General features: G+C 59.5%; 49 protein-coding genes, 1 tRNA gene and 3 pseudogenes (1 of these 53 running past the window's edge). 26 read left to right on the forward strand and 27 right to left on the reverse strand.

All coding sequences use genetic code 11. The features are described 5' to 3' along the window. The 5 genes and pseudogenes from tssG to ACRHIG_RS28265 form a co-directional block, all read left to right on the forward strand. Positions 1-656: the 3' portion of a type VI secretion system baseplate subunit TssG gene (tssG, locus tag ACRHIG_RS28245; protein WP_489628651.1), read on the forward strand. It extends 385 nt beyond the left edge of the window; only the last 656 of its 1,041 coding nucleotides appear in the window; its start codon lies beyond the left edge, outside the window; it ends in the stop codon at positions 654-656. A 78-nt stretch (positions 657-734) separates the two neighbouring features. After that, on the forward strand, positions 735-2,876 hold the full coding sequence (locus tag ACRHIG_RS28250) for a type VI secretion system Vgr family protein (RefSeq protein WP_489628652.1): 2,142 nt from the start codon (positions 735-737) through the stop codon (positions 2,874-2,876). An 86-nt stretch (positions 2,877-2,962) separates the two neighbouring features. Continuing rightward, positions 2,963-3,544, forward strand: a pseudogene (locus ACRHIG_RS28255) (DUF2169 domain-containing protein); the annotation flags it as partial. A gap of 47 nt (positions 3,545-3,591) precedes the next feature. Continuing rightward, entirely contained in the window at positions 3,592-4,170 is a 579-nt protein-coding gene (locus ACRHIG_RS28260) for a DUF2169 domain-containing protein (RefSeq protein WP_489630887.1), read from the forward strand. Then, positions 4,167-4,469 (forward strand): annotated as a pseudogene (locus tag ACRHIG_RS28265) (PAAR-like domain-containing protein); the annotation flags it as partial. The gene ACRHIG_RS28260 and the pseudogene ACRHIG_RS28265, both read left to right, overlap by 4 nt. Before the next feature lie 389 nt (positions 4,470-4,858). On the opposite strand, the gene ACRHIG_RS28270 reads toward ACRHIG_RS28265, so the two are convergent. Next, positions 4,859-5,212, reverse strand: coding sequence for a hypothetical protein (locus tag ACRHIG_RS28270; RefSeq protein ID WP_489628653.1), 354 nt, complete (start codon positions 5,210-5,212; stop codon positions 4,859-4,861). On the opposite strand from ACRHIG_RS28270, the gene ACRHIG_RS28275 reads away from it, so the two are divergent. The 4 genes and pseudogenes from ACRHIG_RS28275 to gluQRS all read left to right on the forward strand — a co-directional run bounded on the left by ACRHIG_RS28275 (position 5,207) and on the right by gluQRS (position 10,936). Next, on the forward strand, positions 5,207-9,157 hold the full coding sequence (locus ACRHIG_RS28275) for an RHS repeat-associated core domain-containing protein (protein WP_489628654.1): 3,951 nt from the start codon (positions 5,207-5,209) through the stop codon (positions 9,155-9,157). The genes ACRHIG_RS28270 and ACRHIG_RS28275 overlap by 6 nt on opposite strands. Before the next feature lie 190 nt (positions 9,158-9,347). Continuing rightward, on the forward strand, positions 9,348-9,596 hold the full coding sequence (locus ACRHIG_RS28280) for a hypothetical protein (RefSeq protein WP_489628655.1): 249 nt from the start codon (positions 9,348-9,350) through the stop codon (positions 9,594-9,596). A 24-nt stretch (positions 9,597-9,620) separates the two neighbouring features. Next, positions 9,621-9,923, forward strand: a complete 303-nt coding sequence (locus tag ACRHIG_RS28285; protein ID WP_489628656.1) for a hypothetical protein — start codon at positions 9,621-9,623, stop codon at positions 9,921-9,923. Between the two features lie 93 nt (positions 9,924-10,016). After that, positions 10,017-10,936, forward strand: a pseudogene (gluQRS, locus tag ACRHIG_RS28290) (tRNA glutamyl-Q(34) synthetase GluQRS). Positions 10,937-11,127: 191 nt separating this feature from the next. Here the strand turns inward: gluQRS and ACRHIG_RS28295 are convergent. Next, complete coding sequence (locus ACRHIG_RS28295) at positions 11,128-13,359, reverse strand: TonB-dependent receptor (RefSeq protein WP_489628657.1); 2,232 nt, start codon at positions 13,357-13,359, stop codon at positions 11,128-11,130. A 515-nt stretch (positions 13,360-13,874) separates the two neighbouring features. On the opposite strand from ACRHIG_RS28295, the gene ACRHIG_RS28300 reads away from it, so the two are divergent. Together ACRHIG_RS28300 and bla are read left to right on the forward strand one after the other, a co-directional pair. Then, the gene (locus tag ACRHIG_RS28300; protein ID WP_489628658.1) at positions 13,875-16,550 is read left to right on the forward strand and encodes a hybrid sensor histidine kinase/response regulator; all 2,676 of its coding nucleotides are present in this window, start codon (positions 13,875-13,877) and stop codon (positions 16,548-16,550) included. Further along, positions 16,543-17,436: a class A beta-lactamase gene (bla, locus tag ACRHIG_RS28305; RefSeq protein WP_475417407.1), complete on the forward strand. Its 894-nt coding sequence runs from the start codon at positions 16,543-16,545 to the stop codon at positions 17,434-17,436. The genes ACRHIG_RS28300 and bla overlap by 8 nt, the downstream gene beginning before the upstream one ends. Here bla and ACRHIG_RS28310 read toward each other — a convergent pair whose 3' ends face one another. From ACRHIG_RS28310 to ACRHIG_RS28350, 9 genes are all read right to left on the reverse strand, one after another. Further along, the gene (locus ACRHIG_RS28310; protein ID WP_051992096.1) at positions 17,437-17,871 is read right to left on the reverse strand and encodes a DUF695 domain-containing protein; all 435 of its coding nucleotides are present in this window, start codon (positions 17,869-17,871) and stop codon (positions 17,437-17,439) included. Between the two features lie 38 nt (positions 17,872-17,909). Further along, positions 17,910-18,557 carry a hypothetical protein gene (locus ACRHIG_RS28315; RefSeq protein WP_489628659.1) on the reverse strand — a complete coding sequence of 216 codons (648 nt, stop codon included), beginning with the start codon at positions 18,555-18,557 and terminating at the stop codon, positions 17,910-17,912. 142 nt (positions 18,558-18,699) lie between these two features. Further along, the gene (locus ACRHIG_RS28320) at positions 18,700-19,563 is read right to left on the reverse strand and encodes a hypothetical protein (protein WP_489628660.1); all 864 of its coding nucleotides are present in this window, start codon (positions 19,561-19,563) and stop codon (positions 18,700-18,702) included. A gap of 74 nt (positions 19,564-19,637) precedes the next feature. Then, positions 19,638-20,633: an extracellular catalytic domain type 1 short-chain-length polyhydroxyalkanoate depolymerase gene (locus ACRHIG_RS28325; RefSeq protein ID WP_489628661.1), complete on the reverse strand. Its 996-nt coding sequence runs from the start codon at positions 20,631-20,633 to the stop codon at positions 19,638-19,640. 124 nt (positions 20,634-20,757) lie between these two features. Then, a complete protein-coding gene (locus ACRHIG_RS28330) occupies positions 20,758-22,971 on the reverse strand; it encodes a TonB-dependent receptor (RefSeq protein WP_489628662.1) in 2,214 nt (737 codons plus the stop codon). A 147-nt stretch (positions 22,972-23,118) separates the two neighbouring features. Then, complete coding sequence (locus tag ACRHIG_RS28335) at positions 23,119-23,928, reverse strand: alpha/beta fold hydrolase (RefSeq protein WP_489628663.1); 810 nt, start codon at positions 23,926-23,928, stop codon at positions 23,119-23,121. A 116-nt stretch (positions 23,929-24,044) separates the two neighbouring features. After that, entirely contained in the window at positions 24,045-24,434 is a 390-nt protein-coding gene (locus ACRHIG_RS28340; protein ID WP_489628664.1) for a hypothetical protein, read from the reverse strand. A 354-nt stretch (positions 24,435-24,788) separates the two neighbouring features. Next, positions 24,789-25,745: a bifunctional helix-turn-helix transcriptional regulator/GNAT family N-acetyltransferase gene (locus ACRHIG_RS28345; protein ID WP_475417413.1), complete on the reverse strand. Its 957-nt coding sequence runs from the start codon at positions 25,743-25,745 to the stop codon at positions 24,789-24,791. A gap of 92 nt (positions 25,746-25,837) precedes the next feature. Beyond that, a complete protein-coding gene (locus tag ACRHIG_RS28350) occupies positions 25,838-26,269 on the reverse strand; it encodes a hypothetical protein (RefSeq protein WP_489628665.1) in 432 nt (143 codons plus the stop codon). Positions 26,270-26,398: 129 nt separating this feature from the next. On the opposite strand from ACRHIG_RS28350, the gene ACRHIG_RS28355 reads away from it, so the two are divergent. The 4 genes from ACRHIG_RS28355 to ACRHIG_RS28370 are packed head-to-tail and all read left to right on the forward strand — an operon-like array spanning position 26,399 to position 28,751. Continuing rightward, positions 26,399-26,893 carry a hypothetical protein gene (locus ACRHIG_RS28355; RefSeq protein WP_489628666.1) on the forward strand — a complete coding sequence of 165 codons (495 nt, stop codon included), beginning with the start codon at positions 26,399-26,401 and terminating at the stop codon, positions 26,891-26,893. A 51-nt stretch (positions 26,894-26,944) separates the two neighbouring features. Then, positions 26,945-27,466: a DUF1993 domain-containing protein gene (locus ACRHIG_RS28360; protein WP_489628667.1), complete on the forward strand. Its 522-nt coding sequence runs from the start codon at positions 26,945-26,947 to the stop codon at positions 27,464-27,466. Beyond that, positions 27,450-28,181 carry an Lcl C-terminal domain-containing protein gene (locus tag ACRHIG_RS28365; RefSeq protein WP_489628668.1) on the forward strand — a complete coding sequence of 244 codons (732 nt, stop codon included), beginning with the start codon at positions 27,450-27,452 and terminating at the stop codon, positions 28,179-28,181. The genes ACRHIG_RS28360 and ACRHIG_RS28365 overlap by 17 nt, the downstream gene beginning before the upstream one ends. 51 nt (positions 28,182-28,232) lie before the next feature. Beyond that, positions 28,233-28,751 carry a hypothetical protein gene (locus ACRHIG_RS28370; protein ID WP_489628669.1) on the forward strand — a complete coding sequence of 173 codons (519 nt, stop codon included), beginning with the start codon at positions 28,233-28,235 and terminating at the stop codon, positions 28,749-28,751. Positions 28,752-28,754: 3 nt separating this feature from the next. Here the strand turns inward: ACRHIG_RS28370 and ACRHIG_RS28375 are convergent, their stop codons facing one another. Next, complete coding sequence (locus ACRHIG_RS28375) at positions 28,755-29,471, reverse strand: SDR family oxidoreductase (RefSeq protein ID WP_489628670.1); 717 nt, start codon at positions 29,469-29,471, stop codon at positions 28,755-28,757. Between the two features lie 152 nt (positions 29,472-29,623). On the opposite strand from ACRHIG_RS28375, the gene ACRHIG_RS28380 reads away from it, so the two are divergent. The 6 genes from ACRHIG_RS28380 (at position 29,624) to ACRHIG_RS28405 (ending at position 37,934) form a co-directional block, all read left to right on the forward strand. Then, complete coding sequence (locus ACRHIG_RS28380) at positions 29,624-30,928, forward strand: MFS transporter (protein ID WP_489628671.1); 1,305 nt, start codon at positions 29,624-29,626, stop codon at positions 30,926-30,928. A gap of 83 nt (positions 30,929-31,011) precedes the next feature. Beyond that, a complete protein-coding gene (locus ACRHIG_RS28385) occupies positions 31,012-31,605 on the forward strand; it encodes a cysteine hydrolase family protein (protein WP_489628672.1) in 594 nt (197 codons plus the stop codon). A 399-nt stretch (positions 31,606-32,004) separates the two neighbouring features. Continuing rightward, complete coding sequence (locus ACRHIG_RS28390) at positions 32,005-33,585, forward strand: isocitrate lyase (protein WP_326458610.1); 1,581 nt, start codon at positions 32,005-32,007, stop codon at positions 33,583-33,585. A gap of 339 nt (positions 33,586-33,924) precedes the next feature. Beyond that, the gene (locus tag ACRHIG_RS28395) at positions 33,925-34,425 is read left to right on the forward strand and encodes an RNA polymerase sigma factor (protein WP_489628673.1); all 501 of its coding nucleotides are present in this window, start codon (positions 33,925-33,927) and stop codon (positions 34,423-34,425) included. 12 nt (positions 34,426-34,437) lie between these two features. Further along, positions 34,438-35,403: a FecR family protein gene (locus tag ACRHIG_RS28400; RefSeq protein WP_489628674.1), complete on the forward strand. Its 966-nt coding sequence runs from the start codon at positions 34,438-34,440 to the stop codon at positions 35,401-35,403. Between the two features lie 113 nt (positions 35,404-35,516). Next, positions 35,517-37,934, forward strand: a complete 2,418-nt coding sequence (locus ACRHIG_RS28405) for a TonB-dependent siderophore receptor (protein WP_489628675.1) — start codon at positions 35,517-35,519, stop codon at positions 37,932-37,934. 94 nt (positions 37,935-38,028) lie between these two features. Here ACRHIG_RS28405 and ACRHIG_RS28410 read toward each other — a convergent pair whose 3' ends face one another. After that, a complete protein-coding gene (locus ACRHIG_RS28410; protein WP_489630888.1) occupies positions 38,029-38,379 on the reverse strand; it encodes an STY0301 family protein in 351 nt (116 codons plus the stop codon). Positions 38,380-39,013: 634 nt separating this feature from the next. On the opposite strand from ACRHIG_RS28410, the gene ACRHIG_RS28415 reads away from it, so the two are divergent. Together ACRHIG_RS28415 and ACRHIG_RS28420 are read left to right on the forward strand one after the other, a co-directional pair. Further along, positions 39,014-39,751, forward strand: a complete 738-nt coding sequence (locus ACRHIG_RS28415) for a LemA family protein (protein ID WP_489628676.1) — start codon at positions 39,014-39,016, stop codon at positions 39,749-39,751. Continuing rightward, on the forward strand, positions 39,748-41,481 hold the full coding sequence (locus ACRHIG_RS28420) for an MAG1210 family protein (RefSeq protein ID WP_489628677.1): 1,734 nt from the start codon (positions 39,748-39,750) through the stop codon (positions 41,479-41,481). The genes ACRHIG_RS28415 and ACRHIG_RS28420 overlap by 4 nt, the downstream gene beginning before the upstream one ends. Before the next feature lie 699 nt (positions 41,482-42,180). On the opposite strand, the gene ACRHIG_RS28425 is transcribed toward ACRHIG_RS28420, so the two are convergent. The 4 genes from ACRHIG_RS28425 to ACRHIG_RS28440 form a co-directional block, all read right to left on the reverse strand. Beyond that, entirely contained in the window at positions 42,181-42,753 is a 573-nt protein-coding gene (locus tag ACRHIG_RS28425; protein ID WP_489628678.1) for a hypothetical protein, read from the reverse strand. A gap of 7 nt (positions 42,754-42,760) precedes the next feature. Further along, entirely contained in the window at positions 42,761-43,210 is a 450-nt protein-coding gene (locus tag ACRHIG_RS28430) for an XRE family transcriptional regulator (protein ID WP_489628679.1), read from the reverse strand. Then, on the reverse strand, positions 43,197-43,736 hold the full coding sequence (locus tag ACRHIG_RS28435) for a hypothetical protein (protein WP_489628680.1): 540 nt from the start codon (positions 43,734-43,736) through the stop codon (positions 43,197-43,199). The genes ACRHIG_RS28430 and ACRHIG_RS28435 overlap by 14 nt, the downstream gene beginning before the upstream one ends. 766 nt (positions 43,737-44,502) lie before the next feature. Then, positions 44,503-44,889 carry a helix-turn-helix domain-containing protein gene (locus tag ACRHIG_RS28440; protein ID WP_489628681.1) on the reverse strand — a complete coding sequence of 129 codons (387 nt, stop codon included), beginning with the start codon at positions 44,887-44,889 and terminating at the stop codon, positions 44,503-44,505. Here ACRHIG_RS28440 and ACRHIG_RS28445 point away from each other — a divergent pair. The 3 genes from ACRHIG_RS28445 to ACRHIG_RS28455 all read left to right on the forward strand — a co-directional run bounded on the left by ACRHIG_RS28445 (position 44,879) and on the right by ACRHIG_RS28455 (position 46,158). After that, positions 44,879-45,340, forward strand: coding sequence for a hypothetical protein (locus ACRHIG_RS28445; RefSeq protein WP_489628682.1), 462 nt, complete (start codon positions 44,879-44,881; stop codon positions 45,338-45,340). The two genes, ACRHIG_RS28440 and ACRHIG_RS28445, sit on opposite strands and share 11 nt — an antisense overlap. Further along, positions 45,337-45,630: a hypothetical protein gene (locus ACRHIG_RS28450; protein ID WP_489628683.1), complete on the forward strand. Its 294-nt coding sequence runs from the start codon at positions 45,337-45,339 to the stop codon at positions 45,628-45,630. Before ACRHIG_RS28445 ends, ACRHIG_RS28450 begins: the two co-directional genes overlap by 4 nt. A 195-nt stretch (positions 45,631-45,825) precedes the next feature. After that, positions 45,826-46,158: a hypothetical protein gene (locus ACRHIG_RS28455; protein WP_489628684.1), complete on the forward strand. Its 333-nt coding sequence runs from the start codon at positions 45,826-45,828 to the stop codon at positions 46,156-46,158. A 44-nt stretch (positions 46,159-46,202) separates the two neighbouring features. On the opposite strand, the gene ACRHIG_RS28460 is transcribed toward ACRHIG_RS28455, so the two are convergent. The 10 genes from ACRHIG_RS28460 to acs form a co-directional block, all read right to left on the reverse strand. Beyond that, a complete protein-coding gene (locus ACRHIG_RS28460) occupies positions 46,203-46,985 on the reverse strand; it encodes a hypothetical protein (RefSeq protein ID WP_489628685.1) in 783 nt (260 codons plus the stop codon). Beyond that, positions 46,982-47,236, reverse strand: coding sequence for a hypothetical protein (locus ACRHIG_RS28465; protein WP_489628686.1), 255 nt, complete (start codon positions 47,234-47,236; stop codon positions 46,982-46,984). Before ACRHIG_RS28465 ends, ACRHIG_RS28460 begins: the two co-directional genes overlap by 4 nt. Next, a complete protein-coding gene (locus ACRHIG_RS28470) occupies positions 47,233-47,439 on the reverse strand; it encodes a hypothetical protein (RefSeq protein ID WP_489628687.1) in 207 nt (68 codons plus the stop codon). The genes ACRHIG_RS28465 and ACRHIG_RS28470 overlap by 4 nt, the downstream gene beginning before the upstream one ends. A gap of 444 nt (positions 47,440-47,883) precedes the next feature. After that, positions 47,884-49,992, reverse strand: a complete 2,109-nt coding sequence (locus ACRHIG_RS28475; RefSeq protein ID WP_489628688.1) for a hypothetical protein — start codon at positions 49,990-49,992, stop codon at positions 47,884-47,886. 740 nt (positions 49,993-50,732) lie between these two features. Next, the gene (locus ACRHIG_RS28480; RefSeq protein ID WP_034760447.1) at positions 50,733-50,933 is read right to left on the reverse strand and encodes a helix-turn-helix transcriptional regulator; all 201 of its coding nucleotides are present in this window, start codon (positions 50,931-50,933) and stop codon (positions 50,733-50,735) included. A 137-nt stretch (positions 50,934-51,070) separates the two neighbouring features. After that, the gene (locus ACRHIG_RS28485) at positions 51,071-51,937 is read right to left on the reverse strand and encodes a phage integrase N-terminal domain-containing protein (protein ID WP_489628689.1); all 867 of its coding nucleotides are present in this window, start codon (positions 51,935-51,937) and stop codon (positions 51,071-51,073) included. A 999-nt stretch (positions 51,938-52,936) separates the two neighbouring features. Next, positions 52,937-53,575: a DUF4102 domain-containing protein gene (locus tag ACRHIG_RS28490; protein WP_489628690.1), complete on the reverse strand. Its 639-nt coding sequence runs from the start codon at positions 53,573-53,575 to the stop codon at positions 52,937-52,939. Further along, the gene (locus ACRHIG_RS28495; RefSeq protein ID WP_489628691.1) at positions 53,568-54,878 is read right to left on the reverse strand and encodes a tyrosine-type recombinase/integrase; all 1,311 of its coding nucleotides are present in this window, start codon (positions 54,876-54,878) and stop codon (positions 53,568-53,570) included. The genes ACRHIG_RS28490 and ACRHIG_RS28495 overlap by 8 nt, the downstream gene beginning before the upstream one ends. Positions 54,879-55,109: 231 nt before the next feature. Continuing rightward, positions 55,110-55,199 (reverse strand) — tRNA-Ser (locus tag ACRHIG_RS28500). 210 nt (positions 55,200-55,409) lie between these two features. Then, positions 55,410-57,416, reverse strand: a complete 2,007-nt coding sequence (gene acs / locus ACRHIG_RS28505; RefSeq protein WP_489628692.1) for an acetate--CoA ligase — start codon at positions 57,414-57,416, stop codon at positions 55,410-55,412. Between the last annotated feature and the right edge of the window lie 255 nt (positions 57,417-57,671).

The following is a 57,671-nucleotide window of genomic DNA, read 5'->3' on the forward strand; positions in this document are numbered from 1 at the left end:
GCGCTTTTCTCGACCTGTTTTCCAGCCGCGCCGTCGTCCTGTTTTACCAGGCCTGGCAAAAATACCGCATCGAGCAAGCCGGCCACAGCGGGGACTTCCTGGCGCGCCTGCTGGCCCTGGCCGCGTGCCGCCCGAGCCAGGACGAGGCCGCCGCCGGCCTGTACAGCGGCTTGCTCCAGCAGCGCAACATCTCGTCCGTCGTCATGGCGCGCATCCTCGCCGACCACTTTGGCGTGCCCTGCCATATCGACGAGGCGACGGGCGCCATGGACGTCCTGGCGCCGCGAGAACAAACGGCGCTGGGCATGGCAAACGCCGTGCTGGGCCAGCGCGCCACCATCGGCGAACGCTGCCGCCGCCCCGATCTGGCCGTGCGCCTGCGCCTCGGGCCGCTCACAGCAGAACAGCACGCCAGCTTCCTGCCGCGCGCCCCGGCCAGCGTGGCACTGCGGCACATGCTGACGCTGTTCCGCCAGCCGCTGCTGCGCTACGACATCGTGCTAGTGCTGCGCGCCAGCGATGTGCGGGGGACGACGTTGACAGCCACCGGGCAAGCTGGCCTCGGCCGCAACAGCTTTCTCGGCGATGCGGCAACGCCGCGCCACCGCGATGACATGCATTACGAGATGCAATTGATGCCTTCACTCAACGATTGAACCTTGCGTCCGCGCAAAAACGCTTGTGTTCGCTATTGCTACAGTCGGCCAACGATTCCTAACGTGAAGCGATGCACGATGAGCCAGTTCCCCGATACGACGGCGGCATGGACGGTATTAGTGGGCGACATGCAGGGCCAGCGCCTGCTGCGCCTGCACTTTCCGCATGGCGACGGCCCTGCCGGCGTCCAGTTCCTGGCCAATAGCCTCACCGCCAGCGAAAGCCTGTCGCGCGATTTTTCCTATGTGGTGGAAGTATTGTCCGACGACGCCTGCATCGCCCTCGACAAAGTGATGGGCAAGATGGTGACCATCGAACTGGTGCGCGAAGACGGCACCTTGCGCTACTTCAATGGCTATGTGTTCGAATTCCGCTTCCTGCGCACGGACGGCGGTTTTGCTTTCTATGAAATGGTGCTGGAGCCGTGGCTGGCGCACCTGCACTTGCGGCAAAACAATGTCGCCTTCCACGGCTTGACGGTGGCGGCGCTGACGGACAAGGTCTTCGATGACTACCTGATGCGCGACTACAAGCTGGCCGCCAGCGGAGCCGATCCCGCCATCACCTACACGTGCCAGTACAACGAGAGCGACCACAACCTGCTGCACCGCCACTGGGAGCAGCTGGGCTGGCACTACCGCTACGAACACCGCTACGACGGCCATACCTTGTGGCTGGGCGACGACAGCACCACCGGCCAGGCCATCGACGGTGAACTGAGCGAAATGCCCTTCCAGCACCAGGCCGGTTCGCTGGAAGACGACGGCGTGCATCAATGGAGCACGGTGCGGCGCATGGCCCCGAGTCAGATGACGGTGGCCAGCTTCAATTTCAAGAATCCCCGCAGCGCCCGCGCCAGCCGCGACTCATTGAACCGACAAGGCGCCGTGCCGTCCCTGGAAGTGTATGAAAACACGGGCAGCTACGGTTTCAAGAACCTCGATGATGGCGAGCAGCTGGCCCAGCGCCGCATGGAAGAGGTTGATGCCCAGGGCCAGCTGTTCGAGGCGCAGGGCAACGACCGCACGGCGCAACCGGGACGCTGGTTCACCCTGGCCGGGCATTTCGACAGCGCAGCCAGCGAATACCTGATCCTGTCCGTGCACCACTACGCCAGCAACAACTATCAGCAAGGGCACGGCGCCACCTCGCACTACAGCAACACATTTACCTGCATCGCCCGTGACATCCCCTGGCGCCCCGGCCGCAACTTCCATAGCCGCGAACCGAAGATTTACGGCGTGCAGACGGCCACCGTGGTCGGGCCGCCCGGCGAGGATATCCACACGGATGGTTACGGACGGGTGAAGGTGCAATTCCACTGGGACCGCCTGGGTACCTTCGACGACAAGAGTTCGCCCTGGATACGCGTAATATCGAACTGGGCAGGCCCGAATTTCGGCCACATCAGCCTGCCAAGGGTGGGCATGGAAGTGGCCGTCCAATTTCTCGACGGTAACGTCGCCATGCCCATCATCATTGGCTGCGTCTACAACGCCCGCAATATGCCGCCATGGGACTTGCCAGCGAACAAGACACAAAGCGGCATGCTGAGCCGCTCATCAAAAAAGGGGGCCGCCACGCACGCCAATGCCCTGCGTTTCGAAGACCGCAAGGATGCGGAAGAGCTGTGGCTGCACGCGGAAAAAGACCAGCGCATCGAAGTCGAGCACGACGAATCGCACTGGGTCGGCAACGACCGGCGCAAAACCATCGACCGCGACGAAACCGTGCACGTCAAGCGCGACCGCACGGAGACGGTAGACCACGATGAAGACATCACCGTGCACAACAACCGCAGGGAGCGTGTGGACCACGACGAACACATCGACATCGGCGACAACCGCCGCGAACACGTGGGTGGCAACGAACAGGTGCAGATCGACGGCCACCGCTTGGAACGGGTGACCCTGGCCAAGGACGAAACGATCGGCCTGGCCAAGGTGCTGACCATCGGCGCCGCCTACCAGACCACCGTCATCGGCGCCATGAACACCACGGTGGTGCTGGCGCAGGCGGAGCAGATCGGCTTGGCGAAAAGCGTCATCGTCGGCGCCGACAGCACGCTCACGGCCACCGATTCGCACACGATGACGGTAGGCACGTCCAGCATCACCATCACGCCGGGACGAATTGAACTCGTTGCCGATGAAATCATCATCCGCGGCAGGTCCAAGGTGCAGATCCACGGCGACGACATCGACAATAATCCGGGCTGACGATGAACGACGCCGGCACCGCCCATTTCAACGTTCCCAACCTGCTGTTTGACAACCGCACGCCGCATGCGGCCAGCCAGTTCGACATGGTCGACCAGTTTGGCGCAGCCTTTCACGTGGTGGTGGCGCGCATGGGCTACACGCTCGGCCCCTGCGGCGCGGACGGCGTAGCCAGCCTGCTGCCCATGGCGCGCCAGTCGCCGCTGGCCACGGAAGACCGGCACCTGCACGACGACACGCAGGCGGGCACGGTGCAGGAGAGCGACTTCGCGCCCTACAAGCCGCGCTGCGACGTGATCGTCAATGGCGTGGCGCACGCGCCGCGCGGGCAGGCCATGCCGCAATTTCTCGTCAACCTGAAGGTGCGGTCGGAAAAGAAGACCCTGATCGACAAGACCTTGCAGGTGTGCGGCGAGCGTGCCTTCCGCAAGAAAAGCATCCTCACCCGCCTGGCGCAAGGCTGCGCCCGCATTGCCACGGCGGGCTTGCTGCGGCCCAATCCGTGGCACTTGTCCGCGCCTGAACCGTTCCTGCAATTGCCGCTGCACTACGCCTACGCCTATGGAGGGCAATGCCACATCGAGGCCGACGACTGCAACGCGGCGCAACACGATTCCTGCCAGGCCAATCCGCTGGGACGCGGCTTTATGCGGCACTGGTATCTGGATTGGAAACATATCGATGAGGTGCCCGCCCCCGCATCACGCAGCCGTCACTGCCGTGCACGGCCGCCCAGTTCTGGCAAGGCGCCGGCGGCGAGGAGCCGCCCGCGCCGGCGGGCCTTGCCGTTATCGGCCGTGGCTGGCTGCCGCGCCGCGCACTGGCCGGCAGCATCGCAGCCAAGGATCAATGGGATGCCGACGAAATCCCCACCCTGCCGGAAGACTTCGATTTCGCCTACTGGAACAGCACGCCGTCTGACCAGCAATGTCCGCACCTGGCCGGACTGGAACAATTTACGCTGACCAACCTGTGCCGCCACGACCATTCATCAGCCCGCATCGACCCGCGCGGCAACACGGTGCTGCGCTTCGCCTTGCCGCAACAAGTACTGTGCCTGCTGCTGGCGGACAAGAACGACCAGTTGCTCGTCTGGCGCGTGGCCATCGATACGGTGCTGATCGATACGGAGGCGGCCAGCGTGGAACTGGTGTGGCGCGCCATCGTGCCGGCCGACGCGGGCCAAGTCGCGTCGCGCCTGCTGCACGCGATGGAGCCGGCGCAGATCGCCCGCATAGCACTTCTGGAACAGGCCCAGGAAGCACTGGCGGCCGGGCAAGGTAAAGACAAATGACGAATGAAACCGTCACCAAAGCCTCGCGCTTCTATTGTGTCAGCCTCAGCCCCGACATTTGCAAGACGCCCGTCGGCTCCAGCACGCCCCCTATTCCCTACAGCATCATCGGTGAATTCTCGGAAGCACAGAACGCCTCGCCCAACGTCAAGTCGCACAGCGAGCCCGTCATCCTGCACCAGCGCAGCATCATTCCCACCGTCAAGGGCGACGCGGCCGGCAAGGCAGGCGGCGTCAAGAGCGGCACCGTCGGCAAGCAGGTCGACACCAAGGCCGCCAGCGCCATCCACCGCGCCAACGGCGCCAGCCTGGTACAGATGGGACGCGAAGTATGGATGAATTCGCGCAATACCGTGGGCAAGATTTATGAGCGGGGCGCGGAGGCGGCCAAGCCTGTGCTCAAGGAACTGAAGGTGGCGGTACGGGAAGCGGCACAAGACTACAAGGAGCATGGCTCCAAGAAAATGCATGGCGCCGCCGAAGACATGGTGGACGCGGGCGGGACCGTCCTGACAGGCAGCGCCGTGCTGGGCGTGGCTGGCGTTGGCGTGGCGGCAACGGGAGTGGGCGCCCCCGTTGCCGCCGCGATGGAAGCGGGGGCGGCAGCAGGCGCCGTTGCCGGCACGGCGACCGTTGCCGGTGGAACGGCAGTGGAAGCCTCTGCCACGGTACTCGACCAGGCGGCCGACTACATATTGACAGGCAAGACACCTGACTTGCTCAATACCGCCGCGGACATCGGCATGAATATCGCCGGCAACGTATTGCAGGCGGCAGTATTCAGCAAGTTTCCCGGCGGAAAAATACTGAGTAAGTTTCTCGGCAAAAAAACGGCGCCGACCATCAACAAGGTCAAGGACAAGCTGGTCGGCAAGAAACCGGACAAGCCGCCCCAAAAACTCGACAAACCTCCCCGAAAAACGGCGGCGACGACGGCAAGAGCCGTGGCAAGAAGGACCCGAAATCGGAGCCGCCGTCCGACTGCTGCCCCAAGGATAGCGGCCCCGCCAAAAAACCCGTCAAAGGCCGCAAGCCCGTGCATTTCGGCACGGGCCAGGAAGTCCTGTACCAGACGGATTTCGCGCTCGAGCGCAGCATTCCCATCGCCTGGACGCGCTGCTACCGCTCCGGCGCCGAATGCGAAGACTGGGGCTTGCTGGGCGCGCGCTGGTCCACGCCCTACACCACCAGCCTGTCGCTGTGCGATGTGGGCATCGTGTTTCACGACGACAGCGGCCGCGCCCTGCGCCTTCCTGGCTTGGCACCGGGCCAGCAGCACGACAGCCGCAAGGAAGGTTTTACGCTCACGCGCGACGGCGCCGACACCTTTACCGTGTTGTGGCGCGACGGCAGCAGCGACCGCTACGCGCGCGCAGAAGGCGGCTGGCTGCCGCACGGCTACGACGGCGTCAACGCCATGCTGGCCCCGTCGGCGCCGATCGCCGCGCAGCGTTTTGCGCTCGTGCGCAGCGAAGGGCGCGATGGACGCGGCATCAGCATCGACCGCTTCATGGAGGCCAGACCGGGCGAAGTACTGCTGCGCCTGCGCAGCGACGATGGCAGCGTGCTCGAAGCCATGCGCGGGGAGACAGAACAGTCCACCCGCATCTGCCGGGTTGACGAAGTGCTGGCGGACGGTAGCCGCCTGTGCCATGTCCGCTACGCCTATGCCAGCGAAACGGACGATGCCCAGCCGCCCTTCGCGCCCCGCCACAACCTGGTCAGCCAGTCGAATGCCTTGGGCGACACGCGCCGCTACAGCTATCGTCACCACCTGCTCACGTCGTGCAGCGGCTACACGGGTTTTACGTACGAACTGGAATGGATCAGCCTGGACGCGCTGCGCGCCCTCTGGAGCGGCTCGCCATTGCGCGAACAGGAACTGGCGCAGCGCCATCCCGTCAGCTTGGCCAACAGCTACCAGGCGCGCGCCATCGCCACGCGCGCCCTGGATGGCAGCGAGCACACGCGCATCGATTACGTGGACAACGACACCAGCCGCGTCACGGAAAACGGCGGCGTCCTCGAATATACGTTCGACGCCAACTGGCTGGTCACCGAAGTGCGCCGCGTGATCGACGGCAAGGCCGCCTCGCTGGGCCGGCGCGAATGGGACCGCGATGGCATGCTGCTGGCCGATATAGCCGCCAACGGCGCCGCCACGCGCTACGCCTACGATGCCGCCGGCAACCTGACCCGCAGCACCGATGCCAAGGGCAACAGCAGCAGCATCGGCTACGACGGCCAGAACCAGCCCGTCGCCTTCACGGATGCGCTGGGTAATACCACGCGCCGCGAATACGATGCGGCAGGCCGCCCCGTCAGCATCACCGATGCGCTGGGCCACGTCACGCGCTACCGCTACGACCAGCGCGGCCAGCTGGTGGAACTGATCGACGCCAGGGGTGGCAGCAAGCATTTTCAGTACAACCGCCAAGGCTGGCTGACCGCCTATACGGATTGCTCCGGCCACACCAGCGAATACCGCTACGACATGCTGGGACGGCTGGAGGCGGCCCGCGATGCGCTGGGCCATGCCACCCGCTACGAGTATGACGCGCTGGGCCGCCTGATCCGCCTCACGGCGCCCGATCAGACCCGGGAGCAGTATTCCTACGATGCGGACGGCAATCTGGTCTTGCACGAGGATGGCGCCGGCCAGCAGACGCGCTATCGCTACAACGGCCAGTGCTTGCCCGTGGAGCGCACGGACGCCATCGGCCAGACGGTGCAGTATCGCTACGACGCCGCGCTGCAGCTGACGGAATTGATCAACGCCAAGGGCGAAAGCTACCAGCTCGCGTATCACGCGGAAGGCTGGCTGTCGTCGGAAACGGGCTTCGACGGCAAGCGCACGCAATACAGCTATGACCCGGCCGGCAACCTGACCGCCACCGAGTGCGGCAGCCAGCGCACGGAACTGCTGCGCGACGCACTCGGTTTGTTATCCGTCAAGACCACGTCGGATGGCGTCGTGCGCTACGCCTACGATGCGCTGGGGCGGCTGACGGCCGTGTCCGCGCCGCAAGCGGAACAGCGCTTTGTCCACGATGCGCTGGGCCAGCTGATAGAAGAGCGCAGCGCCTGCTTTTTGCAAACGCTGCCCGAAGCGGCCAGGCTGCCGAACGCCCCGCGCGCACCGGACGCCAGCTTTGTCATGACGCACTCTTATGACGAACTGGGCAACCGTATCCAGACAGTCTTGCCGAACGGCCGCCGCCTCGATACCCTGCGCTACGGTTCCGGCCACTGGCATGGCGTGCTATGGCAAGGCAAAGCCGTGGTCGATGTCGAGCGCGACAAGCTGCACCGCGAAAGACAGCGGCAACTGGGCAGCAGCGGCTTGCTCGTCACGCGCCAGTACGACCCGCAATCGCGGCTCACCCAGCTGACCCTGGCACGCGGCGCCGACGCATCCGTCCCCGTACGCGAACACCGCTTCGAATACGATGCGCAAGGCAACCTGACCACCATCTTTCAAACGGGCGCCACCACTGCCGGCCCGCTTGGCAAACTCAGCTATACCTACGATCCCGTCGGCCAGCTGCTGGCCGCCGTGCAGCCGGGCCTGGCGGAACGCTTCGCCTTCGACCCCGCAGGCAATCTGCTCGACAAGGCTCCCGCGCCCGGCAACGTCCTGAACAACTACGGCGATACCGAATACGATTACGACGAGCAAGGCAACGCCACCGGCAAGCGCTTCCATCCTTCAGGCAGGGAGTCGACCTGGAGCGACCTGGAGCTGCACTACGACGCCGAAAACCGCCTCAGCCACGCCAGCAGGACGGAGCGCCAGTCGCGCCACCGCGCCCGCTACTTTTATGACGCATTCAGCCGTCGCATCGCCAAGCGGGTAGAAGAAGCACGCTGGAGCAAGCAGCAAGACATCAGCAAAGACCAGCCCGCCCGCACGAGCGCTGCCACCACCTTCTTCGTCTGGGACGGCGACACGCTGGCGCAGGAACTTGGGCAGGAAGAGACAGTCACATACCTGTACGAGCCGGACAGCTTCGTGCCGCTGGCCAGGATCGCTTCGCCAGCCTGCCGCCAGGCAAGCGCCGTACATCTGCCACGCGTGGCGCAGTGGGATTTACCAGCCACCCGGCAGGACGCCGAACTGCAGGCGGCGATTGCTCAAGAACAAGCGGACACCGAAGCGCTGCATGTCTCCGCATGGCAGCATGCCCTGGCGGCGGCCGACGGCGCGGCAGCACACGACCGCATCACCCACTACCACTGCGACCACCTGGGCACGCCGCGCGAGCTGACGGATGCGCAAGGGAACGTGGTCTGGAGCGGGCGCTACAAGGCATGGGGGCGCTTGCTGCACGTCGAGGGAGAAATCAAGCAGCCGCTGCGGTTTCAGGGGCAGTATGAGGATGGGGAAACGGGGCTGTTTTATAACCGTTACCGCTACTATGATCCGGATGTAGCTAGGTATATGACGCAAGATCCAATAGGGTTATTGGGAGGAATTAATAGCTACCAATATGCGCCGAACCCGATACTCTGGATAGATCCTCAAGGATTAAGCAAAAAATGTCAAAAAAATTCCTCTTGCGATCCATGCGCAGGGAAAAATCCTTCAGCCACAGCCAGGAAGTGGCAAGGCACCCATCCTTACATAGGTGTAGATAGCTATAAAAATATGGCAATACAGAAAGGAACAACAATATATGCGCTCTATCATCCAGCACAAGGCAATAATATTCCGAGCTACTTTGTCGACGGAAAAACACTGGCTGCAGCAGGATGGAACCATAAAAAGCTTCATGATTTAGTTCAAGTTCAGAGTACACTTACTGATCCAAATGGACGCCCACCCAGAACATTAGTTCGACAGTACACTGTTATCAACACTATCTGCGTGGCAAGTGGAAGAGCACTTCGTAATGGACAATTCGGATCTGGCGGCGGTCGCCAAATGTTTATATCTGAGGCAGATAAAATAAATCTCATGCAAGGTTCAAATATTGGGCTCAAATAATGATAGATATCAGGACAAACTTTCTTAATGGATCCATAAAAATCAACGGACACGTCATCCCTCAAAAAGAAACATCTTTTTTAAAAATAGAAGAAAATATTCCTCTTAACTTCACGAAACAAAAAACAAAAAAAGCACAATATATAGAATTGAAACAATGGAGCATTACAAAAAATGCTTCATAGAATCCATGTCCATCGAATACAACTGCGGCACAATAAAAAAAATAACTATAAATTTCATCGAGAAAAATAAAAATCTACCATATTCAATAGAATCTACCATGACTGCAGCAGTCATAGAAAAAATAACAAAAATCAAACCACTTGAATTAGGAATATCAGAGGTTGAGTTCACATTTCAATGGGGAAGCATTAATTTGTTTTATGACATAAAGACATCCTCTTCGGCGGCAGTCTTGCGCTACAAAAATCCATGACTCCTTGAAAAATAAAAAGTTTATATGAAAAACACAGAAAATCTCGAAGAAAAAATTTCTGGCGATAAATTTGAAATATTAATTGTGGCTTTTGATGAATTAAAAAAATATCAAAAAAATATTTGCGATTTTGAAATATACATTCAAGACAATATCGAAAACATTGAAGTGACCTTTTCTCCAAATTTCGCGCCAGGAGAAAAAATTATAGGTGGAAAAACATCTTTAGGAAGATCCATCACCTATACCATTTCAAAAAAACGAAAGAAATTATCAAGTCAAATTATCATAGATGACATCAGAAAAATTCTTAACTGTTTGACTTGATTTTCAACCTGAACGATACTTCGCATTGACTGCCTTAGGATAGGCCATTCAGCGACACAATCAGCACATCATATCCAAATAAAACATCCACGCATGCCCTCCCCCACCGCCCCCTACATCGGCCGCTTCGCCCCCTCCCCCTCCGGTCCCCTGCACATGGGCTCGCTCGTTGCCGCCATGGCCAGTTATCTCGATGCCAAGGTGCATCAGGGCACGTGGCTGTTGCGCATCGAGGATCTGGACTATGACCGCAATGTCGAGGGTGCCGATCTGGGTATCCTGGCCAGCCTGCAGCGCTGCGGCATGTACTGGGATGGCGAGGCGACGTGGCAGAGCCGCAGGCTGCCGCTGTACGAGGCGGCGCTGAAACAGTTGCAGGACGATGGGCTCGTGTATGCGTGCGGCTGTTCGCGCAAGGAGATCCAGGATTCGGTGCTGCAGGCGGGTGCGCCCAAGGGGGCGCCGCCGTGTATCCGGGCACCTGCCGCCATGGTTTGGCACCGGGCAAGGCGGCGCGGGCCTGGCGGCTGCGCGTGCCGCAGGGGCCGCAAGCCGTGTACGGCTTTGCCGACCGCTGGGCTGGTCCGCAGCGGCAAGACCTGGCCAGCGAAGTGGGCGACTTCATCGTGCTGCGCGGCGACGGCTTTTGGGCGTATCAACTGGCCGTGGTGGTCGACGATGGCGCGCAGGGCATCACTCAGGTGGTGCGCGGCGCGGATCTGATCGATTCCACGCCGCGCCAGCTGTATCTGCAGGATGTGCTGGGCTTGCCCCATCCCGGCTTTTTGCACGTGCCCGTCGTCACCAATGACAGCGGCGAGAAACTGTCGAAACAGACGGGCGCCCTCGCCTTCGATACGGGCACCGATGCGGCAGAACTGCTGGCGTCGGCACTGCTTCCGGCGGCCAGTTTCCTCGGTCTCGACGTGCGCGCCGACAACGTGGAAGATTTCTGGCGGCAAGCCATTCCCGCCTGGGCGCAGCGGCTGGCGCGCCTTCCCGGGCACGCATAAAAAACCCGCCGCGGCGCGAGCCGGGCGGGTAGCAATGCAGGCGCCAGTACATGGCCGGCGCCTGGAACCGAACACTTAAGAAAACCGTAGCGAGCGGCGGTGAGTTGCGGCCGAGAAGCGCAGCTGTGCTTTAGCACAGTGAGCATCGCAGGCCGCAAATCACGACGCGCAGCAGGTTTGCTTATGTGTTCTTAGAAGTTGCCTTTGAACTGCACCCCAAATTGACGTGGCTCATTGATGAAGCCCGTGCGGTTGTTGAAGTCGATGGCGCCCGTGATACGCTGGGTGTCGGTGATGTTGCGGCCGAACGCGGCCACTTCATACTTGCCGGCATCCCAGGTGTAACCCACGCGCAAGCCGCCCTCGACCATCGGCTTGCCGGTGAACTCGGTTGCCTCATACAGGAAGAAATTGATCTTGCTGCGGTAAGCCCAGTCCGTGAAGACGAAGAATTCGCCGTTTTCCATCGGGATCGAATAGCGGCCCGTGGCGGTGATCGTCCACTTCGGCGCTTGCGGCAATGGATTGCCGTCGATGATGGCGCGGTTGCCGGTGGTCAGCGGGTCCGTCACGGTGCAACGCGTCTGCGCGCAGGTGGCGATCGACAGGCTCGGGTCCTTGATTTCCGTGAAGTTGTAGCTGCCGCCCAGGGACATCTTCAGGCTCGGCGTGACAAAGCCTTCCAGTTCCAGCTCGGCGCCGCGGCCGTTCGTCTTGGCGGCATTGATCAGGCGCGTGATGTTCGACGTGCCGCCCACCACCGTCAGCTGCTGATTTTTCACTTGGTAGTCATACACGCTGAACGCGACGCGGGCGCGACGGTTGAACAGGTCGGCCTTGATGCCCGCTTCGTACGAAGTGATGGTTTCCGCATCGGCCACGGTGACGGGCACGCTGGTGCTGGCCGGGGCGATACTTGGCGCGCGGAAACCGGTGGCGATACGCGCGTAGAAGTTCACGTCCTTGTTGTATTTATAGGTGCCGCTCAAGTCCCAGTTGACCTTGGCTTTGCTGACATCGGCGCTGCTCGGGTTGACCTGCACGATGTTGGTCGCTTCCACCGTGTCGAAATCCTTCTTGTCCTTGGTGTAGCGCAAACCGGCGCGCAACATGAAGTCATCGTTGACGGCGTAGTTGACGGAACCGAAGGTGGCCCAGGCCGAGTTCTTCTGGCGGCTGGCCAGGTGCGTGGTCAGCACGTGCGTGCTGGTATCGAAGTTGTCAGTGAAACCGTTGGCGTTTTCATTGAAGTAGTACACGCCTGCCTGCCAGTTCAGGGGACCGGCATTTTTCGATTCGGCGCGGAATTCCTGCGAGTATTGCTTCACGCTGGTGATGCCGCCGGCCGTTTCAACCTGGAAAGGAATGAAGCCGGGGCCCGTCGGCGTGCCGCCGTCGATGTCGCCATGCGACACGTAATTGCCGACCTGCTCAAAGCCGGTGATCGAATACAGTTTAATACCGTCCAGGTCCCAGCTCAGGCGGGCGCTGGCGCCGTTGGTGCGCAGGCGCTGGAAATTCGGCGCATTCGTAAACGACTTGTTCGGGTCGAAACCGTCGACGATATCGTTCGTGCCCTGCTTGATCATGTTGGCGTAGAAGACGCGCGCGCTGCCCGTGGTGTTGCGCTGGTGCACATTGAACAGGGCGTTGAACGTGGTGTTCGGTGCGTACAGCAATTGCACGCGTTCCGCATGTTCGTTGTAGCCGTCCAGCGCATCTTTCTGGCCCGTAAACGTGTTATCGACGTAATCGTCGCGGTGCTGGCGCAGGGTCGAGAAGCGCAGCGCCCATTCTTTGCTCAGCGGCACGTTGACGGCGCCGTCGAAGTTGGTCGTGTTGTGCGTGGCGGCGGAAACGTTGTAATAGCCTTCAACCTTGTCCAGCTTCGGCTTGACGGATTCGAACTTGACCACGCCGGCCGGCGTATTGCGGCCGAACAAGGTACCTTGCGGGCCGCGCAGCACTTCCACGCCAGCCACGTCGAAAATCGGATAACCCTTGAGGATAGGATTTTCTTGCACGACATCGTCGTAAATCAGGGAAACAGGTTGCGATGCAAAGATGTTGAAGTCGGTATTGCCGTAGCCGCGGATGTAGAAGCGGGGGAAGGTGCGGCCATTCGACGATTCCACGTTCAGGCTCGGCACTTTGCCGGCCAGCACACGGATATCCTGGCCGCTGGATACGAGCACGTCGAGCTTCTCGTCGCGCAGCAGCGACACGGAGACGGGCACGTCGCGGATATTTTCCTTGCGACGCTGTGCCGTCACGGTCACGGTTTCCAGCTGGCTGGCAGCAGGGGTCGTATCAGCAGCGACTTCATCAGCATAAGCCGAGCCGATAGGCAAGGCAGCGGACAGTGCCAGCATAGCAGCGCTTTTGGCGAACAAACGCTTGTGCATCTTGGACATCTTGATCATGTGGTTTCCCAGAAGTTTAAAAAAGAATTGCGAAATCTGTCTTTCTTGCAACCTGTCTCCGGGTTATTTACGGCGCTGGACGATCGTTTGCACCATCACGGTGCAGCAGCGCGAGCGGATGTTCCCCCGCTCTCGGCGTCACTGGCTCTGTCCTGTCTGTCACTCAAGTTGACAGCGGTTCCGGCCGCATCTCTGGGATGTCTGATGAACACCAACTTTTGAGTAAGGCGCCAATTTAATTCAAGCGGCTTATGCGCTGCAAGAATATTGTTATGTAAAATATTTATTCACCAACATAAAAGCCTGACTAGTGGTTATTCAGCCACAATACGCTCAGGAGCTTGCTGTTTTATCCATTTTCCGGCCCTGGCGCCGCCATTGCGCCGCGGCGGCAAAATGCTGCCTGCAAGACAGGCTCCGGCCGGTATTTGACTGTAATATCGCCATACTTGACCTTGCCGTGCTGCCCCATCCCAGTGCAGCGGCGGCGCGCCGCACCATTGCCGACCTTATCCATGCCAGAACCGAGCCAGCACAGCCACGACATCATTTCCTCCCCCGCCGCCGCCCAGGCCGCGCATATGCTGCTGGGCGCCCATTGCGACATCGTCTGGAGCACGAAAACCTTCGGCCAGTTCGATGCCGACCAGCCCTCCTGGCGCGCCTTCACGGGCCAGACGGAAGCCGAACTGCGGGGCCGCGGCTGGCTCAATGCCCTGCACCCGGACGACCGTAACTTGCCTTACGTCATGCCGTCACATCTGACGACCGTGTTCGAAGCGGAATACCGGCTGCGCCACGTCAGCGGCAGCTACCGCAATATGCTCGTGCGCATGCTGCCCGTGCTGGCGCCCGACGGCAGCATCGTTGAATGGCTGGGCTCGCATTGCGACGTGACGCAGCAACGGCAGACGGAACAGCGGCTGCGCCTGGCCATGCAAGGCGGCCGCATGGGCACGTGGGAGATCGACCTGGGCAGCGGCAGCATGGCTTGCTCCGACGCCTTCAAGGCCAACCTGGGCTTGCCGCCTGCCAGCCACATCGATTACGCGCAGCTGACGGGCGCCATGCTCGACGGCGACCTGCAGCAGTGGCAAACGGTGGTGCACGCGGCCATCGCCAGCGCCAGCGATTTCGAGATCGATATCCGCGTGCGCTGGCCCGACAGTTCGCTGCACTGGGCGCACATGCGCGGCACCTGCGCCAGCGACGGCGCCGGCAATGTGATCGCCCTGTCCGGCATTTCGCTCGACCTGACGGCCAGCAAGCAAAACGAGGAAACCCTGCGCCTGACCCTGGCGGCCGGCGAAGTGGCCACCTGGAACTGGGACATCGTTGCCGACCGCGTCACGGCCGACAGCAATATGGCGCGCTTGTTCCCCGTCAATGCCGACGCGCCCACGGCGCCGCCGCTGGCGCGCTACCTGGACATCATCCATCCCGATGACCGCGAGCAAGTCAGCGCGCAGATTGCCCAGGCCATGCACGCGCACGCGCCGTTCGAGGCCAGCTACCGCGTCGCTGCCGGCGATGGCCAGTACCGCTCGGTCATCGCGCGGGGCCGCGCGGAATACGCGCCCGATGGCACGCCTTTGCAATTTCCTGGCGTGCTGCTCGACATCACGCGCCAGAAACAGGTGGAAGATGCGCTGCGGCGCAGCGAGGAACGCTACCGCACCCTGATCGAGCTGATGGACCAGGCCTTCTGCGTCATTGAAATGCTGTACGACGAGCAAGGCCGTCCCGTGGACTTCCGCTACCTGGAAGGCAACGCCGCCTTCGTCAAGCAATCGGGCCTCGACAATGCCATCGGCAAGACCATCCGCAGTTTTGTTCCCGACCACGACCAGCACTGGTTCGACCTGTACGACCAGGTCGTCAAGACGGGCGAGCCCGTGCGCTACGAAAACGAAGCCGTGGCCATGGAGCGCTGGTTCGAAGTTTTTGCGGCGCGCCTGGGCGGCCCCGGCAGCCGCCTGCTGACGGTGCTATTCAGCGACATCAGCGAACGCAAGCGCTCGGAACAGCAGCTGCGCCAGCTGGCCGACAACCTGTCCGAGATGGACCGGCGCAAGACGGAATTCCTCGCCACCCTGGCGCACGAACTGCGCAACCCGCTGGCACCGATCCGCAACGGCTTGCAAATCATGCGCCTGGCCGCCGACAAGCCCGCCACCGTGGCCCGCGTACGCGATGTGATGGAGCGGCAAGTCAATCAGATGGTGCACCTGGTCAACGACTTGCTGGACGTGGCCCGCATCACGCGGGGCCAGATCGAACTCAAGCTCGAACGCGCGGACTTGAAAACCATCATCGCCAGCGCCGTGGAAACGAGCACGCCGCTGATCGAAGCGAGCCGCCACCAGTTGCAAGTGGTGCTCGACGAGCAGGCGCTGCCGCTCGAGGCCGACCCCACGCGGCTGGCGCAAGTGCTGGGCAATTTGCTCAACAACGCCGCCAAGTACACGCCCGCCGGCGGCCACATCGCCTTGCGCGCGGTACGCGATGGGGACGCGGTCTTGATCGAAGTCAGGGACAGCGGCGTGGGCATCCCCGCCGAATCGATCGCCACCGTCTTCGACATGTTTACCCAGGTGGGACAAAACATGGGCCGCGCCCAGGGCGGCCTGGGCATCGGCCTGTCGCTGGTGCGGCGCCTGGCCGAGCTGCATGGCGGCAGCGCCACGGCGGCCAGTCCCGGTGCCGGCCTGGGCAGCACATTTACCGTGCGCCTGCCGCTGCTGAACGAGAAAGCCACAGCCCCCGCCACACCGGATGCGCCCGCGCCCGCGGCCAGCGCCCGCCATTTCCGCGTGCTGGTGGTCGACGACAACGTCGATGCGGCCGATACCCTGGCGGCCGTGCTCGACATGATGGGCCATGCCACGCAAGTGGCCCACGATGGCGCCCAGGCGCTGGCCGTGGCGCCGCAATTCTTGCCTGACATCATCTTCCTCGACATCGGCTTGCCCGGCATGAACGGCTACGAAGTGGCGCGCGCGCTGCGCCGGATACCGGCCGGCGCCAGCGTCGTGCTCGTCGCATTGACGGGCTGGGGCGCCGAAAACGACCGCAGCCAGTCGAGCGCGGCCGGCTTCGACCACCATCTGACCAAACCGGCCAACCTGCTCGCCATCGGCGAACTGCTGGCCGCCCTTTCCACTCCCAAAATACCTACAGACCATGACTGACTCCCCGAACCACGTCCGCCGCCACCTCCTGCTGGCCAGCGGCGTCGCCCTGCTGTGCCCAACGCCGCTGCTGTTTGCCGCGCCCGCCACCGGCATCGCCGCCGCCCACACGCAGCTGGCCGCGCTGGAACAGGCCGCCGGCGGACGCCTCGGCGTTGCCGCCTGGCGCCAGGGCAGCGAGCAGCGCCTTGCCTACCGCGCCGACGAACGCTTCCCCCTGGCCAGCACCTTCAAGGCCATGCTGGCGGGCGCCGTGCTGGCCCGCAGCGTCAGCCAGCCGGGCTTGCTGGACCAGCACGTGCGTTACGAGAAAAAGGAACTGGTCACCTATTCGCCCATCACGGAAAAGCATCTGGCCGACGGCATGCGCGTGGCCGAGCTGTGCGCCGCCACCTTGCAGTACAGCGACAATAGCGCGGCCAATTTCCTGATGACATTATTGGGCGGGCCGCAAGCCGTGACGGCGTTTGCGCGCAGCATCGGCAACACGGTATTCCAGCTGGAACGCTGGGAAACGGAACTCAACAGCGCCATTCCCGGCGAAGTGCGCGACACGGCCAGCCCCGCGTCGATGGCGCACAGCTTGCAGCAATTATTATTGGGAAATAGTTTGCCGGCGCTGCAGCGCCAGCAACTGGACGTCTGGATGCGCGGCAACACGACGGGCGACAAGCGCATCCGCGCCGGCGTGCCTGCCGGCTGGCAGGTGGCGGATAAAACGGGCTCGGGCGCCTACGGCAGCGTCAACGACATCGGTGTGGCCTACCCGCCCAGCGGCGCGCCGCTGCTCATCGCCGTGTACTACACGCGCGAACAGAAAAACGCGGACACGAATCAGGACATCATCACGGCCGCCACGCGTATCGCGACGGCCGCGTTGGCGTAATTACTTCGGCAGTGCGGCCATAAAACCCGCGTACGTGGACCAGGCGGGGTCGGCCGCGCTGCGGATTTCAATCGGGAACTTTGGACGCGGCGCCAGCGCCGTGTTCAGGCGGTTGAAGAATTCTTCGCCCGACTGCGTGTAATAAATCCATTCGCGCAAGTTTTCGCCCGTCGACACGAGCGCCAGGGTGGCGAAGCCGTCTTCTTCCACCACGGGCGCCAGCGCCGCTTCCAGCTCTTCCATGTGCTCGCGCTCATTCGGCGCGGGCATGCCCGTCTCGTCTTCGTAACGCCAGGCGATGATGATGCGGTCCGGCTGCGACGACAGGTCCCAGTCGTCATGGAAGGCGTCGACATAGCGGTAGATGATGGCCATCTCGTCGCTATGCGTGACGATGGTGCCCCAGCTGCGGGCGGAAGTGGAATTTTCGTTCATGGTTGCAACAGTCAAAAAATAAATCGAGGGAGCGCAGCTTACAGCACTGGCGGGCAAGTCACATTCCAGGCGTCATACTGGGCGCCGCTCTTGCGCAGCCAGACGCGGGCGTAGCTGTCGCGGTCGCTCTTGAACACCAGCGCGTAGCGCTCTTCGGCACGCGGTGCGGCGGCGCCCACGTCGACCGCCGCCAGCGTAAACTTCAGCGCGCGCAATGGGGCGCAGGCTGTGTTACCCGCCATCAATAATCGCGCCCGCTCCAGCAGCGGCTTCTGGTACAGCAACACGCCTTCCAGTTCCACATCGGGAATCCGTTGCAGCATGCGCACGGGTTCGGCCACCGCGCGGCAAGTGCCACGGTCGAGCCAGGCGTAGTACTCCATGCCCGCCTCCTGCCAACGCGCCTGCTTGCCTTCGCCGTGCAGCACGAACTTGGTGCGCTGCGTCCGGCACAGCACGCCATGGCCGCGATACGGCGGCGCTTCCACGCTGCCCACCACTTCGCTGCCGCGGCTACCGACCACGGGCACGCTCTCGAACACGGTGCGCGTGGCCGGTTCGCCCGGATATTGCTGCGCATAAAAATCCAGCAAGGACGCGCGCTGCTGCGCATCCACCGCCACCGCCTCGGCGGCACTGGCAGAGAGGCACGCAGCCGATACGGTAAAGAGCGCTGCAGAGCGCATGAAATATCCTGGCATGGCATTCCTTCAATCGACGTTCAGGGGCGGGTATCGCCCAAGCGCCGATTATATAGTTACCAGGAAATGCCAGGCGGACGGCCGTCAGGACGTGCGCAAGGTGGCAAAGGCGAAACAGACTTGATATTTAGTAAGAATCTGTCTTGCTGCTCAATACATCCATCAACAATTGCCGCTTCGCCAGCAAGGCTGGATCAAACGCCGTCCACTGTTCCAGCCGCAACGCATACGCGGGCGCCATCATCCAGCCGAACACTTCCGCCTTGTCTTCCTCGGGGCCGTAGGCGGCGTACAGGCTCACCAGCCCGGGCTGCGGGTGGCCCAGGTTCTGGAAACCCTTGCCGTAGGCCGTGGCGCCGCCCTGGCCATAGGCCATGCCGGGCGGGTTCAAGGCCAGCCAGGCGGGATCGCGGTAATAGAAATCGTTGAACAGGCGGTATTCGATGAAGTGGTAATACTCGTGGTGCACGCGCAATTCCATGCCGGATGGACACAGGGCGGCCAGCAGGTTGTCGGCGTAGACGACGCTGTCGATGTCCGGTGCCGGCATGGCCAGGCGGCGCTGGCCGTCCACGCTCAAGTCCTTCACCAGCACGACGTGGCGCAAGCCCGTGCGCGCGAAGACCCCGGCCGGGTAGCGCTCCATGGCCGGCAGGACGATGCTGAGCAGCAATTGCAGCCCGGCACGGTCCTGCTCCGACTCCGTAAAGGCGTGCGCCTCGCTGCCGGGCATGGACAAGATCCAGGCGGGCGCCAGTTGCAGGGCCGCCAGGCGTGCCGTGGCAATGGCCTGCAGTTGCGCCACGCTGGCGTCCTGTGGCGCGACGGGCGCATAACGCACGTTCCAGTCGCACTCGCTGCGCATGCTGTCTTGCTGGGCGGCACGCTCGAACGCTTGCAGGTCGGCCGCCGATGGCGCGGACGGGCCTGCGCTGGCGCAAGCGGACAGCAGTACGGCGGCAAGACAGGACAGCAAACGGCAAGCAGGCATGGGATCTTTCACAGGCATAAAAATGGGGCGCAATCGCTGCGCCCCATTGTACAAGCTGCTAGTTCCTTACAGCATCAGCGCTGGTAATTCTTGAAGAAATTCCAGCTGATCACGGTGGCATCCGGGCCCAGCTCGTCGCTGAATGGCCAGCCGGGAGGACCGCCGCTCCACGCGTGGTTCATGCCCTCGACCGTGTACTTTTGCGCGATGACGGCGCCGTTGTGCAGGTAGGTGTCGATGGAATAGCTGCGGCCGTACGGCACGGTCTGGCGCACGATGCTGTCGGCACGATAGCGCACGCTGTCATTGTCGAGACCATCGTCGCCGTAATCGCTGGTCTGCAGGAATTGCTCGATGGTCTGTTCGCCGTTGACGGGATTGACGACGATGTCGGAAGTGCCGTGGAACACCATCGTCGGCATCAGCCGGCGCGGCGAACCGGAGCAGCGCCAGGCATCCTTGCCGCGCACTTTCGGGTCGAACGAGCTGCCGTTGAACAGCGAGTCGGCGGCCGTGACGAGGCCTGTGGCGCCCTTGTACATGCCGCCCGAATGCACCATCACGGCGGCGAACACGTCCGAATAACAGGCGGCCATGATGGACGCCATGGCGCCGCCGGCCGAGATGCCCGTCACGTACACGCGGCTGTCCTGCACCGCATATTTGCTCTTGACCTTGTTCAAGATGCCCATCAGCACGGCCGGTTCGCCCGTGCCCCGCTCCTGGTTCAGGGGCAACATGAAATTCCAGCAGCGCATGGGATTGGCCGTGACGTTCTGGCGCGGGTAGACGACGATGAAGTTTTCACTGTCGGCCAGCTGGTTGTAGCGGCTGACGGCAGCCATGCTGTTCGGTTCCGAACCGCAGCCGTGCAGCATCAGCACCACGGGCAGCGGCGTATTCGGATTGTAATTGCTCGGTAGCCAGACCTGGTATTCGCGCGAACCCCACAGGCTCGCGTACAGGCCGAAGTCCCACTGCCCGGCGGAAGCCGGCAGCGCGGCCAGCAAGCCGCAGGCGGCGATCAGTGCAGAGAATATGTGACGCAGTTGCTGATGCAGATTTGCCATGCCAGTCTCCTGATTATTATTCACGACGAAAACAGCGACAACGACCCGGCTTGACGCCCGTCAAGCCGGCACTTCCGACCGGCGAGGCCGGACCCAACGGGTCCAGCCCCGGCAGTGAAGAACGTTAAAATTTGTAGCCAGCCTTGGCGATGATCTGGCGCGGCGGACCATAGAAACCGTCGAGGATGAACACGGCCGGAATGTTGTAGCCATCCGTGCGGTAGCGCTTGTTGCCCAGGTTGCTGCCGTGCAGACTGAAGGTCCAGTTCTTCGGCGCTTCCCACACGACGCCGGCCGTCCAGATACTGTAGCCGCCCTGCGCCAGGGTTTCGCTCAAGTCCGTCGTCGGATACACCTTGCTGCGGTAGCCATAGCCGAGCATGCTGCGCAAGGCGCCGCCGAACACGTCGCGGTCCGTGCGCGTCACGTTCAGGCCCACTTGCCGGGCTGGCGTATTGCTGAACTTTTGCGTATCCGCAATGTTCTTGCCTCCGCTCATGAACTCGTCATAGTTGGCATCGAGCAAGGCGAGGAAGCCGTTGACTTCCCACTGGCGGTTCGGCCGCCACGAAAACTCGAACTCCGCGCCTTTCACGGTCCCCTTGCCCGCATTCGTGAAGTCGCCATAGAAGCCCGGCACGCCGCCCGGCTGCACATAGCTGGTGAAGACGGACAATTGAATATCCTTGTAGCGGTTGTAGAACAGGGCCACATTGGCGTCGAAGGTGTCGTCCGGCGCCGCATACTTCATGCCCACTTCCAGCGCGTCGAGTTTTTCATCCTTGTAGGGCCGCGCAGAATCGGGCACCACCAGGTTGTTGGCGCGCACGTTGTAGCCGCCGGACTTGAAGCCGCGCGACAGGTTGCTGTAGAAATTCGTCGTCTTCGACGCTTCATAGCGCACGGAGATTTTCGGCGAGGTATTGCTCACCGACAAGGACTTGTCGAAGTCGGCCGCCGTCTGGATGGGCCGCGTAAAGCCCACGTCGGCAAAAGCGCGGTTCAGCACGATGGCGCGCTTTTCCTCGCGCGTGTGGCGCAAGCCCGCATTGATGCTCCACACCTTGCCCAGCGGCCAGGTCCAGTCCGTGTACAGCGCCGTGCTGTCCGTCTCCACCGTGCTGACGGCGGTCGTAAACTGGCGCCCCAGGAAGTTGTTGTAGATGCCGCCGCCGGCCGTGCCTTCGAAGCGGTACAGGCCGATCACGCCGGCGCCATAGTCGCCGCTGTACGAGGCCTGCAATTCCAGGCTTTTCTGTTCGTCGCGCGAATCGCCGAAGACGTCGGCAATCGGTTGCGGCAAGCCGTCGAAGTCGATGGTTTGCTCGGACGTGCTGCGCCGCTTGGCGCCGATCACTTTCACGGACCAGTCGTTCGACAAGGTGTAGTTGGCCACCAGCGAGCCGCCCCGGTTGTGCGTGAAGTTGTTGCCCGGCATACCGCTCTGGATGTCATACGCATCCGTGCTGGCGGGCCGCTTGAGCGGATCGAAAGCGCTCACGCCCATGCGCTGGAAGCCGCGCACGCCCGATTTGTCGTCCGTCGCGTCCAGGCTCAGCACGACGGTGAGGGGGATGTCCTGCGGAAAGTAGCCGACGGACAGGCGCGCGGCCGTGCTGTCCTGGTCGCTGACCTGTTCGCCGTTAAACGTGTTGCGGCCGAATCCGTCGCGGTCCAGTTTGGCAGCGGCCAGGCGCGCGCGCCAGGTGCCACTCTCGTTGGCCACATTGAAGGCGGCCTTGAAGTTGCGCTGATTGTAATTACCGAGGCCCACTTCCGCCGAGGCACCATTTTCCTTTGCCAGGGGGCGCGAAATGTACTTGATGGCGCCGCCGATGGTGTTCTTGCCGTACAAGGTGCCTTGCGGGCCGCGCAGCACTTCGATGCGCTGCACGTCGAACACGTCGAGCAGCGCGCCTTGCGGACGCGCCATGTAGACGTCGTCAAAATAAATACCCACGCCCGGGTCCACGCCCCAGACGGGGTCGGCCTGGCCCACGCCGCGGATGAAGGCCGTCAAGGTGGTATTCGTGCCGCGCGAAGCGTACACGGTCAGGTTCGGCACGCGCTCCTGCAAGTCGGCCAGGTTCTGGATATTCGCCCGTTCCAGGGCCTTGGCGGAAAACGCCGTGACGGCCAGCGGCACGTCCTGCAGCCGTTCTTCGCGGCGGCGGGCAGAGACCGTCACGGTTTCCATGCGTTCTTTTGCGTCGCTGGCTTCGCTGGCTTCCTGGGCGCTGACAGCAGTGGCCGGACTGGCCTCCTGCGCCTGGGCCTGGGTGGCAAACGCGCTGGCAACGGCGAGGGCGGCGGGCATTAATTTCAAAGCAAGTTTCATAGCGTCTCCAATGTCAGGCTTGCTTACCACCAGGGAAGACGGCCGGTTTGCAGAATCGCAAGACGTCACGGTACCCGCGCGCGTGAAGCGAGCACCTGCCCTGCGATGACTGTTTCCCGGCCCCTGCCCGTGCGGCGAGTGGCCTGTTTATTTTGAATGTGTGGCGAGGAAGGACTGCAACAAGGTATTCACACGCTGCGCCTGGTCCAGGGGCGTGGCATGGCGCGAGTTCGCGATGATCTCGATCTCGCACTGCTGAAACTGTGCGGCAAAGGCCCGCTTGCTGGCGACGGGCGTGTAATCCTGGTCGGCCGCCATGATGAAGACGGGCATGACCAGGGCCTGGAAATGGATGTCGATATCCCAGTGGAAAATGGCGTCCAGCGCGGCCAGGTAGGCGCGCTTGTCCATGCCCGCCATCTGCGTGGCGAAGCGCTCGACGAGCGCTTGCTGTGCAGGATCGGGAAACAGTTTCTTGCCGATGATCTTGCCCATGGCTTTCAGGCCGAAGGTGGCGATCACCGTGCGCCGCAGCCAGTAGGCAAACAGCAGCGACGCCGGCTTGCTGCCCTGAAACGGTTGCGAATTGATCAGGCACAAACTGGCCACCCGGCCAGGGGCGCGGTTGGCCATTTCCAGGCCCACCATGCCACCCAGGGAAAAGCCGACGATGTGCGCGCGCGGCACGTCGAGCTGGTCCATCAGGTTGAAGAGGTCGTTGGCGAAGTCGCCGATCTGCCAGTCGCCGTTTGGCGCGGGACTGGCGCCATGGCCGCGCAGGTCGGGCACGATCAACCGATAGCTGGTGGCTAGGGCATCGATTTGCGGGCGCCAGTCTTCGGCGCAGGAGCCGAGGCCGTGCAGCAGGAAAATAGGCTCTGACTGCGCAGGATCTCCCTGCTCCCTGCCCAGGTCGAGGTAATGCAATGGAACATCGGATGTCGTGTGACGCCGCATTCTGTCTCCTTGCTGTTGAACATGCTTTGTGTTCAGGTGCAGGAATATGTTTTCCTGCTGTTGGAAAACATAATACGGAATCCGAATTCCGATTTCAAGTTAAATCGCTAAATATCTCAGGTCAGGTAATTTAAAGCAACACGCACCAGTTCATCTTCCAGCGCCGCGCCCGACAAAAAGGACAGCGAACCCGTCAAGGTATGCTGGTTCAGGATGCCCAGCAGCACGGGCGGCACCACCATCATCGCCTGCGTGGGGTTCGGGTGGCGGATGCTGGACGACTTGCTGGCCAGCACGGCGACCGTGCGCTGTGAAATCAGATGATTGATCTGGTGCACCCTGTCGCGGAATTGCGCATCCTGCGACGCGCGCGTGATCAAGGCGCGCAGGACGCCGCTGCGCCCGCCATTCACGGCCACGAACATGGCCACCATGGCGCGGATGAACTCTTCCAGGCTGCGTCCTTCCCACTGGCGCAGTTCCGTCAGGGTTTCGACCTTTTCCACCATGTCGGAAAAAGCGCTGCAGCAGCAAGCGGCTCAGGGTGTCCTTGTCGCCCAATAAACGGTAAAACGTGCCCACCGAGGTTTCCGCCAGTTTGGCCAGGTCGGCCACGCCGATTTCATCGAAACGATTTTCCGCCAGTAACTGTTCGCCCACCTGCAACAGGCGCTCGAACGCCTGCTTGCTGCGCGCCTGGGTGGGCTCGGGTGGAACGATCATCTGCGGGAAGGGCATCGGGAAGGAAGGCATGCGGCGTCGGCGTCTCTCGATAGTGGAACCGTGGTTCCGTTATGGGAGCACGTATTGTAACGCGGGAGACGGCCGATGGGGAGCGCCGCGTGGCGCTCTGGCGCGCGCTACCTGCCCTGCCACTCCATGTAGACGTCGGCGCGCTGGTAATGGACGTCGCCGGCGGGCCGCGCCACGTGGCTAAAACCGCTGCTTTCGTACAGGCGGATGGCGGGCGCCAGCTTACTGTTCGACTCCAGGAACAGCAGTTGCGCGCCGCTGGCCTCGAAGGCGTCGAAGGCCCGCTCGATCAGCCGGCGCGCGATGCCCAGGCCCTGGCATTCGGGCGTGACGGCCATCTTCGACAGCTCGATGCTGCCCTCGCCGGCGCGGATCAGGGCGCAGGTGCCGACAATGCGGCCATCGAGGCGCGCCAGGAAAATCTGCCCGCCAGCGTCGAGGATCGAGCGTTGCGGATCGGACAGCACCTTGTCGTCCAGCGCCTCGACATAAAAGTAGCGCTCCAGCCAGGCGATATTCAGGCGCTTGAAATCGGCCGCGTAAGGTGCGGCGTAATCGATGATCTCCACGGCGGCCCGCTCGCGCTGGCGCCGGCAGGCGGCGATCGTCTCGCCGAAACCCTGCGCCTGCAAGCGCGCCTCGGCCCGGTCCAGGCTGGCCATCAGCTGCGGCGTGCCGTGCTCGAACACCATATCGACGGCGGCGCGCACGTCATCCCACAGGGGCGCCATGCTGCGCAGCAAGGCTTGCCCGGCGTCGGACAGCGCCAGCAGGCGGCGGCGCTCATCCTTGGCGTCCGGCAGTTCCGCCACCACGCCGGCATCGAGCAGCTTGCGCCCCAGCTGCACCACCACCGGATGCGTCTGCCCGATCTGCGCGGCCAGGGCCGTGATGGCCGTGGGGCCGTTGTCGCGCAGCAGCAATAACAAGGGAAAACAACGCGACGTCAGCTCGACGCCGGCCGCCAGATAGCTGGTATCGACGCCAGCATACAGTTGATCGGAAAGACGGCGCAGCCGGCTGGCCAGCATCAGCGAGCCGTAGGTTTGCAGGTTGGAAGACATGTGATCAGAATATATGTAAGTAGTTACGTATACCCTAACGTAAACGGGCTTTCGGCGTCAAGCGTCGGCGTTGTTGATCGCTTGTTCATCGCTTATTCATCATCGTCATCGGCCAGCGCCGCCTGCAGCCTGGCCTGGAACACGGTATCGACGACCTCCCCCAGCCCCGGCCACACCTGCGTCAGCCAGCGCCTGCCCTCCTCGCTCATCTCCACATACGGCGCATCGCGCGTGGCGCAGGCCCGGCCGATCGCGATGACTTGCCCCGCATCGTCCAGGCCGCCGGCGATCATGGCGGCTATGGGCAAGGCGATCAGCTCGGCGGTCAGATGCGGACGCAGCAGGCAGGCGGGCGCGATGATGGCGAACGACGCTTCCACGTAGCTCCAGCAGTTGCTGGGCCAGTGGGCAGCCTTGACGGCATCGAGGAAGGCCGCGTCGCTGATCGTTTCAGGATGGGCTTGCACCTGCGCATAAAAAGCGGCCAGGGCGACGAGTTGGGGCGGGGAAGTCCAGGTGGGCATCAATCTTGATCCAGGGAGTGCAGCGCCAGGCTGGCGGCAAAGGCGGACTGTAGCATGTTCAATCAGCACGCTGAAAGACCAATGAACGGGGCATAATCATGGCCGACGCCACTCTCGCCAGCCACAGCCATGCCAACCGCCTTTGAACTCTGGAAAGCCGAATTACTAATTGTGGGCAATATCGTCCAGGATGGCGACAGCACCACGCCGCCCGCTGAAGCCCAGCGGCGCTTCCAGCGCTACTGCGCCATGCTCGATGCGCTGACGGGGAATGAAGGCGCGCACTACGCGCTGGCCGTTTTGCAATCCGTGCAGGCCGAGCACGATTACGGCGCCTACCAGACGGCCAACCGCGCCGCCTGGCGCTTCGGCGAGACCGCGTATTGCACGGCCCTGCTGCACGAATTGCCGCGCCTGATCGCCACCTTGCCCGACTGGGCCGGCGACTTTCTCGTCGGTATCGCCAACGGCGCCGGCACATCCCACGCCTCGGCCATCACCTGCTTCAACGCCCTGCTGGCCGGCGCGCCGCCCGAGTCCCATGCGCTGGTCGCGGCCTTTATTGCCGAGGAAGAAGACGATGGCTGGTTCGAGCATTGCCCTGGCGTGCTGGGGCATCCGTAGGGACCGCCTGCCTTTCCACTCCCTGTCCATATAACTACTTGAGGAATATCAATGTCGGTCTACGCCATCACCATCCCCAGCTTTGCACAGATGCTGCGCTCCCTGACGACGCTGTTAACTAAAGGCGAGGAGCGCGCCCAGGCGCTGGGTTTCGATCCGCAGAACCTGCTCGATGCGCGCCTGGCGCCCGACATGCACACCCTGGCGCGGCAGGTGGAATTCACGTGTACGCAGGCGCAGGAAGCCGTGTGCCGGCTGACGCGGCAAGCGCTGCCCCGGCTCGCCACGCCCGCCAGCATGGCGGAAGCCAAGGCGCTGATCGCGCACACGCTGGACTTGCTGGCCGCCGCGGACCGCAGCGCAATCGACGACAGTGCCCAGCAGCAAGTGTCGATCCCCCTGGCTGGCGGCTTGACGTTCGACATGACGGGCCTGGAATACGCGCTCAACTGGGCCACGCCGCAATTCTATTTTCACCTGGTGACGGCCTACAACATCCTGCGCCATAACGGCGTGCCGCTTGGCAAGGCCGAGTACGTACAACATATGTTTGCCTATGCACGCCCGGCATAGCCACGAGGTAGCCGTTGCCGGCGAACGCTACGCGGGCGTCATGCCTGGCGAGGATGGCGCCGCCGGCTACCAGTTGTTCCTGCTGCCCGGCGAGGCCGATGCCCTGCCCTGGCAAGCCGCGCTGGATTGGGCCGCGGCGCGCGGCGCCTGTTTGCCGACGCGCAGCGAACTGGCCCTGCTGCACGCCAACCTGGGCCACGCCGTCCCGGATGCCTGGTACTGGTCGTCGGAAGCGGACGCCATCCTGCCACGCATGGCCTGGAGCCACGATTTCGACAACGGCACCCAGTACAACTATCGCAAGACTTATTCTGGCCGCGCCTGCGCCGTGCGCCGGGCCGAACTGCCGCCCTCGGCCGCCGCGCCCGTCCCCTTGCGGCAGGGCGAACGCTACGCCGGCCTGATCCTCGGTACGGATGGCGCACCCGATTACCACCTGCTGCTGCTGCCGGACGAGTGCGAGCCGGAATACCAGTCCTGGCAAGCCGCATCCAACTGGGCCGCCAGCCTGGGCCACAGCCTGCCCAGCCGGCGCGAGCAGACCTTGCTGTATGCGACCTTGAAAGACGCATTCCGGCCGAACTGGCACTGGTCGAGCGAGCCCGGCGACATCGAGAGCGAAAGTTGGTGCAAGGATTTCGACACGGGCGTCGCCTACCAGAACGCGCGCGAATTTGACGGCTATGCGCGCTGCGTGCGCCGCGTGCTTGCTTAGCGCTTGTATAGTGCGCGTTTGCTCAGCCGAGCTGTCCCATCAAGGAAACCCATGCTGCTATCACTCGACGATCCCATCTGGCCAACCCTGGAAGGCGGCTACCGCATGCCCTATGACGTGGCCGGGGCGCTCAAGGCCATGCAGGCGGGCGAGGACGTCTGGCATGAGCTGTGGGAAGAGCTGCACCACCAGGGCGACGTGGGCGTCGCCTCGTATGCGGCCGTGCCCCAGCTCGTCCACCTGCTGGGCGGCGCCGATTCGCGCGAGGAAGATTTCTATGCGCTCATCGCCCTGATCGAACTGGAGCGCCACCGCCCGCACAATCCACCGCTCCCGGACTGGCTGGCCGCCAGCTACCAGGCTGCCTGGGCGCAGCTGCCCGCCATCGCCGCGCGCGACCTGCAGGGCCAGCTGGACCCCGCCATGCTGGAATCCGTATTCGCCGTGCTGGCCCTGGCCAAGGGCAGCTTGCGCCTGGGCGCCCTGCTGCTGCACATGGACTCGTCCGAAGCGGATGAGTGGCTGGAAGAGCGTCTCGGCTGGTCCGAAGTCTATGGCGCAGACGTCTAGCGGCTAAAAACGCTCGTCGCGCAGCGCCGGCAGCACCAGTTCGCGCACGAACGAGGCATTCGACAGGTTCAGCAGCATGCGCACGACGGCGACGACGTCATGCACGGGGATCAGCTCGCCCTCGCCCCGCGCGGCGGCGTCCGCCAGCGGCACGGACAAGTCATCGTAGGTATTCAGATAACCGAGCTGCAGCGCCGTCACGGCGAGCCCCTGTGCACGGAAACCTTCACGCAAGGCATCGGCGATGCCGTTCAGGGCGAATTTCGAGGCGCTGAACGTCACTTCCGGACGGCCGCTCTGGCGCAGGCCGGATGTCGAGCCCGTGAGGATCAGCTGCGGCTTGCTGCTGGCCAGCAAGCGCGGCACCAGGCGCTTGAGCAGCAAAATGGTCGACGTGATGTTGGTATTGTCCATGTCGACGATGGTGTTATCCGCATCGCCGAGAAACGCGTAGTCATCGCTGAAGGCCTTTTCTTCCCATATGCCCAGGTTGTAGATCACCGCGTCCAGCGTAGCCGGCGCTTCACGCGCGATGCGTTCGACGGCCTCGGCGGGTGCGGCCAGGTCCGCCGCGATCCATTGCAGCCGTGTGTCCTGGCCGGCAGGCAAGTCGGCGGGTTGCTGGCGCGATACGCCGATGACGGCATGGCCGTCAGCGAGCAAACCGTCCACCAGCGCGCGTCCCAGGCCCCGGCTGGCGCCCACGATCATGATTTTCATGCGATGTCCTTTCCAATGAAGTCAACGCGGATGATAGCGGCGTTGTATTAAGCACAGCTGAGGCGGCTCCCCATACGCGCCGCATTTACTCACGCGGCGGAAATGCGTATGCTAGATCGGGCAATCTCCGATAACACACAAGAACGAGACACATGCCTACCTCCAACACCGCCGCAAGCAACGCCGCAAGCCGTCCCCTCACGCAACAAGACTACAAGACCCTGTCGCTGGCCGCCCTCGGCGGCGCGCTGGAGTTCTACGATTTCATCATCTTCGTCTTCTTTGCCAACGCCATCGGCCAGTTGTTCTTCCCGCCGGAAATGCCGGACTGGCTGCGTTTGCTGCAAACCTTCGGCATCTTCGCCGCCGGCTACGTCGTGCGTCCGCTGGGCGGCATCGTCATGGCCCACTTCGGCGACTTGCTCGGCCGCAAGCGCATGTTCACCCTCTCCATCCTGATGATGGCCGTGCCGACCCTGCTGATCGGCCTGCTGCCGACCTACGCCAGCATCGGCCTGGCCGCCCCGCTGCTGCTGCTCTTGATGCGCATCTTCCAGGGCGCGGCCGTGGGCGGCGAAGTGCCGGGCGCCTGGGTGTTTGTCTCCGAACACGTGCCGAGCCGCTACACGGGCTTTGCCTGCGGCGTGCTGACGGCCGGCCTGACGGTCGGCATCCTGCTCGGTTCGCTCGTGGCGACGGGATTGAATACCGTCTACACGCCGGCAGAAATCACCGAAGGCGCCTGGCGCTATCCGTTCTTGCTGGGCGGCATCTTCGGCTTTGGCGCCATGTATCTGCGCCGCTGGCTGCATGAAACCCCGGTCTTCGCGGAAATGCAGCAGCGCAAGGCGCTGGCCACGGAAATGCCTTTGAAATCCGTGCTGCGCAGCCACCGCGGCGCCGTCGTCGTGTCGATGCTGCTGACGTGGATGCTGTCGGCCGGCATCGTCGTCGTCATCCTGATGACGCCTGCCCTGCTGCAAAAGATCCACCACATCGCGCCGCGCACCACGCTGGTGGCCAATACCGTGGCGACCCTGTGCCTGGCCTTCGGCTGCATCATCGCCGGCATGCTGGCCGACCGCCTGGGCGGCAAGCGCGTGATCTTCACCGGCTCCGTGCTGCTGGCCATCAGTACCTATATCTTCTACACGACGATAGGCAGCCGCCCCGACCTGCTGCTGCCCCTGTACGCGATGACGGGCCTGTTCGTCGGCGTCGTCGGCGCCGTGCCCTACGTGCTGGTACAGGCGTTCCCGGCGCAAGTGCGCTTCTCGGGACTGTCGTTTTCCTACAACTTGTCGTACGCGATATTCGGCGGCCTGACGCCCGTGGTCGTGACCCTGATGCTGAAGAACAACGTGCTGGGCCCCGCCTATTATGTGATCGGCGTGTGCGTGATCGGCATGCTGACGGCGCTGTTCATCAAGGACCAGCGGCAGACGGTGGGACGCTAGATTCGCGCCCTGCGGCAATCACCGCAACACTATTTCCCCAGGCAGGCGCCAGGTGCGCCTGCCATCATTTCCAGGCTACAGACATGCATGCCCACCGTCCCGCACTGATCATCATCGACATGCAACAAGGCATGGCCAGCCCTGCCGCCGGAAGCCGCAACAATCCCGCCGCGGAACGCCAGATCGCCACCCTGCTGCAAGCCTGGCGCGCAGCGGACGCCACCGTCGTGCATGTGCGCCACATTTCCAGAACGCCAGGCTCGCCCTTCTGGCCCGGCCAGTCCGGCGTGGAATTCCAGGCAGCGCTGGCGCCGTTACCGGAAGAGCATGTCGTGGAGAAAAATGTGCCCGATGCCTTCATCCATTCGGGACTGGAACGCTGGCTGCGCGTGCGCAGCATCAGCAAGCTGGTCATCGTGGGCGTCAGCACCAACAATTCCGTGGAATCGAGCGCGCGCACGGCGGGCAATCTGGGCTTTGCCACGCAAGTCGTCGCCGATGCGTGCTTTGCGTTTGCTCAAATCGATTATGCGGGCACGCCAAGAACGGCGGACGAGGTGCATGCGATGGCGCTGGCCAATTTGCACGGCGAGTATGCGCAAGTGGTGACGACGGCGCAGGTGCTCGATGCGCTGTCCCGCCCTGCTCCTGCGCCAGGACGGCAGCTTGTCCGCTAAGCTGTAGCTGGCACGCGACACTTGCACTGAAAAGCAATGGCGCAGTGCCCTTTCCACATTGCAAACAGACATAAACAAGCCACAGCCACCTTCGGGTGGCTTTTTTCGCCCCGATTTTGTCGCGCTGCACCAAATTCTGAAAAGACGTTTCACATCGCGGAATTCCGAACAGCAGACTCATCAATAAATCCTCTCACTTTTTGAAAATTCATTTCATATCCTGAAAAATCATAATTAAGCCATTGAAAAACAAAGACTTAATTTAAGTTATATGTCTTATATAAGACTTGAAGATCGGCGCGAATCGGCCTACAATTTAGTCATGCAGTTTGCTTCGACAAGACGTTGTGGCGCACTCGGCGATTTTCTCAAACATAGCTTTTCTTTTAGGAGATTCACATGTCCCAATATCAAGACGACATCAAGGCTGTTGCTGGTTTGAAAGACCAACAAGGCAGCGCCTGGAACGCCATCAATCCCGAGTCCGCCGCCCGCATGCGCGCCCAGAACAAGTTCAAGACCGGCCTGGACATCGCCAAGTACACGGCGAAGATCATGCGCAACGACATGGCTGCCTACGATGCAGACCCATCGAAATACACCCAGTCGCTCGGCTGCTGGCACGGTTTCATCGGTCAGCAGAAGATGATCTCGATCAAGAAACACTTCAACAGCACCGACCGCCGCTACCTCTACCTGTCCGGCTGGATGGTCGCCGCCCTGCGCTCCGAGTTCGGCCCGCTGCCGGATCAGTCGATGCATGAAAAAACCGCCGTCTCGGCCCTGATCAAGGAACTCTACACCTTCCTGCGCCAGGCCGATGCCCGTGAACTGGGCGGCCTGTTCCGCCAGCTGGACGCGGCCCAAGGTGCTGAAAAGCAAGCCATCCAGGCCAAGATCGACGGCCACGTCACCCACGTCGTGCCCATCATCGCCGACATCGACGCCGGTTTCGGCAATGCCGAAGCAACGTATCTGCTGGCGAAACAGTTCATCGAAGCGGGCGCCTGCTGCATCCAGATCGAAAACCAGGTGTCCGACGAGAAACAATGCGGCCACCAGGACGGTAAGGTCACGGTGCCGCACGAAGACTTCCTGGCCAAGATCCGCGCCATCCGCTACGCCTTCCTGGAACTGGGCGTGGACGACGGCATCATCGTCGCCCGCACGGACTCCCTGGGCGCCGGCCTGACCAAGCAGATCGCCGTCACGAATGAGCCAGGCGATCTGGGCGACCAATACAACTCCTTCCTCGATTGCGAAGAAGTGTCGGCCGACGCGCTGGGCAATGGCGACGTCATCATCAAGCGCGAAGGCAAGCTGCTGCGTCCAAAACGCCTGCCGAGCAACCTGTTCCAGTTCCGCGCCGGTTCCGGCGAAGAGCGTTGCGTCTTGGATTGCATCACCTCGCTGCAAAACGGCGCCGACCTGCTGTGGATCGAAACGGAAAAACCGCATATCGCGCAAATCGGCGGCATGGTCAGCGAAATCCGCAAGGTCATCCCGAACGCCAAGCTCGTGTACAACAACAGCCCGTCGTTCAACTGGACCCTGAACTTCCGCCAGCAGGTGTATGACACCATGAAGGCCGACGGCAAGGACGTGTCCGCCTACGAACGCGCCCAGCTGATGAGCGTGGAATACGACCAAACGGAACTGGCGATCGCCGCCGACGAGAAGATCCGCACCTTCCAGGCCGACTCGGCCCGCGAAGCCGGCATCTTCCACCACCTGATCACCCTGCCGACCTACCACACGGCAGCCTTGTCGACCGACAACCTGGCCAAGGAATACTTCGGCGACCAGGGCATGCTGGGCTACGTGGCCGGCGTGCAGCGCAAGGAAATCCGCCAGGGCATCGCCTGCGTGAAACATCAAAACATGTCCGGCTCGGACATCGGCGACGATCACAAGGACTACTTCAGCGGCGAAGCGGCGCTCAAAGCTGCCGGTAAAGACAACACCATGAACCAGTTCTGAGCTTTTGGCTTGACGGTAGCGTGACAAAAGCCCGCTTCGGCGGGCTTTTTTGCGTCTGCGAAACAGCCCCCATCGCTGCGGCATTACCATGTCCGACAAGCAACTGACGGTACTCGCGTCCGCAATCAACACTTGATCTGCACTTTGCCGTTCAGTCCTGGCCGAACGGCATGCTTGGCCATGCTCAAGTTCATTACCAAAAGTAATCAAGTCCAGTATAATTAAATAAGAATGATTCTTATTTATAATCAACATCCTGCCCAGCGTCTCACCGCGCATACGCCATCGAGCCGCTCGTGTGCGCCGCGAGGGACGGCATCGCCGGGCATGGCAGCCGCCATGGGAGCAGCGCGCGTGACCCTGCATTATTACAACGAATTGCTTGGATTCTTCACCCGCTCCGTGTCTGACCGTCACACGGCAACCGACATCGTCCAGGAGTGCTATGCGCGGCTGATCGCCATGGAAGCGCGCGCCGCGCCGCATAACCCACGCGCCCTGCTGTATCGCATCGGCAAGAACATCGTCACCGACGGCGCCCGGCGCAAGCTGGCCGAGTCGCGCATGCTGGAAACCCTGACCCTGGTCGCCGCCGATGCCGCTCCTTCGCTGGAACGCGAAGCATGCGCGCGCCAGCAGCTGGAGCGCCTGCTGGCCCGCCTGGAAGCGATGCCGCGCAAGCGCCGCGAGGCTTTTATCCTGGTGCGCCTGTATGGCCTGACGCATGCGGAAGCGGCACGGCAGATGGCGTGCACGGAAGCCGCCATCGAAAAGCACATCGTGCGTGGCGTCATCGATTGCATCGATTTAAGCCGCCTGTTCGCTGACGCCAGGCATTGATTCTGACCCGCCATGTCTCCGCGCCAGTCCTTCGAGCACGCCCTGCTGCTGATCGCCCGCCGCCATGGCGGCGGTGCGGCTGCGGAGCTGGCTGCCGAGCAGGAACTGAGCAACTGGCGTGAGCACAGCAGCGACAACGATGCCATCTATCGCCTGGCCCTTGACGCCTGGCATGCTTCCAGTCCCGACGGGCTGCAGGATCGCATTGCGCGCCCTCTGCCTGCCGGCATTGCACGCCGCAAGATAGTCGTGGCGCTGGGCCTGCTGGGCATGGCCTCCCTGAGCGGAGCGGTGGGACGCTGGCACTGGCTGCAGCCGGTGGAGCTGGCCACACTGAACACTGGCCGCTCGCAGCTGCTGGTCCAGCGCATGGGGGACGGCAGCGAACTGCATCTGGCCGCACGCACCAGTGCCGCTGTCGCGTATTACCGCGACCGCCGCGAAGTGACGCTGAAGACCGGTGAAATCCACCTGCAAGTCAGCCGCGATGCCGCGCGGCCGTTCAGCGTGCACACCCGCTGGGGCAAGGTGACGGTGCTGGGCACCACTTTCACGGTGGCCGTGCGCGACAGCGCCATGTTCGTCGAAGTCGCGGAAGGCCATGTGGCCGTGTGGAGCGGCCAGGATAGCCACTTGCCCGCGCGCGGGCCAAGCGTCAGCCTGCGCGCGGGCCAGGCGGTTCGCATGGGCGCCGATGGCGCTGGCGCAGTGCACGCCGTGGCGGCCGCCAGCATTGGCGCCTGGAAAGATGGCTGGATGGTATTTAACCGCACGCCGCTCGGCGAAGCGATCCTGCGCTGGAACGACTACCTTGCGCGACCGTTGATGCTGGGCACGGACAAGTCTCTTGCCGGCCTCCGGCTGACGGGCAGCTTCCGTCTCGCCGAGCCCGACGTTTTCCTGCGGGTGCTGCCAACGATCCTGCCGGTCAGGCTGGGACGGTACGAGGATGGGCAAGCCATCATCCTGCCCAGGTAAATAGTAAGGCCGAGCCCCGCGCTGTAAACGGTCTGGGGCGCATTGAAAAATAATTGTCCGGTATTCAGCGAGTTCTGCGTCTTCAGCAAAACAACTTACCTCAAGGACATACCATGCCTGTGCAGCACATCCGCGGAACCCCCATCAAGCATCGCGCCGGCACCACGGCACAGCGCCAGTCTGCCCTATCGGCAACGCTGCTGGCGGCCTGCGCCATCTTCGGCAATCCTTCGTTCGCCCATGCCCAAGGCACCTCGTCCGCTGCCGCGGTGGCGGTGGAAAGGCAATTCGCCATCCCGCCCCTGCCATTGGGCCAGGCCATCAATGCGCTGGCACAGCAAGCGGGCACGGCGATCTCCGTGAACGCCGCGCTGGCAGAAGGGAAAAATGCGCCCGCCATCCAAGGCAAGATGACGCTGCAACAGGCGCTCGAGACAGCCCTGGCGGGCAGCGGCCTGGCGGCGGCCGGGAATGGCTCGGCCATGGTAATCGTGCCCGCCAGCCAGGCAACAGCGCAGATGCTGCCCGGCATCACCGTCCAGGCCGAACAGGAAACGGCCAACGAGCCCGTCTTCGGCTATATTGCCCGCCGCGCCGACACGGCCACCAAGACCGGCACGCCCATGCGCGAAATCCCGCAATCGGTCTCGGTAATCGGACGCACGGAAATCGAGGCGCGCGGCGCGCAGGACGTGATGGCCATCGTTGCCCAGACGCCCGGCATTTCCGTCAATACCTATGGTCCGGACAATCGCGGCTGGGAATATATCTCCCTGCGCGGCTTCAGCGGCAACAGCGGCAACTTCCGCGATGGCCTGTCGCAAACGCCCTTCGGCATCGTCTACCGTATGACCGAACCCTACCTGCTCGAGCGCGTGGAAGTGCTGCGCGGACCGGCCTCGGTGATGTTTGGCCAGGCCGATGCGGGCGGCATCATCAACCGTATCAGCAAGCAGCCAGGCGCCGAGCCGGCACGCGAGGTGGAGCTGCAGTACGGCAGCTTCAATCGCAAGCAGATCGGCATCGACCTGGGCGACACGTTAGCCCCAAACAGTGACTTCAGCTATCGCCTGACGGGCATGGCACTAGGCAGCGATGACCAGGACCGTTATCCGACCGGCCAGCGCATCAACCGCAAGCGCTTCGCCCTGGCACCCTCGCTGCGCTGGGCGCCCAACGCGACGACCTCGTTGACGCTACAGGCGGAGTTCCTGCGCAATGCATCCGGCGAAGATCCCTACTACGCGATCGCCGCGGACAAAAGCCTGACGCGGGTGAAGATGGGCGACCCCGCGTTCAGCCGCATCAGGCAGGACCAGAATTCCATCGGCTACCGCTTCGAACACGCGTTCAGCGACGACTGGAGCCTGCGTCAACACTTCCGCTACACGGATAACCGCGTGAAGCGCCGCGTTATCTGGGTGGACGAGCTGCAAGCCGACGAGCGCACCTATACGCGCATCGCGCGCACCTGGGACGACCAGCACCACCACACGGGGCTCGATACGCAATTGCTGGGTAAGCTGCACGGCGGCGACATCAAGCAAACCCTGCTTTTTGGCATCGACTGGAATCGTTCAAGGGGTGTCGCCAACCGCTTCATCGGCCCCACACTGGATCTTGACCTGCTCAACCCGGTCTACAACCAGCCCATCGCCATGCCGACGAAGCCATGGGCGAACTACACCCAGACGGCTGAACAGACCGGCTTGTATGGGCAAGACCAGATCAAGCTGTTCGACCGCTGGATAGTGACCCTGGGCGGCCGCCAGGATTACGCACGCAGCGTCACCGACGACCGGCTCAACGCCAGCCACACAGTCCAGAGCGACAGCGTCTTCAGCGGCCGCGCCGGGCTGAACTATCTGTTCGGAAATGGTTGGGCAAGCTACGCTGGCTACACGCAATCCTTCCTTTCCAACAACGGCGTCGACTACAACAACGATCCGTTGAAACCCAGCCGCGGCAAGCAGCTGGAGACCGGTGTGAAATACCAGCCTGACAATTCGCGCATCTTCTTTGGCGCCGCCCTGTTCGACTTGCGCAAGACCAACGTCGTCACCTATGACAACATCAGCGGCGATACCCGCCAGATCGGCAAGCAGCGCTCGCGCGGCATCGAGCTGGAAACCAAGGCCGAGCTGACCCGCGACCTGAACCTGACGGCATCGCTGACCAAGATGAACCTGAGGGTGCTGGAAAGCGCCGACCGCACCGAGGCCGGCAAGGTACCCGCCACGGAACCGCAGCAGATGGCCTCGCTCTGGCTGGACCAGACGCTGGCCAAGGGCTTCGGCATCGGCGGCGGCGTCAACTACGTCGGCCCGCGCCAGAACGACGAGGCAAACACGTCGCTGGCAGGCGGCTATACGCTCTTCACCGGCATGCTGAAATACGAGACGGTACGCTGGCAGCTCAGGCTCAACGCCAGCAACATGCTCAACAAGCGTTACTACACCATCTGCTACCACGGCGAATGTTACCTGGGCGCCGAGCGTGCGGTGACGGCAACGCTCAAATACCGGTTCTGATCGCTGGAGCGAGCCGCTTGATGAACGGCTCGCTCAGGCGCATCGGGCTTTGCGGCCTGCGATCCCCCCAGCGATACCGCTGATACCAACTCACTTACCGGCAATCGATATCGATCTCATTCTGCCCGACCTTGCTGCCTTTCCTGTAGGTAAATTCGCAAAGGCTGACACTGTCGTCCATTCTCCTCGACAGCGTTACCTCACCATGCACGCCGTAACCGCATTGCAACCACTTGCCGTCTGAATAGCGACCTTCCAGGCGATAGCTGAGCGTCGTCTCCCCTTTCTTCTTGCGCTTCCCGCTGGGCACCAGCTGCCCCTGCGCTGCGGCGCGCCATCGATCGGCGCCGCGGCACTCAGGTAGAGCGGGCTGCCGATATACGGCGTCCAGCCAGCTGGCACGGCATCCAGTTTGATTGAAGTCGCCGGCACGCTCTCCGGGCAGGCATCAGCGGCGGGCATCGCAGCCTGCGCAAACACAGGCAAGATGCAGCAGGCGAATGGCGGACCTGACCCTGGCCCTCGCAATGCCTCAGCACGTGTTCGAATGCCGGACCTGACCCTGGCCCTCGGAATGGCAGAAGTATCACCATGCACACCGTCACTGTATTGCAGCCACTTCCTGCATTTCCTCTATTTGACGATGGCAGAGCCTTAATAAATTCTTGATCATTTATTTCTCCGCAAAGTCTGGTCTGGCACAGCCGAAGATTCGGTGGCGGGCGGGGATCGGTTACAGGCTCGGAAGAAATTTATTGGAAGGCTGTGGCCGGCTGGAAGCTGGCGTCCGTTATCCCGTGTTCCGCCTCCCTGCCGCCGGGCTGATGCAAGCGCTTGACTGAAAACTCGCCGCATCGGAAAGTGTCCAAGTTTTTTCCCGAAATTTAACATGAAATATCGGCTTGACCGCCCTTGATTGGCTCTCGTCCTTCAAGATATGATGGCAAAAAAATTAATTTTGAGAAACTTACACAATCCACCGACATTTTGCTCCCGCACTTCAAAAGCTACAGCGAAATATTTTGCAACCGAGCGAGAGTCGCTCAATCAGAAACACTCAATACAAAGGATTTTCAAGCATGGCAAATGATTTGGACGAAGTAACTGGCCCGATAAATGAGCAAGGGCGCGACATCAACGTCATCAGCAAGCAAATCTCCGTCCAAGTCGGCACCGGGTCGCTCATATTTGAAATCGCCCTGTGGGCGGTCCTTCCGTTGATCGGCGGCTTGGCGCTGCTGACCGGTGCGTTGCCGCAAACGTACGGCTTGGGACTCCTGGTGCTGGGGGCACTGCCAGGCCTGGTCTTCCTCTTCATGAAGATCTCCGCCCTGGCGTATCTGCGCAAGCTGCAGCAGAAAATCCAGGCCGATGCGTCACAGATCGACAATTATCTGGAACAGCGCGTCGTCGTCCTGAACAACGTGGTTGGCCTGGTCGCAAAAGCGATCGACCTCGACAAGGACGTGATGAAGTCGGTAGCGGCTTACCGGAGCGGACACAACGCCGACGCCGAACGCAATCAGGCATCCCAGAAAATCGACGGGATTTTTTCCCGCATTAACCTGGCGTTCGAAGCCTACCCGGATCTGAAGGCACACGCCGTCATTGCCGATGCCATGCGCCAGAACAGTTATCTGCAAAAGGAAGTGACCGCCGCGCGCACGCTGTATAACGATACCGTCGGCATGTGGAACCAGGACGTCTTTGCCTGGCCGACCAAGCAAATCGTTGCGGCGCGGCAAGGTTATACCACGCGCATTCCTTTCACTGCCTCCGCCGAAACCAAGGCTGCCGCCCGGAGCGTCTTCTTTTGATCCACGACGTCCATGAACCATTGGAGCAGTATTCTTCCCATTTCAAAAATGCTCACGCCAGCAGTACGTCGGACTTTTTCGAAGACCTCGTGCGCCGTTCCGGCGTGGACGAGAACGCCAACATCGCGACGGTGCAGGAACTACGCGTGCTCGAAAAGCAGGCCGCGGGCGCCGGTTCCAGCAACAAATGGTGGCGTATCCTGCGCGGCGCCAGCATCGTCGCCGCGCTACTGGCGGCACTCTATCTCTACGCCTATTACGCATGGCCATGGCTCGTGGTTCCAGCGATTGCGCTTGCCGTCGCGATTCATACGCTCAACCGCATCATCAACGATTCCGACGCGCAATTAAAGCGGCTGCAGGAAGCCTGCGACGAGAAGCGTGCCGTGGCCTGGGGCCAGATGGTGCCGCTGAACCGCCTGTACGACTGGGATATCGTGACGAAGCTGATGCAACAAACAGTGCCTCGCATCGCATTCGACCCGTATTTCAGCAACGGCCGCATGGAAGAGCTGCGCACCAGCTTTGGCTGGTATGGCAATCTTGGTGACGACAACTCGATCGTGTTCTCGCACAGCGGCGTACTGAACGGCAACCCGTTCATTCTTGCGCGCACCTTGTCACACTCGATGGGCAGCAAGACATACCATGGCTCGCTGGCTATCAGCTGGACGGAACAGTACCGCAATTCGCAAGGCAAAACGGAAACCAGAACCCGCCACGAAACTCTGCGGGCCTCGATCGAACGTCCGATGCCCGAGTACGAGAACCAGACATTTATCGTCTACGGCAACGAAGCGGCGCCGGATCTCGTGTTCAGCCGCCACCCGTCAAAACTCTCCAGTCTGGAGGACGGCTTCTTCGACAAATGGCGGAAGAATCGCGCCATCAAGAAGCTGGAAGAAAAGTCGCGCGATGTCGACGAGGGGAATACTTTTACGGTGATGGCCAACCGCGAATTCGACGCCTTGTTCGATGCCACGGACCGCAACCATGAGGTACAGTTCCGGCTGTTGTTCACGCCGTTGGCGCAACAGGAAATGCTCAAGCTGCTCAAGGATAGTCAGACAGGTTTTGGCGACACGTTCGTATTCGAAAAAACCCGCATGATCAACGTGCTGGAGTCGGGACATATGCGCGCGACCGATATCAGCGGCGCCCCGGAGAAATTCTTTGCCTACGAACTTGCCCAGGCGCGCCTGTTTTTCAACGCCTATCACAACGATTTCTTCAAGTCGTTCTACTTTGGGATCGCCCCGCTGCTTGCCATCCCCTTGTACCAACAGCATCGCCCGCACTCGGACATCTATCAAGACACGTATTCGCACAAACCCTGTTTCTGGGAGCATGAAGCGATTGCCAATTACCACGGCGAGGCAATGTTCAAGCATCCCGAGTGCGTCACGCGAAGTATCCTGAAGACCTCCATGCAACAGGAGGCCGACGGATCGCAGAAAGTGCAGGTAACGGCCAGCGGCTTCCGCAGCGTCGCGCGAACCCACTACGTCTCCGTGAGAGGTGGAGATGGCCGCTCCCATCAAGTTCCAGTGCATTGGGACGAGTACTTCGAGGTCGAGAATAGCGCCAACATGCTGGTAAAGGAAACGGCTGCGCCAGACAACACTGCGACGGATGATGTCGCGTTGCCGCTGGCCTTTTCACAGCGTGGCATCGATGCCGGAAGGACGGTGCTGCGCCGGTCGATTGTTTCGGCGGTATTGGCTGGTTAGGGAGACTTTGCGGATTGCCGTGGCGGAAGTTGGGCGCTTTAGTATGAAATCAGAAAGCGGCGTGTCGGCGGCGTGCGGGTCCGCCAGTTGGACACGAACTGATGCGCTAGGCATCGTAGAAGCATGCTCCTTTGCAAAGCTGATTAGAACCACGAATGCGCGCCGCAGACGCGCGGGGCTGCTGCGCAGCGGCAGCAGTTGGTCAATTCGGGAAGAGCCGGGCCGGTAGGCTCGACCCTTCGAATGCACCGCGCAGGGTGAGGCAGGGAATTCGCAGGACACTGCTCGCGCCTGCGGAACGAGGTGCTCCTCTCCGCCGGACACAAAAAAGACCACACGAAGGTCGCCTTTTGCTTTTGTGTCTATGGGAGAGGGGGATTCGAATCGGTCTTAGACCCTTATAAATGCTATGTATTTGCACGTTGGGATCGCAAACGCGGCCTTAAAAGTGGTATTAATACAACAAATAGTGATCCGCGATATCGATCCCACACCAATCTCGACAACTTCAGCCACCTTGCCGGAATCGAATCACCTATAAAATGTTGGTACAAAATAGGTGAAAAGTGCCAACACACATACCAACAGAACTAATTGGTTCCTGAGCTCGGTTCCGTTTCCTTTCCGCTACGTAAAATTACTCGACTCCGCAACGAAGTAATGTGCATCATATCCCAAGAGAAATAACCATTAATATTGCTACAGAGCATTTTTTGCTTTAGTAATTCTTTTGGGTGCTTTTTTAGTACGACTCGACTCCAATACTTTGGCAGCAGAATTTACTGCAGCCTCCCATTTTTCAAAGTCTTTCGGAGCATCAACTTCAACCCGGCTATTAAAGTTGGGCGTTGGCAAAAACCAAAGCCCATAAGCACTTCTGGCTGTAAAATTCGCAATATGTTCACGAAATGCGCTATAAAGCATTCCATAACCAGTTCCTCGCACTACTTGAAAACGCCTCAAACCTTCGTCTTTCCCCCTAAAGTGCAAGTATGCGGCACCTTCAATGGTAAGCGAATATGGCAAGATGACATCATCGACTTGTTTAGATTGTCGAATCGACACTTTCAAAAATAATGTAAAGTGTCGGGGATCGTTCAACTCATCGTCAGGATAAATAAGGTCGGTCCCAAGCTCAAACTTTACTTTATTGAAATCGAAATCAATCTGAGGGAAAAAATTTTCATCTTTACTCAAGACAAAATCAGGATTGATTTCGATATCAAACCGACGAAACTCAAGACGTGAGAGTAAAAAGACACTAGGATTCATAATGTACTCAAGCATTTACACAAATAGGTTCAAAAACTCCTGATGTTTTAGGATAGTTAGTCCTTCTATTCACACCCTTCCTAAAACTACTAAGCTGCACGACATTGGAGCCTCCTGCTCCAATGTCTTCTGCATCTACAAAATAGCTAGAAACCATATCTTCATCAAAAACATATGAGAAACTCGATTCCCTTTCCCCAAAATCAATAGACAAAGGAGCACCCAAAGCATCGGCCAACATGTACAACGTATCAATTTGGATATTTTGATTTCCATTCAAAAGCCGAGAAATTCCCGCTTCTGAAATTCCCATCCGAATGGCCATATCTCGATTGAGCAATTGGTTTTGTCGCATCAATTTTCGCACCTGTTGGATCGGCTCAGCTCGGCGAACTCCAGCCCACAGGCCTTTTCTTTCCGCAACTTCTTCTGCAACGATCTCATTATTTGGTGACATTTTTTTCCTCACAAATTTCAAATTTTCCACGAGATTGAAGAATCGCCTTGATGTCATCAACACAAACATCGATTATTTCCTTCGGCGTCTTCTGATCTTTTTTATGGCAAACTGTTAATAAAAATATAGTTTTTCTTCCATTTGGCAACCCCTCCTTTAACGGGAAAAAGTACAACCGGTCTTTGTTGTTAGGCTTCAACTCCCAGACCTTGTACGTGTTACCTTCATATAGGAACGAATGTGCGATCTTACAACCAACTCCGTTTTGGTCGAACACTGCTTGATAGTCCTCTTCACAAACCGCTGGGTACAACTCACCAAGCGCTCGGAGAACAGCAGATTTCTTGCTTACATGATCAAGCTGTTTTTCAATGCTCTTAGGATATCGGCCATTAAGTTGCCCGCAATCCTTTACCACAATAGCAACATCCCACTTCTGCACTGACGGAGAAATGAGCTTCGTCCCTGGAGGGATCTTGGCCACCATTTCGAAGGCCCGCTGATGAGTAAGTTTGGCTGCTTTCATAGATTGGAATCGATCTTAACACATAAGTTAAGTTTTCTGCGCACAGACCTGCAAAAATCCTTGACATTAGCCAACCTGCCGTCACTGCGTTTTTGATGACGATTTTTGTGCATAGCTACCATCGCGATTGCGGTCGCAAAGCTGCTTGAGTTGATAGTTTAAATCGCGCATCGCATGCTCCCAAAATCAAACTTGGTGTGATCGAGTCAGATGAGAGGGGGCAGGGGCAGGTCCGCTATTTTGGACACGGACTTATGCATTGGGCGCCGTAGAAGCTGGCTCAGTCGAAACTTTAATTAGAGCCACGAACGCGCGCCGCAGGCGCGCGGGCTGCCGCGCAGCGGCAGCAGTTGGTCGATTCGGAGAGGGCCGGGCCGGTAGGCTGACCCTTCGAATCCCCGCGCACGCCCCGCAGGGGCGTGCTTCTCTCCGCCGGGCACAAAAACAAAAAGGCCACCCGAAGGTGGCCTTTTGCTTTTGTGTCTATGGCGGAGAGAGGGGGATTCACATCCTAGCTCAGAACCCACATATATCCTAGATTATGGCAATTTGAAATTTCCATGTATCCCAAAACGTCCCCCTTCTGACATATCCATCAGCTGCTTGGGAAGCTTCTGCTCTACCATTTAGCTAGACCCGCGAAGCCTGCATTTTACGCGGCTTTCACCATCGGCGTTAAAACGCCCATCCAGACGCTCAAGGAGTGGCAGAAAAAGAAGCCGGACCTATTCGTAGAGCGCGTTTATGATCAAACAGGACTGGACAGCTACGCCTTACTTAAGATTTTAGCAGTTCGCAAAAAGGCAACGAGTGGTTCAGCCGTAGCAATCTCGCCGTCCCAAAGCTCTAGCGCAGCGGCCACAATGTCGTCTCGGCATTGGGAGACGGTCGTGGTTACGCGCAATTTATGCGCATATTTGTCAAATAATTTCTGCGCTGCCCCAGATCGCCCTCTCACCTTACCATTTAAAATGCGACAAAGCTGCTCTTGAGATATCCCAATTTCTCGTGCCACTTCTTCTTGACGAAGTCCTTCCAGCCTGAAAATTTCTTTCAGTTGGAGCATATCAGAGGAGGAAAGAATTGTTGACATATTATGCGCATAATATACAATCGTACGAAGCTTTTCAACTGGGAAATTTATGCTGAACACAACTGAAAGCGCCTTCGATGCGTGGACAAAAGATTGGAGCAGTTCGGCTCCAACTACTTATCGCGGATCGGAAGAACTGGCATTTCAACGTTGGTTCAAGTTCAAGGAAGCTTTTTCGCCCAGCCTCGTGGAATCGGTTATCGACGCGATGCCGCGTCGCCCTACGCAGATTTTGGATTGTTGTGGGGGCTCAGGCACGACTGGGGTTGTCGCTCAGTTTCTTGGCATCCCCTCGACCTTAGTAGAGGTAAATCCGTTCTTAGCCGACCTGATCGAAGCGAAGCTTTCAGACTACCAAGATATCGATCTACCGTCACTCGCGTCTAGAATCCTTCGTCGTGCAGAGAAAATGGACATTGACGTTGAAAGCCTAAAAGCACGGCTTCCACCTACGTTCGTTGAACCTGGGGTGAAGAGTCGATGGATTTTTCTCAAGAAGTCATTTGCATGATTGAAGCATTCCGCCTTTCGATTAACAGCTGTGTAGATAAAACTGCTAGACGGCTGTTTAAGGTGGCTCTGGCATCAGTTTTGATTGAAGTCAGCAATGTACGAATCGATGGCAAAGGCAGGCGCTACCGCGGCAACTGGCAGTCGAGGGACGTTCAAGCAGAGGATGTGAAAGACGCTTTTGTCGAAGCAATGCAGCGTGTCATTGAAGACATTTATCGCCATGCTAGAGTGCGTCGATCAGAGTTCACTTTATTGCGCGGCGATGCACGTAAAAAATTCCACTCGTAGAGGGACCTGTCGATCTCGTACTATTCTCTCCCCTATCCTAACTCGTTTGACTACACCGATATCTACAATATTGAACTGTGGATTCTAGGATACTTGACGACTGCTGACGATAATGCTCAGCTTCGCCAGTCGACTCTACGCTCTCATGTTCAATGTGCTTGGGCGAGTAAAGGCGAAGTCTTACAAAGTTTGACTTTGGAAAAAACGCTTGAGAAATTGAATGACGTGAAAGGCGAGCTTTGGAATAAGAATTTACCTGACATGGTAAACAGCTATTTCTGCGATATGCGTACGTTGATGCAGGAATGCGAGCGAAAACTATCTCCAGACGGACAGATCGCAATGGTGGTGGGGAATTCGTCGTACGCAAACGTCCTCATTGATGTCCCAAAGATTTTAAGCGAACTTGGTCAAACGTTGAAACTGCGGGAGATCAGCAGCAGCGCCGCACGCTCAATGCGCTCTTCCACTCAACAAGGACGCGCTAGCAAAACACTGGCGGAGTCCCTCGTTGTCTTGGGCCGCTGAGTCCAGGCCATACAAGCCCTGGACTCGAATTCTAGACCATTCCTTCATGCCGTAGCGGCCGCTTTTCGGGCGGTTTTCGATGCATTGTGTACGTCAAAAACTCGGAGACGTACGTCCGTATTGGCGCATTTTGGCTTGGTCTTTTCGATTACGTCCCCGCCCTTCACTCGCCTCATATCGTAAACGCAAAGGTATGCGGACTTTCCGCCGACCTTTTTGCGGTATTGATCCGCCTGGTCTACACCATCACTGAGATGAGTCACCATGGCTGAAGCAGTCACTGCAGTGCCTGTCGATGTGTGCGAACGGACGGCCTTCAGCTCAAGAACATAACGATCAGGATCGGACGGGTCTTTACTCAATACGAGGAGATCTAAGCGCCCGATCGCTGTTGATGGTTCTGGAATTACCGAATGCTTAGTAAGCGCGGTGCGTAGGCCTACCAAAAGCAGCTTCTGAATTATCCGTTCAGCCTGCTCCTTCGGAATCCATTGCGATGCATCAATCCAAAGGTCGCTCCGGGTCTCAGCAGAGTTCAAATTTTCAACAGCAAAAACATTCAAGTGCTCGGTGAGGATTGCGTCATCCAACGTTGGACTGACACAGTTCAAATTTACAGACCAGCTGGTTCCATCAATTCCCGCCGGCAGTACTAAGAAATGACCGGTCCGCACACCAAGAACGACAGCAACTTGGTCCGCCAGTCCACTCGCGCTAATCTTGGAGCAGTTCTCCTGATGATCTGCACTAGAGCCAGGAATGCGCCACGCATTTCCAGTCGCAGACTTACTGACGAGGTAAACGCCGGGCTCGGCTACATCCTTCATACCAAATTGATAGATAGTCTCACAGCCAAGCGAGCTGCCGACGACCTGTGCGGTATCCAAAAAATCAAAACTAACGAGCCTTGGACCGCAGGTGAAGCACCGGCTCCCCAGCGATCAAAAACCTCGTGCCAGTCAAGCTCAAATGGAGCAATGTCGTTTTCATCTACAACCTGAAATGCCTTTGCGCTGATTTTGGCTAACTCAGTAAGATTCGCTCCACCCAGCGTCCCTTTGGCGCTGATGTTAGTCATAGAGCGACCTCCGCTGCCTTCGCAAGATACTGCGCGTACAGGTTCACCGCAATGTTCGTGTTCTCCTCAAAAGGAGGTTCAACAGAACTCTTTACGAAATCGACCGCATTTGCAGTGGCGTTGTAATTGTCCCATTCGCCAAAGTCAACAATGTCGCCATTCCCAAACTTGGGATCAGAAATATTTGCATCTTTCGTTTGCATGCTCTCAACGCTAATTCCTCGACGGGCTCTGCAATAGGCTTGCGCCGCACTAGTCAAAGAACTTGTTATAAGCTTCATTTCATCGGAAAGCTCGGTACATGCCTTCAAGTGGTTCAGCCCCCCAACGTAATCGCATATGAAACATGTCTCGCTCCGCCTTCGGATGCGATGACCAAATTCACAACCCGGACAAGTCGCATTCCAACTAGCCTATCAAGATCCCACATCAACTGCGGATAAAGTGGGCCACCTCGCTCCTTTAACACGGTCGGATCCAACGGTTCAATGTCGTAGCAACGCGAGACTGAATTCGCGAAGTACGCCATCAAATTGAAGTGTCGTAGTCCAATTGGACTTGCCCCTCCACGTTCGACTCCCGACAGGACTGCAAGAATCCAAAAGCGGCGAAAATTCGCGCCTTCTCCGCTAGGCGCTGTGGGCACGTTACGCATCTTCCGTCTCTAGAGTCATAATTGCCTCATCAAGACGTGCCTTGTATTCCTGTGAAAATTTATGGAGCGCAGCATTTTCTGCGGCGTATTCAAGGAGATTAAGGACTCGGTCATATCTTTCTTCCATGGGCATGCTATTCCATGTCAGTCCGACACTGCTGGACGTAGAGGATTCGGATGGCGGCGATACCAAACCAAGAAGTGCAGGGATCATCTGACTTCCATTTAGATTTGATGACGTTATTAACGTACTCTCTAGACGAGTCGCCGACTTGGCAAAGCTATTTAGCGCATGGCCAGCACGAGGGATGAAGACAGCATCCAAGCTCGCCTCTGGCGTTTCCATCACAATCGTCGCAGCGGTATCACTAGCAGCTATGGCCAAGATTCCCATGCGAAAAGCCAATTCGATGAATTCCATCTGCGATTCAGAGACCGTGTGCGCACCTTCTCGTGGAGTGCCGCTCTGTCTATACACGCCGGAAGTCATGTTGACATGAAACTCGGGGAACAGGAGCTCTATTGAGGATGACATTTGTCCAATATTTCGAGGCTCAGTGCGGTGAGTTAGTTCGCAGCGTTCTGCGAGGAAAGCTTCGATAAACACACCAAATTTTTCAATCAATTCATCCTTGAACCCTTCGACGTTTGTAGACAATGCATCTACGATCGTCTTGATCTTTACGAGAGCGTCGTTCTTTTCGTACTTATAATCTTCGACCGTTTCTGCCAATGCCTTGAGGCGTTCGCTGAAATCCTGCAGATTAGAGGGCGTGTTCTTATCCAAGTACGATCTGGCGATTCGAATTTTCGTTTTCAGGCCGTTCAACTCACCTTCGAGACGCCAGCGAGATTCCTCTGCTCCAATGAACTTCAAACTTACCTGCTTAATTTCAACGAGCAATGCCTGTTCCCCGCTGAGATATTTCTTGCGTTCTTGGGAGAGGAAATTTAGGCGCTCTTTCCCGTCAACGGATTCTTCGACGTATGGATTCGCTTCTTGGTGCGAGATATCAGCAGAACAGATAGGGCAATCTAACGACTCCTCAAGCTTCTTCCGCGCCTCAGCTAAGCGCGCTGCATCCTTATTGCCGCAGACAATGCACCCTCGCCCAGACTGAATATTCGACAGAATGAACGCACTATAGTCATCCATTTTCGGAAAAATTCCGGCGATCAACTCTTCTCGCAGAGCCCTTTCCTCTTGGAGAAGGCGTTCAGCGTCATTACGGTTTTGTTCCAACGATTGCCGAAGCGTTCGCCTCTGCTTGTCGTAGTCCGATGCCTTATTTGTTTGGTCCTCAAGTGAACGCTCAAGCTCGTTTGCCGCAGCCTGAAGCAATGCCAACTCTTCTGGCTGTGCCTTTGCGTTCTCCACTATTGCTTTGTCGAAGCGTTTTCTCTCTTTAGTAAGGATTGCCTGAATATTTCGGGCAGAGCTATCTGCAGACAACGCATTGTTTAGCGAGTCCTTGTAATTATGATCAACACTATCTGGGAAAAACAAGACACGAAATACCTCAGTCTGTGCCCCTTTGTCCCAAATCAGCGTACGACGGTCTTCTAAGAAAAATACCAAATAGCGAAGTATCAGCACGAAGTCATAAAAATCATCAAGCCCTGCCAATCGACTGATTACAGCCTTGTAGGTATCGCCTAAATCGTCGAGCCGTTGGGATTGTGGATCAGGAGGATCAACCGTAAATTCAAGTAACTCTAAGTTCTTCAACGATCTCTTTATTTCAATCGTGTGAACGCCCAAACGGAATTTTAAGGTCGCGGTGGCGCTCTTTGCTCGATCCGGCACGCGCACCGCGAAAATATCGGAATCAACAGTTCGCAAGGTTCTCTTCGAGTCACCTAACTCCTGCCCATCCCGCAAATCTTTGTCACCCGCCAGCATTCTAAAAAGAATGTTTAGAAGCGTGGTTTTCCCAACGCCATTGATGCCAACAATTACGTTCATTCCTGAAAGAAAAGAATGATTAAGCCCAGGATTTTGTTCTGTCCCTGGATACAACAAATATCCGTCAACGCGAATATGATCCAAAATTGGAAAATTTACTTTCTTCGAGGTCGGCACTGGAATTGGGACGTTCATTTCGTCTTTTCGTCGAAGTACAATTTAAAAAGCATAAAATATGGGAAAAAGGTTGGCACCCCTAGCATCGTAGCAGATACAGTAAAACACAATTCAACACTGATTGTCTGTTGCACTTTACCCGCAGCCATGTGATCGATCAAGATCGTACAGCCCAATGACAAGGTTTCATCGCAACTATGGACAAATACCAGCATTTTGTCTATGAAAATCTTTTCGCAATGGATACAGGCTTAAAGCGAAAATTCTATTTCTACTAAGCATAACTTTTCACATGGCGTCTAACGGTTCTTGCCGTAACTCTGTTCCGTTGAGCACAAAGTGCGAATAAGGCAGGAGTGAAGCTAGCTGACCGGCACCGCCAGTTAGCTAACTTCACCTATCCTGCCCCACTTCGCGCAGCGACTGAACCACTAAAATCATCGGACGCAATTTCGACCGAACCATTTTTTTGCAGGTACGAGAGCAGATTTAGCAGGAATGTATGCCGAAACTAGCACGGTAGATCTGCGGTAATACGGGGAGCCAGGGTCAGGTCTGCCTTTCGGACACGGACTGATGCATTGGCCGCCGTAAAAGCATGCTTAGTCGATACCTAATTAGAACCACGAACGCGCGCCACAGGCGCGCGGCGCTACCGCGCAGCGGTAGCAGTTGGACGATTCGGATAGAGCCGATAGGCCCACCCCTGACGTCTTACGGGGTGGGGGACTTCTAATCCAGCCACTGTTAACTCCCACTCAAGCGACTCCACGCCTAGCGTCAATGCAGCGCTGCTGCCATTGAGCGATTTCCTCTGCGTCCCAGGCGATGGACTTGGGGCCGATAGGAATCGGCGCTGGCAACACGCCTGCCTTCACCTTGCGCCAGATTGTGGCACGGGACCAGCCGGTGGCCTCGATTACTGCAGGCAAGCGGAGGAATTTTTTAGTCGTGGTCATAAGATTCTCCTTCGATTGATGAACAGCAAACAATGGAGAGTCATGCCGACTCTCCGCGATCATTCCGGCAGCGCCAAGGCTGCACTCCTTTGCAACTCTTCTGTTCCATTCGCTACGGCCCTGATACAAGTGAGCGGTCATCTCCCCAGGTAGATGGAAGTGACCTGCTCACGCCCATGCCCCATCTCCGTCGAAATCTTCAACCGCGCTGCTTGATCTGCGAGTTTTTGTGAAGCATCCAACTGTCTGGACGTCGGGCCGCCACAGGCTGGACAAAGTCGGCCAGTCAACTCGGTGTAGCGCCGCTGCGCGTACTCATGGCGCAGCCCATGCACGCCATGGATGCCAGCCTTGTCGCACTGCGCACGAAAGCGGTTCAACTGGTCCCGATAGCGCAACTGCGCCGGAATCAAGCTACCTTTGCCCGCCAGCGCCTTGGCCGCTTCCAGCACGGCGCGCTGCTGCATGGTGGCAATCGGCACCTCCCGGTATTTGCCGCCCTTGGTCCAGCTATCCCGCAGCCGCAAGACGCTCCCGCCATCAGCCCATCCCGGCTTGATCTTGATGCTTTCCTCGCGCCGTAGTCCAAACGCTGCCTGCAGCTGCAAAGACATGCGCGCATACGGATCGTTCACGCGGGCCAGCGTGTCGGCGTCCAGCACCTTCGCCTTCGATACGTTGGTGACAAACACCCGCTCCGCGATGCCGTATTCGCCGTTGGTGCGCGCGATGATGTTCTCCTTGCCGATCTTCTCGGCCCACCAGCGCAGGGCGCTCATGCGATTTTTGATCGTTCCGGTACTGACGCCATCCTGTTTCCACTTGTCGAGTAGCGCCGCCACATGCTTTGGTTTCAGACTGTCCACGCTCATATGCTGGAAGCCCCGTTCCGCCAGGTCGTTGGCGCACAGGTTTAATAGACGCTCGCGGTCGGCCTGCGTCGCAAAGCTGCCATCCCGGTTGCGGTGACACAGTTGCTTGAGCTGGTAGTTCAAGTCGCGCATGGCAAAGTCATCCCTTCGATCTTTGGTTTGCACATCGATGCTGCGTGGTGTAATTCTGTCTGGTAAGTGTTTCTGGCCACCCTCACTGCCTCGGCAGAAAAGGTTGAATCAAGGGCCTCGGGACACCACTCCCGTGTATGCGGTTGCTGTTACTGCCTGCCCGCGCCGCATGCGCGTGTGGCACCGCTGCGCGCTCCCGGAGGGAGCTGCCGCAGCGGGGACCAATCACCCAGGGTCCATGGAGTGCACATCGTGCACGGATCAACTTCAACTAATCAGCCCGTAGCGGGCAAAGGACATCGCAGGGCTTGCCTGCGATGCGGGGCGCCTGGCCTCGTCACTGAGCACCGTCACGCGGATGCTCTGTACTTGCCGCCTGGGCCTATGCCGTCGGCGGCGCGTCGTCACTGGCAGCACGCCGCCAGTAACGACGCGCGCACGCAGCCATGGCATGCGACGGTATATACGCCAGCATCGCACTCGCGGTGACGATACTGGCGACTCTGAAGCACATGCGCTGGCGGCAGCCGCGATGGCATCGCATCGCTGGCATTTCTGCTGACGGTGCGGCTTGCGGTAAAGCCATGCTGTGCTTCATACGGTGCGCTACCTCACGGGCATGCGAACCAATCGGGCAGGAGTCTTGCTCCTGTTTGAGGAAGCGCCCATCGGGCGCAATCGTCCAGGCAATCCGTCTTGCGGATTGTGGGATATGAAAACGCTGAAGGCAGCGCTTTATCGTGCCGAGATGTGCATGCTTCTGCATGGCCCAGCGATATATATCTCTAGCAGAAACTGCTAGGTATCATGGTGACGGGTGACGACCGCAACGCCTATGCCGCTAAGCATAGGGACATGCTCGATGCATGCCCTCGTGGGAGCGATTCCCACATAAGAGAACTTCATTCTATGCCTGATATCGACGTTTGCAAGTGGTTCGTTTCGTTAAGTGCGCTTTTCGTAGTACACAGAATTGCGACCGGACAAAGGCTCCGATAGCTACTGCATGTTGTCGCCCTGGCGCCGTACCCGCCGCCTTGACTCCTTCATCGCACTGACCAATTGGTCCATGCTCATACCGTTACGTAAATAGCTGGCAGCGAGCGCCGTCGCGACACCCTCCAGGTGTCGGGAAACGACCTGCAAACCGTCCTGTTCAATTTGCCGAACGGCTGCTTGCTGGATACTGTGCTGTGCGTCACTGACGGAAATGCGCTCCAATGCAGGAAATAAGGTGGTTTCGAGGTGACGGATAGCGAGCAGGGTCGCCCGCAGAACACTGGTCTGCACATGGCCCCACTCCGGCTCATCGAATATTTCGTCGATTGCAATAGGCTTTGGCAGTGGATGCAATTTTTCTCGATTGAATTCTGTGCTCGGGTCCTGCTTCCGCTCCAGCATCTGATGCGCTGCAAGCCTGTGTTCGCGGGCTTTGGCGATGGAGACTTCGGGATACCGGCCAAAAGTCAGAACGCTTTCACCACCGCCTTGCTGGCGATACTTCATGCGCCAGATCTTGCTGCCGCTGGGCTGCACTTCGATGTACAGACCAGCCCCATCGGAAAGTTTATATAATTTGTCCTTCGGAGCAGCTTGCTTGATAAGCGCATCCGTGAGGCGCAGTACATACTTAGACATGGTGCCCTCCTGTTCCGCCATCCCGGCTGAATTCACCGCTGACCAGCGTTAATCTGGGCGTCTGCGGCGGCGCTCCCTTGCCGCTGACGGCATCGATATAGTCGGCCCAATCCTGCATCATCCGGCGCCGCTCCGCCAGGAACTGGGCGCGGTCATAGGCGCTGGCCACCTTATCCTTTGGTGCATGTGCCAGTTGCCGGTCCACGACTTCATGCCGGTAGCCCAGGCGCTCCTTGATGGTGCTCATGGCCAGCGCCCGGAAGCCATGGCCGGTCATCTTGCCCTTGTATCCCATGCGTCCAAGCGCCACCAGTATCGTGTTATTGCTGATCGGCTTTTCGTGGTCGCGCTGATTCGGGAACAGATACTTGCTGCGGCCCGTGATCGCATGCAGTTCACGCAACAGCTCCAGCGCCTGGCGCGACAGGCATACGTGATGGTTGGTCATATCCGGATTGACGGTCAGCTTGCCACGCTTCATGCGTTGCCATGGAATGATCCACTCACCGCGCTCCAGGTCAATTTCACTCCAGGGTGTCTCGATCAACTCGCTGGTGCGTACAAAGCACAGCAGCATCAGACGCAGCGCAATGCGGGTCGGCGCGAACATGCGTGCTTCGTTGCGGTCCAGAATGGCCAGAAACTGCGGTAGTTCGTCGGCGTTGATAGCGGCGAAGTGTCCGGCGCGGACGGTCTTCAACACATCCTTCATATCGGAGACCAGATTACTCTCTGTGAATCCGCATTGAATCGCGTAGCTGAAAATTGACGCACATACCGCTTTCTGGCGATGGGCGATTTCGCTTGCGCCGCGCTCCTCGATCTTGCGCAGTGCAGCGATTACATCGAGGTGCTTGAGTTCATCGATGGGCCTGCGGCCAATGGCCGGGAAGATATCTGCCTCCAGCCGTTGCAGGACGTTCTTGGCGGTGCGCTCGCTCCAGGTCGGCACCTTGTTGGCGTGCCACTCGCGGGCGATCTTTTCAAATGTGTTGGCGGCGCGCTCTTTCAACAGCCGCTTGGCGTCGTCGCGATGCTTGGCCGGGTCGATCCCTTGCAGCATCAGGCGCCGCGCAGCCAAGCGCTTTTCACGCGCATCCTGCAACGTAATTTCCGGGTAAGGACCAAACGTCAGTGCGTTCTCCTTGCCGTTGGCCTGGCGAAACTTCCAGCGCCAGATGCGGGACCCGCTCGGCATGACTTCCACGAACAGGCCGCCGCCGTCGGACAGCTTGTATGGTTTTTCCTTTGGTTTGGCATTTTTGACCTGGAGTTCGGACAGCGGTACGATGAGCTTTGCCATGGTGGTCTCCTTCGCAAATGCGTCTGGAACCACTATAGGACAGTTATGCGGGAATGGTAGTCAAGGATGGGGGAATCCGGCCCGACGCATTCCCTCAAAAAAGTTGGATATCCTGAAATGCCTTGGCACATCCCGAGACGCCGAAAAACGAAAAAACCGCTTAGAATCAAGGCTCTAAGCGGTTTTTGAGGGACTTCCTGAGACGTCCTGATCTTACTTAATTACTATCCGTGGCGGAGAGAGGGGATTCGAACCCCCGATAGGCTATGAACCTATACACGCTTTCCAGGCGTGCGACTTCAACCACTCATCCACCTCTCCTGCAGGCAATGCGTCGACTTGCTCGCATTGCGTACTATTTCTCGCTTGTCGCGAAGCCGCAGATTATAGCAAAGATTCTACGGACTGCCAAAGTTATTTACCCTGGGGTAAAAGTAGCGCGGTACAGCAAGCCGGTAAGGGCTGGGGTCGGCCCCTGAATGGACCTGCGCCCCAGTGGTGCACAGGCCGATCCCGAAAGGACTGACCTTGTTAAGACGCTTCCTTCAGCTGCTCCAGAATCGCCGGGTTTTCCAGCGTCGACACGTCTTGCGTGATCGTCTCGCCCTTGGCCAGCACGCGCAGCAGGCGGCGCATGATTTTGCCGGAGCGGGTTTTTGGCAGGTTGTCGCCGAAACGGATTTCCTTCGGTTTCGCAATCGGGCCGATTTCCTTGCCGACCCAGTTGCGCAGCTCCAGGGCCAGTTTCTTCGCTTCCTCGCCTGTCGGACGCGCCTGCTTCAGCACCACGAAGGCGCAGATCGATTCGCCTGTCGTGTCGTCCGGACGGCCCACCACGGCCGCTTCGGCCACCAGCGGGTTGGCCACCAGGGCCGATTCGATTTCCATCGTGCCCATGCGGTGGCCCGATACGTTCAAGACGTCATCGATGCGGCCGGTGATGGTGAAGTAGCCCGTGTCCTTGTTGCGGATGGCACCGTCGCCTGCCAGGTACATCTTGCCGCCCAGTTCTTCCGGGAAATAGCTGGACTTGAAACGCTCTGGGTTGTTCCAGATCGTGCGGATCATCGATGGCCATGGGCGTTTTACGACCAAAATGCCGCCCTGGCCGTTCGGCACGTCCTGGCCCGCTTCGTCGACGATGGCGGCCATGATGCCCGGCAATGGCAGGGTGCAGGAACCGGGGACCATCGGCGTGGCGCCCGGCAACGGCGTGATCATGTGGCCGCCCGTTTCCGTTTGCCAGAAGGTGTCGACGATCGGGCACTTCTCGCCGCCAATATTCTTGTAGTACCACATCCACGCTTCCGGATTGATCGGCTCGCCAACCGTGCCCAGCAGGCGCAAGCTCGTCAGGTCGTAGTTGCTTGGGTGGACTTTCGGGTCGACGTCGGCTGCCTTGATCAGCGAACGGATGGCCGTTGGCGCCGTGTAGAAAATGCTGACGTTATGCTTCTTGATGGTTTCCCAGAAACGGCCCGCGTTCGGGTAGGTCGGGATGCCTTCGAACACCACTTGCGTGGCGCCCACGGCCATCGGGCCGTACGCGATGTAGCTGTGGCCCGTCACCCAGCCGATGTCGGCCGTGCACCAGAACACGTCGTCCGGCTTGATGTCGAAACTCCATTTCATCGTCAGCGCGGCCCACAGCAGGTAGCCGCCGCTCGAATGCTGCACGCCCTTCGGCGTGCCGGTGGAACCCGAGGTGTAGAGGATGAACAGTGGATGCTCGGCATCGACCCATTCCGGTTCGCATTGCGCGCTCTGGCCTTCGACCAGGTCGTGCAGCCACGTGTCGCGGCCGGCCACCATCGGCAGGTCGCTGCCTGTGCGTTGATACACGATGACGTTTTTCACGGAGTCGCAGCCGCCCAGCGCCAGCGCTTCGTCGACGATGGATTTCAATGGCAGCTTCTTGCCGCCGCGTAATTGCTCGTCGCCCGTGATGACGGCCACGGCACCCGCGTCGATGATGCGTTCCTGCAAGGATTTTGCCGAAAAGCCGCCGAACACGACGGAATGGGTGGCGCCGATGCGCGCGCAGGCTTGCATGGCGGCCACGCCTTCGACGGACATCGACATATAGATGATGACGCGGTCGCCCTTGGCGATGCCCTTGGCTTTCAGGCCGTTGGCGAACTTGCAGACCTTTTCGTGCAGTTCTTTATAGGTTGCCTTGGTAACGGTGCCGTCGTCCGCTTCGAAGATGATGGCCGTCTTGTCGCCCAGGCCATTTTCGATGTTGCGGTCCAGGCAGTTGTACGACACGTTCAGCTGGCCGTCTTCGAACCATTTGTAGAACGGGGCGTTGTCTTCATTCAAGGTGCGGGTGAACGGCTTTTTCCAGCTCAGGTTCTCGCGCGCCAGCTTGGCCCAAAAGCCTTCGTAGTCGCGTTCGGCGTCGGCCACCATGGCGCGGTAGGCGTCCATGCCGGAAATCGTTGCCTGTGCGGCAAACGCTGCCGACGGTTCAAAGACGCGCGACTCCTCCGGTCCCTGCTGTTCCGTGCCCTGCCCTTGGTTTTCTGTAGCGCTCATGCTTGTCTCCAGTGTAGTAATTGTTTGCCAACACGATAGACCCCGTGTCTTACGGACGCCTTACATGTCGCGTTTATGCAGCGTTTTACCCCTATCAAGGCTAACCATAAGCGCCTTCGGCAATGGGAGTCAAGGGGACGCCGTACAGTATTTTCACTGGGAAAATGCATGCTGCACCGAAGGTTCAATACCACTTCCTGTTTCATCAAACCTAATAATCAGGAGCAAGGCCATGCGCAGTAATCAGCAGCAAGT

It is taken from the genome of Janthinobacterium sp. C22, assembly GCF_057919405.1.

Bases quoted from the DNA above. Each gene is read 5' to 3' on its own strand.
- ACRHIG_RS28250 (WP_489628652.1), top strand. From the start codon at position 735: ATGAGCCAGTTCCCCGATACGACGGCGGCATGGACGGTATTAGTGGGC.
- ACRHIG_RS28270 (WP_489628653.1), bottom strand. From the start codon at position 5,212: ATGCACGGGCTTGCGGCCTTTGACGGGTTTTTTGGCGGGGCCGCTATC.
- ACRHIG_RS28280 (WP_489628655.1), top strand. From the start codon at position 9,348: ATGTCCATCGAATACAACTGCGGCACAATAAAAAAAATAACTATAAAT.
- ACRHIG_RS28285 (WP_489628656.1), top strand. From the start codon at position 9,621: ATGAAAAACACAGAAAATCTCGAAGAAAAAATTTCTGGCGATAAATTT.
- ACRHIG_RS28295 (WP_489628657.1), bottom strand. From the start codon at position 13,359: ATGATCAAGATGTCCAAGATGCACAAGCGTTTGTTCGCCAAAAGCGCT.
- ACRHIG_RS28300 (WP_489628658.1), top strand. From the start codon at position 13,875: ATGCCAGAACCGAGCCAGCACAGCCACGACATCATTTCCTCCCCCGCC.
- bla (WP_475417407.1), top strand. From the start codon at position 16,543: ATGACTGACTCCCCGAACCACGTCCGCCGCCACCTCCTGCTGGCCAGC.
- ACRHIG_RS28310 (WP_051992096.1), bottom strand. From the start codon at position 17,871: ATGAACGAAAATTCCACTTCCGCCCGCAGCTGGGGCACCATCGTCACG.
- ACRHIG_RS28315 (WP_489628659.1), bottom strand. From the start codon at position 18,557: ATGCGCTCTGCAGCGCTCTTTACCGTATCGGCTGCGTGCCTCTCTGCC.
- ACRHIG_RS28320 (WP_489628660.1), bottom strand. From the start codon at position 19,563: ATGCCTGCTTGCCGTTTGCTGTCCTGTCTTGCCGCCGTACTGCTGTCC.
- ACRHIG_RS28325 (WP_489628661.1), bottom strand. From the start codon at position 20,633: ATGGCAAATCTGCATCAGCAACTGCGTCACATATTCTCTGCACTGATC.
- ACRHIG_RS28330 (WP_489628662.1), bottom strand. From the start codon at position 22,971: ATGAAACTTGCTTTGAAATTAATGCCCGCCGCCCTCGCCGTTGCCAGC.
- ACRHIG_RS28335 (WP_489628663.1), bottom strand. From the start codon at position 23,928: ATGCGGCGTCACACGACATCCGATGTTCCATTGCATTACCTCGACCTG.
- ACRHIG_RS28345 (WP_475417413.1), bottom strand. From the start codon at position 25,745: ATGTCTTCCAACCTGCAAACCTACGGCTCGCTGATGCTGGCCAGCCGG.
- ACRHIG_RS28350 (WP_489628665.1), bottom strand. From the start codon at position 26,269: ATGCCCACCTGGACTTCCCCGCCCCAACTCGTCGCCCTGGCCGCTTTT.
- ACRHIG_RS28355 (WP_489628666.1), top strand. From the start codon at position 26,399: ATGCCAACCGCCTTTGAACTCTGGAAAGCCGAATTACTAATTGTGGGC.
- ACRHIG_RS28360 (WP_489628667.1), top strand. From the start codon at position 26,945: ATGTCGGTCTACGCCATCACCATCCCCAGCTTTGCACAGATGCTGCGC.
- ACRHIG_RS28365 (WP_489628668.1), top strand. From the start codon at position 27,450: ATGCACGCCCGGCATAGCCACGAGGTAGCCGTTGCCGGCGAACGCTAC.
- ACRHIG_RS28370 (WP_489628669.1), top strand. From the start codon at position 28,233: ATGCTGCTATCACTCGACGATCCCATCTGGCCAACCCTGGAAGGCGGC.
- ACRHIG_RS28375 (WP_489628670.1), bottom strand. From the start codon at position 29,471: ATGAAAATCATGATCGTGGGCGCCAGCCGGGGCCTGGGACGCGCGCTG.
- ACRHIG_RS28380 (WP_489628671.1), top strand. From the start codon at position 29,624: ATGCCTACCTCCAACACCGCCGCAAGCAACGCCGCAAGCCGTCCCCTC.
- ACRHIG_RS28385 (WP_489628672.1), top strand. From the start codon at position 31,012: ATGCATGCCCACCGTCCCGCACTGATCATCATCGACATGCAACAAGGC.
- ACRHIG_RS28390 (WP_326458610.1), top strand. From the start codon at position 32,005: ATGTCCCAATATCAAGACGACATCAAGGCTGTTGCTGGTTTGAAAGAC.
- ACRHIG_RS28395 (WP_489628673.1), top strand. From the start codon at position 33,925: ATGGGAGCAGCGCGCGTGACCCTGCATTATTACAACGAATTGCTTGGA.
- ACRHIG_RS28400 (WP_489628674.1), top strand. From the start codon at position 34,438: ATGTCTCCGCGCCAGTCCTTCGAGCACGCCCTGCTGCTGATCGCCCGC.
- ACRHIG_RS28405 (WP_489628675.1), top strand. From the start codon at position 35,517: ATGCCTGTGCAGCACATCCGCGGAACCCCCATCAAGCATCGCGCCGGC.
- ACRHIG_RS28415 (WP_489628676.1), top strand. From the start codon at position 39,014: ATGGCAAATGATTTGGACGAAGTAACTGGCCCGATAAATGAGCAAGGG.
- ACRHIG_RS28425 (WP_489628678.1), bottom strand. From the start codon at position 42,753: ATGAATCCTAGTGTCTTTTTACTCTCACGTCTTGAGTTTCGTCGGTTT.
- ACRHIG_RS28430 (WP_489628679.1), bottom strand. From the start codon at position 43,210: ATGTCACCAAATAATGAGATCGTTGCAGAAGAAGTTGCGGAAAGAAAA.
- ACRHIG_RS28435 (WP_489628680.1), bottom strand. From the start codon at position 43,736: ATGAAAGCAGCCAAACTTACTCATCAGCGGGCCTTCGAAATGGTGGCC.
- ACRHIG_RS28445 (WP_489628682.1), top strand. From the start codon at position 44,879: ATGCTGAACACAACTGAAAGCGCCTTCGATGCGTGGACAAAAGATTGG.
- ACRHIG_RS28450 (WP_489628683.1), top strand. From the start codon at position 45,337: ATGATTGAAGCATTCCGCCTTTCGATTAACAGCTGTGTAGATAAAACT.
- ACRHIG_RS28460 (WP_489628685.1), bottom strand. From the start codon at position 46,985: ATGAAGGATGTAGCCGAGCCCGGCGTTTACCTCGTCAGTAAGTCTGCG.
- ACRHIG_RS28465 (WP_489628686.1), bottom strand. From the start codon at position 47,236: ATGACTAACATCAGCGCCAAAGGGACGCTGGGTGGAGCGAATCTTACT.
- ACRHIG_RS28470 (WP_489628687.1), bottom strand. From the start codon at position 47,439: ATGCAAACGAAAGATGCAAATATTTCTGATCCCAAGTTTGGGAATGGC.
- ACRHIG_RS28475 (WP_489628688.1), bottom strand. From the start codon at position 49,992: ATGAACGTCCCAATTCCAGTGCCGACCTCGAAGAAAGTAAATTTTCCA.
- ACRHIG_RS28480 (WP_034760447.1), bottom strand. From the start codon at position 50,933: ATGACCACGACTAAAAAATTCCTCCGCTTGCCTGCAGTAATCGAGGCC.
- ACRHIG_RS28485 (WP_489628689.1), bottom strand. From the start codon at position 51,937: ATGCGCGACTTGAACTACCAGCTCAAGCAACTGTGTCACCGCAACCGG.
- ACRHIG_RS28490 (WP_489628690.1), bottom strand. From the start codon at position 53,575: ATGTCTAAGTATGTACTGCGCCTCACGGATGCGCTTATCAAGCAAGCT.
- ACRHIG_RS28495 (WP_489628691.1), bottom strand. From the start codon at position 54,878: ATGGCAAAGCTCATCGTACCGCTGTCCGAACTCCAGGTCAAAAATGCC.
- acs (WP_489628692.1), bottom strand. From the start codon at position 57,416: ATGAGCGCTACAGAAAACCAAGGGCAGGGCACGGAACAGCAGGGACCG.